General features: G+C 64.4%; 51 protein-coding genes and 1 tRNA gene (1 of these 52 running past the window's edge). 26 read left to right on the plus strand and 26 right to left on the minus strand.

Going from position 1 to position 57671, the window contains the following annotated elements; translation table 11 throughout:
• A partial coding sequence (locus tag AC0L23_RS29615; RefSeq protein WP_473357660.1) for a site-specific integrase occupies positions 1 to 697 on the plus strand: 697 nt, incomplete at its 5' end.
• A gap of 34 nt (positions 698 to 731) precedes the next feature.
• On the opposite strand, the gene AC0L23_RS29620 is transcribed toward AC0L23_RS29615, so the two are convergent.
• Entirely contained in the window at positions 732 to 1922 is a 1191-nt protein-coding gene (locus AC0L23_RS29620; RefSeq protein ID WP_473357661.1) for a hypothetical protein, read from the minus strand.
• Between the two features lie 1041 nt (positions 1923 to 2963).
• Between AC0L23_RS29620 and AC0L23_RS29625 the strand changes: the two genes are divergently transcribed.
• The 3 genes from AC0L23_RS29625 to AC0L23_RS29635 are packed head-to-tail and all read left to right on the plus strand — an operon-like array spanning position 2964 to position 5766.
• Positions 2964 to 3086: a hypothetical protein gene (locus tag AC0L23_RS29625; protein WP_473357662.1), complete on the plus strand. Its 123-nt coding sequence runs from the start codon at positions 2964 to 2966 to the stop codon at positions 3084 to 3086.
• A gap of 26 nt (positions 3087 to 3112) precedes the next feature.
• Positions 3113 to 3550: a hypothetical protein gene (locus AC0L23_RS29630; protein ID WP_473357663.1), complete on the plus strand. Its 438-nt coding sequence runs from the start codon at positions 3113 to 3115 to the stop codon at positions 3548 to 3550.
• Positions 3547 to 5766, plus strand: a complete 2220-nt coding sequence (locus AC0L23_RS29635; RefSeq protein ID WP_473357664.1) for a Cap15 family cyclic dinucleotide receptor domain-containing protein — start codon at positions 3547 to 3549, stop codon at positions 5764 to 5766. The genes AC0L23_RS29630 and AC0L23_RS29635 overlap by 4 nt, the downstream gene beginning before the upstream one ends.
• Before the next feature lie 690 nt (positions 5767 to 6456).
• On the opposite strand, the gene AC0L23_RS29640 is transcribed toward AC0L23_RS29635, so the two are convergent.
• Entirely contained in the window at positions 6457 to 7416 is a 960-nt protein-coding gene (locus tag AC0L23_RS29640; protein ID WP_473357666.1) for a hypothetical protein, read from the minus strand.
• A 71-nt stretch (positions 7417 to 7487) separates the two neighbouring features.
• Here AC0L23_RS29640 and AC0L23_RS29645 point away from each other — a divergent pair, with 71 nt between their 5' ends.
• Complete coding sequence (locus tag AC0L23_RS29645; protein WP_473357667.1) at positions 7488 to 8327, plus strand: hypothetical protein; 840 nt, start codon at positions 7488 to 7490, stop codon at positions 8325 to 8327.
• Between the two features lie 153 nt (positions 8328 to 8480).
• On the opposite strand, the gene AC0L23_RS29650 is transcribed toward AC0L23_RS29645, so the two are convergent.
• Positions 8481 to 8570 (minus strand) — tRNA-Ser (locus tag AC0L23_RS29650).
• Between the two features lie 419 nt (positions 8571 to 8989).
• Positions 8990 to 10135: an ROK family protein gene (locus tag AC0L23_RS29655; protein ID WP_473357668.1), complete on the minus strand. Its 1146-nt coding sequence runs from the start codon at positions 10133 to 10135 to the stop codon at positions 8990 to 8992.
• 333 nt (positions 10136 to 10468) lie between these two features.
• Here AC0L23_RS29655 and rplU point away from each other — a divergent pair, with 333 nt between their 5' ends.
• From rplU to AC0L23_RS29670, 3 genes are all read left to right on the plus strand, one after another.
• On the plus strand, positions 10469 to 10861 hold the full coding sequence (gene rplU / locus AC0L23_RS29660; protein WP_007604396.1) for a 50S ribosomal protein L21: 393 nt from the start codon (positions 10469 to 10471) through the stop codon (positions 10859 to 10861).
• 97 nt (positions 10862 to 10958) lie between these two features.
• On the plus strand, positions 10959 to 11228 hold the full coding sequence (gene rpmA / locus AC0L23_RS29665; RefSeq protein WP_018459863.1) for a 50S ribosomal protein L27: 270 nt from the start codon (positions 10959 to 10961) through the stop codon (positions 11226 to 11228).
• Positions 11229 to 11383: 155 nt separating this feature from the next.
• Entirely contained in the window at positions 11384 to 11977 is a 594-nt protein-coding gene (locus AC0L23_RS29670) for a GNAT family N-acetyltransferase (RefSeq protein WP_085383879.1), read from the plus strand.
• A gap of 61 nt (positions 11978 to 12038) precedes the next feature.
• Here the strand turns inward: AC0L23_RS29670 and AC0L23_RS29675 are convergent, their stop codons facing one another.
• Entirely contained in the window at positions 12039 to 12953 is a 915-nt protein-coding gene (locus AC0L23_RS29675; protein ID WP_085358277.1) for a DMT family transporter, read from the minus strand.
• Between the two features lie 127 nt (positions 12954 to 13080).
• Between AC0L23_RS29675 and AC0L23_RS29680 the strand changes: the two genes are divergently transcribed.
• From AC0L23_RS29680 to AC0L23_RS29690, 3 genes are all read left to right on the plus strand, one after another.
• Positions 13081 to 13563: a MaoC family dehydratase gene (locus AC0L23_RS29680; RefSeq protein ID WP_085383878.1), complete on the plus strand. Its 483-nt coding sequence runs from the start codon at positions 13081 to 13083 to the stop codon at positions 13561 to 13563.
• Between the two features lie 84 nt (positions 13564 to 13647).
• Positions 13648 to 14688 carry a GTPase ObgE gene (obgE, locus tag AC0L23_RS29685; RefSeq protein WP_085348676.1) on the plus strand — a complete coding sequence of 347 codons (1041 nt, stop codon included), beginning with the start codon at positions 13648 to 13650 and terminating at the stop codon, positions 14686 to 14688.
• 131 nt (positions 14689 to 14819) lie between these two features.
• Positions 14820 to 16454 carry an alkaline phosphatase family protein gene (locus tag AC0L23_RS29690; protein WP_085348677.1) on the plus strand — a complete coding sequence of 545 codons (1635 nt, stop codon included), beginning with the start codon at positions 14820 to 14822 and terminating at the stop codon, positions 16452 to 16454.
• 136 nt (positions 16455 to 16590) lie between these two features.
• Here AC0L23_RS29690 and AC0L23_RS29695 read toward each other — a convergent pair whose 3' ends face one another.
• The gene (locus AC0L23_RS29695; RefSeq protein WP_018459857.1) at positions 16591 to 17556 is read right to left on the minus strand and encodes a Bug family tripartite tricarboxylate transporter substrate binding protein; all 966 of its coding nucleotides are present in this window, start codon (positions 17554 to 17556) and stop codon (positions 16591 to 16593) included.
• A 198-nt stretch (positions 17557 to 17754) separates the two neighbouring features.
• Between AC0L23_RS29695 and proB the strand changes: the two genes are divergently transcribed.
• From proB to AC0L23_RS29745, 10 genes are all read left to right on the plus strand, one after another.
• The gene (gene proB, locus AC0L23_RS29700; protein ID WP_085358279.1) at positions 17755 to 18876 is read left to right on the plus strand and encodes a glutamate 5-kinase; all 1122 of its coding nucleotides are present in this window, start codon (positions 17755 to 17757) and stop codon (positions 18874 to 18876) included.
• 227 nt (positions 18877 to 19103) lie between these two features.
• The gene (locus AC0L23_RS29705; protein WP_085358281.1) at positions 19104 to 20399 is read left to right on the plus strand and encodes a glutamate-5-semialdehyde dehydrogenase; all 1296 of its coding nucleotides are present in this window, start codon (positions 19104 to 19106) and stop codon (positions 20397 to 20399) included.
• 20 nt (positions 20400 to 20419) lie between these two features.
• The gene (locus tag AC0L23_RS29710) at positions 20420 to 21064 is read left to right on the plus strand and encodes a nicotinate-nucleotide adenylyltransferase (RefSeq protein WP_085348680.1); all 645 of its coding nucleotides are present in this window, start codon (positions 20420 to 20422) and stop codon (positions 21062 to 21064) included.
• 238 nt (positions 21065 to 21302) lie between these two features.
• Positions 21303 to 21659 carry a ribosome silencing factor gene (rsfS, locus tag AC0L23_RS29715; protein ID WP_007598906.1) on the plus strand — a complete coding sequence of 119 codons (357 nt, stop codon included), beginning with the start codon at positions 21303 to 21305 and terminating at the stop codon, positions 21657 to 21659.
• A gap of 96 nt (positions 21660 to 21755) precedes the next feature.
• On the plus strand, positions 21756 to 22238 hold the full coding sequence (gene rlmH, locus AC0L23_RS29720) for a 23S rRNA (pseudouridine(1915)-N(3))-methyltransferase RlmH (protein WP_085348681.1): 483 nt from the start codon (positions 21756 to 21758) through the stop codon (positions 22236 to 22238).
• 45 nt (positions 22239 to 22283) lie between these two features.
• Positions 22284 to 23615: a murein hydrolase activator EnvC family protein gene (locus tag AC0L23_RS29725; protein WP_085358283.1), complete on the plus strand. Its 1332-nt coding sequence runs from the start codon at positions 22284 to 22286 to the stop codon at positions 23613 to 23615.
• Positions 23612 to 24967 (plus strand): S41 family peptidase, encoded by a 1356-nt coding sequence (locus tag AC0L23_RS29730; RefSeq protein WP_018459850.1) that lies wholly within the window; start codon positions 23612 to 23614, stop codon positions 24965 to 24967. Before AC0L23_RS29725 ends, AC0L23_RS29730 begins: the two co-directional genes overlap by 4 nt.
• A 144-nt stretch (positions 24968 to 25111) precedes the next feature.
• Positions 25112 to 26344, plus strand: a complete 1233-nt coding sequence (locus AC0L23_RS29735) for a divergent polysaccharide deacetylase family protein (RefSeq protein WP_085358285.1) — start codon at positions 25112 to 25114, stop codon at positions 26342 to 26344.
• Between the two features lie 75 nt (positions 26345 to 26419).
• A complete protein-coding gene (locus tag AC0L23_RS29740) occupies positions 26420 to 26923 on the plus strand; it encodes an RNA pyrophosphohydrolase (protein ID WP_018459848.1) in 504 nt (167 codons plus the stop codon).
• Between the two features lie 167 nt (positions 26924 to 27090).
• On the plus strand, positions 27091 to 27591 hold the full coding sequence (locus tag AC0L23_RS29745; protein ID WP_018459847.1) for an RNA pyrophosphohydrolase: 501 nt from the start codon (positions 27091 to 27093) through the stop codon (positions 27589 to 27591).
• 78 nt (positions 27592 to 27669) lie between these two features.
• On the opposite strand, the gene AC0L23_RS29750 is transcribed toward AC0L23_RS29745, so the two are convergent.
• The 6 genes from AC0L23_RS29750 to AC0L23_RS29775 form a co-directional block, all read right to left on the minus strand.
• Positions 27670 to 29301: an adenylate/guanylate cyclase domain-containing protein gene (locus AC0L23_RS29750; protein ID WP_085358287.1), complete on the minus strand. Its 1632-nt coding sequence runs from the start codon at positions 29299 to 29301 to the stop codon at positions 27670 to 27672.
• A gap of 151 nt (positions 29302 to 29452) precedes the next feature.
• On the minus strand, positions 29453 to 29860 hold the full coding sequence (locus AC0L23_RS29755) for a F0F1 ATP synthase subunit epsilon (RefSeq protein WP_018459845.1): 408 nt from the start codon (positions 29858 to 29860) through the stop codon (positions 29453 to 29455).
• An 86-nt stretch (positions 29861 to 29946) separates the two neighbouring features.
• Positions 29947 to 31389: a F0F1 ATP synthase subunit beta gene (atpD, locus tag AC0L23_RS29760; protein WP_007598896.1), complete on the minus strand. Its 1443-nt coding sequence runs from the start codon at positions 31387 to 31389 to the stop codon at positions 29947 to 29949.
• Positions 31390 to 31441: 52 nt separating this feature from the next.
• Positions 31442 to 32317, minus strand: a complete 876-nt coding sequence (locus AC0L23_RS29765) for a F0F1 ATP synthase subunit gamma (protein ID WP_026233891.1) — start codon at positions 32315 to 32317, stop codon at positions 31442 to 31444.
• Positions 32318 to 32470: 153 nt separating this feature from the next.
• Positions 32471 to 34000, minus strand: a complete 1530-nt coding sequence (gene atpA / locus AC0L23_RS29770; RefSeq protein WP_018459843.1) for a F0F1 ATP synthase subunit alpha — start codon at positions 33998 to 34000, stop codon at positions 32471 to 32473.
• Positions 34000 to 34560 carry a F0F1 ATP synthase subunit delta gene (locus AC0L23_RS29775; protein WP_027566412.1) on the minus strand — a complete coding sequence of 187 codons (561 nt, stop codon included), beginning with the start codon at positions 34558 to 34560 and terminating at the stop codon, positions 34000 to 34002. Before AC0L23_RS29775 ends, atpA begins: the two co-directional genes overlap by 1 nt.
• A gap of 644 nt (positions 34561 to 35204) precedes the next feature.
• Here AC0L23_RS29775 and AC0L23_RS29780 point away from each other — a divergent pair.
• The gene (locus AC0L23_RS29780; RefSeq protein ID WP_085348687.1) at positions 35205 to 35714 is read left to right on the plus strand and encodes a septal ring lytic transglycosylase RlpA family protein; all 510 of its coding nucleotides are present in this window, start codon (positions 35205 to 35207) and stop codon (positions 35712 to 35714) included.
• A gap of 108 nt (positions 35715 to 35822) precedes the next feature.
• On the opposite strand, the gene AC0L23_RS29785 is transcribed toward AC0L23_RS29780, so the two are convergent.
• Positions 35823 to 38033, minus strand: a complete 2211-nt coding sequence (locus AC0L23_RS29785) for a primosomal protein N' (protein ID WP_085358289.1) — start codon at positions 38031 to 38033, stop codon at positions 35823 to 35825.
• Positions 38034 to 38144: 111 nt separating this feature from the next.
• Between AC0L23_RS29785 and AC0L23_RS29790 the strand changes: the two genes are divergently transcribed.
• A complete protein-coding gene (locus AC0L23_RS29790) occupies positions 38145 to 39110 on the plus strand; it encodes a tyrosine recombinase XerC (protein WP_085383877.1) in 966 nt (321 codons plus the stop codon).
• Positions 39111 to 39114: 4 nt separating this feature from the next.
• Here AC0L23_RS29790 and AC0L23_RS29795 read toward each other — a convergent pair whose 3' ends face one another.
• Positions 39115 to 39687, minus strand: coding sequence for a hypothetical protein (locus tag AC0L23_RS29795; RefSeq protein ID WP_085358291.1), 573 nt, complete (start codon positions 39685 to 39687; stop codon positions 39115 to 39117).
• A gap of 117 nt (positions 39688 to 39804) precedes the next feature.
• On the opposite strand from AC0L23_RS29795, the gene AC0L23_RS29800 reads away from it, so the two are divergent.
• The gene (locus AC0L23_RS29800) at positions 39805 to 40395 is read left to right on the plus strand and encodes a DUF4337 domain-containing protein (RefSeq protein WP_026233888.1); all 591 of its coding nucleotides are present in this window, start codon (positions 39805 to 39807) and stop codon (positions 40393 to 40395) included.
• 144 nt (positions 40396 to 40539) lie between these two features.
• Here AC0L23_RS29800 and AC0L23_RS29805 read toward each other — a convergent pair whose 3' ends face one another.
• The 12 genes from AC0L23_RS29805 to AC0L23_RS29860 all read right to left on the minus strand — a co-directional run bounded on the left by AC0L23_RS29805 (position 40540) and on the right by AC0L23_RS29860 (position 54617).
• On the minus strand, positions 40540 to 41070 hold the full coding sequence (locus AC0L23_RS29805; RefSeq protein ID WP_085348691.1) for a hypothetical protein: 531 nt from the start codon (positions 41068 to 41070) through the stop codon (positions 40540 to 40542).
• A 33-nt stretch (positions 41071 to 41103) separates the two neighbouring features.
• The gene (gene lpdA / locus AC0L23_RS29810; RefSeq protein WP_085358293.1) at positions 41104 to 42504 is read right to left on the minus strand and encodes a dihydrolipoyl dehydrogenase; all 1401 of its coding nucleotides are present in this window, start codon (positions 42502 to 42504) and stop codon (positions 41104 to 41106) included.
• A gap of 56 nt (positions 42505 to 42560) precedes the next feature.
• Positions 42561 to 43322: an SDR family oxidoreductase gene (locus AC0L23_RS29815; protein ID WP_018459834.1), complete on the minus strand. Its 762-nt coding sequence runs from the start codon at positions 43320 to 43322 to the stop codon at positions 42561 to 42563.
• 52 nt (positions 43323 to 43374) lie between these two features.
• Positions 43375 to 44610, minus strand: a complete 1236-nt coding sequence (gene odhB, locus AC0L23_RS29820) for a 2-oxoglutarate dehydrogenase complex dihydrolipoyllysine-residue succinyltransferase (protein WP_026233886.1) — start codon at positions 44608 to 44610, stop codon at positions 43375 to 43377.
• A gap of 179 nt (positions 44611 to 44789) precedes the next feature.
• On the minus strand, positions 44790 to 47759 hold the full coding sequence (locus AC0L23_RS29825) for a 2-oxoglutarate dehydrogenase E1 component (RefSeq protein WP_085348693.1): 2970 nt from the start codon (positions 47757 to 47759) through the stop codon (positions 44790 to 44792).
• Positions 47760 to 47896: 137 nt separating this feature from the next.
• The gene (gene sucD, locus AC0L23_RS29830) at positions 47897 to 48781 is read right to left on the minus strand and encodes a succinate--CoA ligase subunit alpha (RefSeq protein ID WP_007604325.1); all 885 of its coding nucleotides are present in this window, start codon (positions 48779 to 48781) and stop codon (positions 47897 to 47899) included.
• A gap of 34 nt (positions 48782 to 48815) precedes the next feature.
• On the minus strand, positions 48816 to 49295 hold the full coding sequence (locus AC0L23_RS29835; RefSeq protein ID WP_007604324.1) for a DUF1579 family protein: 480 nt from the start codon (positions 49293 to 49295) through the stop codon (positions 48816 to 48818).
• Positions 49296 to 49299: 4 nt separating this feature from the next.
• Positions 49300 to 50496: an ADP-forming succinate--CoA ligase subunit beta gene (gene sucC / locus AC0L23_RS29840; RefSeq protein WP_027566399.1), complete on the minus strand. Its 1197-nt coding sequence runs from the start codon at positions 50494 to 50496 to the stop codon at positions 49300 to 49302.
• Positions 50497 to 50716: 220 nt separating this feature from the next.
• Positions 50717 to 51685 (minus strand): malate dehydrogenase, encoded by a 969-nt coding sequence (gene mdh / locus AC0L23_RS29845; RefSeq protein ID WP_007598869.1) that lies wholly within the window; start codon positions 51683 to 51685, stop codon positions 50717 to 50719.
• 183 nt (positions 51686 to 51868) lie between these two features.
• Positions 51869 to 53053 carry a cell division protein ZapE gene (zapE, locus tag AC0L23_RS29850; RefSeq protein ID WP_085358295.1) on the minus strand — a complete coding sequence of 395 codons (1185 nt, stop codon included), beginning with the start codon at positions 53051 to 53053 and terminating at the stop codon, positions 51869 to 51871.
• Between the two features lie 217 nt (positions 53054 to 53270).
• Complete coding sequence (thpR, locus tag AC0L23_RS29855) at positions 53271 to 53807, minus strand: RNA 2',3'-cyclic phosphodiesterase (RefSeq protein ID WP_007598862.1); 537 nt, start codon at positions 53805 to 53807, stop codon at positions 53271 to 53273.
• Positions 53808 to 53981: 174 nt separating this feature from the next.
• Complete coding sequence (locus AC0L23_RS29860) at positions 53982 to 54617, minus strand: arylesterase (protein ID WP_026233885.1); 636 nt, start codon at positions 54615 to 54617, stop codon at positions 53982 to 53984.
• A gap of 55 nt (positions 54618 to 54672) precedes the next feature.
• On the opposite strand from AC0L23_RS29860, the gene AC0L23_RS29865 reads away from it, so the two are divergent.
• A complete protein-coding gene (locus tag AC0L23_RS29865; RefSeq protein ID WP_018459825.1) occupies positions 54673 to 55395 on the plus strand; it encodes an ABC transporter ATP-binding protein in 723 nt (240 codons plus the stop codon).
• On the plus strand, positions 55392 to 57671 hold the 5' portion of the coding sequence (locus AC0L23_RS29870) for an ABC transporter permease (protein WP_473357669.1). 291 nt of this gene lie beyond the right edge of the window; 2280 of the gene's 2571 nt are visible here — the first part of the coding sequence; the start codon lies at positions 55392 to 55394; its stop codon lies beyond the right edge, outside the window. Before AC0L23_RS29865 ends, AC0L23_RS29870 begins: the two co-directional genes overlap by 4 nt.

A 57671-nucleotide genomic window follows, 5' to 3' on the forward strand; every position in this document is an offset into this window, starting at 1 on the left:
GTGGACCCTTATCCCGGGGTCCCGATTGGATGCCGATCACCCCGAAAACGGGGTCCTTATTCCATGCCGAAACACACGCGAGCTCTGCCTGCTCGAATGGTCGGCGATCGATTGGAGCAAGAAGGAGGTAACCTTCCCGCTGAAGGCCGAGGGCCTAGACACGAAGATGCATACGGTCGAGTTGACCGACGATATGATGGCGAAGCTCTACGCACGACGCGCGATGCACAAGGACGAGGGCGTCTCGTCGCAGCGGGTCTTCATGATCCGTACCCGGCAGAACGACTACTCCAAGGGACGTCGCGAGGGCGAACTTATCGAACTCACTTGGCGCACCTACTACGAGAGGTTCGTCGAGGGCTGCGAAGACGCGAAAATCAAGGATCTCACCATCCACGATCTGCGACACACCGCCGGCAGGCGCGTCTACGACGAGGCAAACGACATCGAAGCGGCACGTGCGCTGCTCGGCCACGCCGACATCCGGCAGACGCAAGACTATCTCGGCGTGACGGGCACTGCGATCAGCGCTCACCTGGTCAAGCGCAGCGAGCGCGCCAAGCTCGCTCTCGCCGAACTCGACGCCGCCGCGGTGTTGACTGAAACGACGCCCGGAACGCGCGAGCACACGCTGAGGGAGGTGTTGGCGGACGCTCCCGCCCCGCGAACAAGGCGCGTCTACGGCGTCCGGCGTTAGGCCAGATGACCGCTGGCGACTTGTTTCGTCGACTTCAGTCGATCAGATGAAGCGGCTTCGCCAGCGCGAAGCCGCTCTTCGACGCTTTTACGAGTCCTGCCATCCTGGCGCGCTTGAGCTGCTGATTGAGCCATTCGGGAGTGAGATCGGCGATCTCTGGAAGGAGGTGGGCGCGGATCGCGGCGTGGCCGGGCGGCTCCTCGGCCGTGTCCAGCAGCGCCAGGACCTTGCGCCATAGGATCTCGCCGACAATGCGCGTGATCTGGTAGTCTGGCTCCGTTCCGGGGCGCCTCGCTCCCTTGCCCGGTCGCTCTTCGTAGTCGAACCAGTAGCCGCCGCTGCCGTGCTCGATGCGGGATCCGACAAGCGCCGGCGCCAAGGAGCCCCGCGTGGTCTTCAGCGGCAAACGCCCGGTTCGGATCAGCGCCTCGGCGCCGAGAGGACGTCCAGCCCCGCGCAGATCCGTCGCGACCGCCAGAGCCACCGGCGGCGACTTGGCGTCGATCCAATCGGATTCCGCCACGGTCTTCGATGGCCGCTCGCGTGCAACGAACGCACGCAAGCGTGCCATCCGCACCGCCTTGTCTTCGGATGTTTCGGGAGTTCTGCCGCGTGGCTTTTTCTTCCCGGGCTTCCGAACACGCTTCCTGGGCGGACGCGGCGTCTCGTCGGCTCTTTTGCGCGCCGCGACCGTGGCCGCCTGCTTCTCTGCCTTCCGCTTCGCGTGGCCGACGGAGAAGGAGACCGGCTGCGGCGGTTCGGGTGCCCGCGATGTCAGCGATGAATATCGCCCTGCCCGTCGGGGCGGGGTCTGCGCGGGGACCGACGCCGGAGGCTCGGTCGTCCGCGGCTCTTCCGACCGCCGTAGCCCCCCTTTACTCCGACCGGGCGCGGGCTCTCGCCGCGGATGACGGCCGGCCTTCGGCAGGGGGGCCGGCGCGTAGTCGTTGGTCTCCGCGGGCGACGCAGCGGTGAGCTTGACGATGAGCCACATATCGCGTGCCGCGTTTCGGGCCGCCCGCAGCACGGCGTCGGGAAGGCGAGCCGCCATCATCTGCCGGTCGTTCCGCCAGCGATTGAGCACCCGCGCCACGTTCTGGCGCCGTCCGCCGACCCGACCGAGGACGTCGGCGAGCGTCACCGCGTCCAGCGAGCCGCTCTCCAACAGGAGCGCATCGGCCGCGTCGTAGATGCGGCGGTCGGGAGAGGTAGCGTCGTCGTCCACGAACGGGCTCCGGATCTGTTACCTTCGAAGCTGTAGGCCATCGCCGGTTTCGAACCCGCTAATGTGCTTGGGAACGTCGGCGTTCCCAATTGACCCTGCTAGGGGGTCCCGAAATAGTCCCGAAGTCGCGGGAAAAATCAAAAAAACCGCTGTGGCGCAGCGGTTTTTAACGAACGTGTTTACAGTAACACGCTGTTAAACAGGGGTGAGAACATTCGGACCCTAAGACCATGAAGCCGCGCCAAATATGGGTTCGCAAACAATAACTTGCGAATGATGGCAACCAGCAACTTCCCCGGATCAATTCGGGAACAGAAAGATAACAGCGGACATTTGCGACAGATAAAGTCCCGAAGCTTTCCCGTAGCCGGGAACTGCGGAGTTCCCGAGACCGAGAAAGAAAGGAAGGCTGACCAACAAGCAGCGCGAGCAGACCCGCAAGTGGTGGGACGTGCCCGCGCTGTACCTACCCTCGAGACCAACGCCTGCGCGATTTCTGGGAACGGGTCCGACCGTTCACACCGGGGCGCACATCGTCTGCAATCTGGTCGGCATCGCGGCTAGGGCGCGCCGACATCCTGGAATCCCCGGAAGTCCGCCCGCCGCAACGGCCCTCGTCCACCCCTGCCGAAGGTCGCAACCTTACGGGCGGCCGCCGCGCCGACGTTCGCCCGAGCCCCGCGGGCGCCAGCCCCCTGCCCATAACTCTGGTCGCCTCCATGGGGAGTAGCGCCGTCCCGGGGCCGCCGGCGGCGCTGGGACCGCGCTCGGCAGGGACGTGTTTTTCGAGAAGACCCGTCCGTATCAGCGCAGGCCACGGGCCTCTTGGCCACGTCGGCCGCGACGGCACCAGCGCGGCCGTGCCGGAGCTCGAAATCGAGGCCATCGCGACACGCGGAGTGCGAATTCGTGGTTAAATCCTCCAAACCAGAGCCGCCGAGCTTGGATGGGCCATTCCCAGGAAAAACCGGCCCATGAGGCCGGCGTCGCCCGCCGGACCGTGATCCGACTGGCTCGAGCGAGCCACGCTCGGAACGCATCATGGAAAAGCTGCGCGCCGCGGTGCGCGGAGCGTCATTCTTCCAGCGGGAGTTCGAGGCGATGGCGATGTTGGCAGGCGCGGCAAGCGGGTGTAGCTACGTTCAAATGGCCGCGCTACTTTGAATTGCGAAAGAGAGAGAGGATTTTCCTTGGCAGAGATGCTCTCCCGGCTACACACGTTGTTGCGCGAAGTGCGCGACGAGGCAGGAAATTCATTTTCGGGGATCGGCCTTCTGGTGAGTTCTGCGCCCGACGACCTGCCGACAATACCACTGAGGCAGACGCGCCTCCGGCCGGAACGACGGTCCACGCTCGATCGTCTCGTCGAAATATCCGATCAGACAAGCGAGCTCCATGACGGCTTCCACGTTCTATCACCCGAGCTCGATCTCGAGCGAGTGTCGTTGTATTTCTCCCCGCCCATCGTCGCGGGTCTCAGCGTCAACCCGATGCGTCGCGTCGGAGGCCGCTACATGGCCGCGCTCTTCGGGTCGATGCTGACGGGCATAATCGCGACCGGAGTGGCCAGCCCCCGCTACGGCGTGGCCGTATTCCACCGCGGCAAGGAGATTAGCGCCGAACCATGACAACCGACGAAGACACGGCTCAGAACAGCAACTCGTTGGATTCCTCGCTCCCGGCTTCTCCGAGCGACGCGACCTTACCCGACATTTCCGGCGAGTGGACGATGAATATCCGTTGGCACCGTGGGGAGCGCGCAGGAAATGTAACGGCGTCCGCTATAATCCGTCAGGAGTTCGGCCGGATAAGCATGGAGGTCCAGTCGAAGGGATCCGACTCCCATACGCTTCTGGCGCAGCTCGGTCGCGAAAAATCTGGCGGCCCAGTGCTTCACTACCTATACGAAGTCGAACCCAAAGCGATCGCGTCCGACGCCGAGGGCCCTTACAAAGGTGCTGCAATCCTCCGCTTCTATTCCGACTCGGAGGCGTTGAGAGGAAACTACTGGACCAGTCAATTGACCAAGGGACATTTCGAGCTCACGCGAAAGGCGAAAACACGCAACGCGGCTCCCAAGACCGAGGCCGTAGATGTCGTGCTGGTCACGGCAATTCGGGAGGAATTCGACGCCGCGAAGTCGGTGTTCTCGGCAGCTTCCGCCACGGAGGACGGCGTACGAGCATGGAGCGATCAAAAGACAATTTACAGCGCGCCGCATGAGGTCGGCATTTTCTTCCGAAACAACATTCCTCTCTTCGTTGTCGCCATCGCCAAGCCGACCAGAATGGGTGCCAATCGCACGGGCCACGTCGCGACGGTGCTGGTCGAAAGACTCCAACCCAAGTGCCTGGTGATGTGCGGCGTTTGCGCAGGCAATCCCGGAGACCTTGCGCTCGGTGACATCGTCGTATCGGAACTGGCCTATCAGTACGACGAAGGTAAGCTCGAGGCCGATGGATTCGTCGGCGACCACCGTCAATCTCCGATATCCCCGAGATGGCTGAGAGCAGCGGAGTCCCTGAAGCCGGAAGAGCTACCGAGCTATGGTCGTCCCACCGCGCAGGATGCACGTTATTGGCTGCTCGAACGCCTTCTCGGCGGCGACAATCCGCGCAACCACCCCGCCCGCAAACGCTACTTCGGTACAGGGGAGTGGCAGACCGCCATCGGCGAGCTGGAAAAGCAGGGCCTATTGAGCATCGACGGATCGGTGCTCAGCTTGACCGCTGCAGGAAAGGCGGAGGTGGAGCGATCGATAGTGATGGACGTCGATCCACCGCTGACGCTTCCCTTCGCCATCAAGACCGGCCCGATCGCGAGCGGCAACGTGGTCGTGAAGGATGGTCTGACCTGGGACAAGCTCAAGCGTATGGGCGTACGCACCGTCCTGGGTCTGGAGATGGAAGCGGCCGCGATCGGCGAGGTCGCACGCGCGAGCGGCGTCGAGGAATGGATCGTTATCAAAGGCGTGATGGATCACGCCGATCCAAAAAAGGATGACCGCTTCAAGCCGTTCGCAGCCCGCGCCTCCGCTGAAGCGCTTCGCGCGTTTCTGATCGATCGCTTCGGCGAGATCGCAGAGAATGCGCGGGCCGGCGAAGGCTCGGGCGCGTCACTCGCGACTCCTGCACCCTCGACCTGGCGGCCCCGCACCCTGGAAGGACGGTTCTACGATGACCTGAGCGTGGCGATCGAACGGTACGCGCCGAGGTTCAAGGGCTTACTTCAGCTGACGCTCGAGAAGGCAAAAGAAGCGCGGGGCGCCGCCGAACAGGCATACCAAATGTCGGAGCAGGTCCGTGTCGCATTGGGCGGCGCGATCGCCAAGACCCATGCCGGGCGACTCAATAAAGGGGCCAAAATTCTGAGAGTCGAAAACGGCTCGAAAGGAAGCGCACGACCACTGATCGCAAAGATATGGAACAGCCACGACGAGTATACCGGAGAATCCGCGGGCAACGAGGCCGACGGGGTCGGTGTCCTCCGGCTCTATCTGGTTTCGAAGGAGATCACTCCCAGCCTTCGGTCCTCCTATGCGGGCATGCATGAGTCCGGTCGATATGGACCGCTCGGCGTCTACACATTTCCCGACCAGGAACAGTTTGCCGGACAATGGACAGCAGGGCATCCGAGCCTCGGTTACCGCGAGTTTGTCGGCACTCGCGGCAAGCTGCAGTGCGACTTTTATCTTGGCTACATGAATTCCACGTCCGAAAAGTTTCAACCGCTTTGGCGTCCGCATGGCGAGGGGATCGCGGTGGATGCCAGCCTGCGACATGTACGCTGCGGCATTTTGGTGGACGGCGTCTTCGATCACATCTCCGCGGAGTTCAGCTTTTAGGAGTCGGGCGTGTCGCTGTTCAAGATTCCGACGACGGTTTCATCCATCCTGGCCGCCGCCCGCGGTCTAGCGATGAAACGACGCCTCCGGGCGGAGGTACGCCAGCATTTCGATGACCTTCGGATTGTTGCTCAACGACTGATAGCAGCCGTCCGCGATGCCGAGCAGAGTTTGGCGGCGACTCGCCGTCGCGAGATCCTAGGCCAAGGTCGGTCGTCTGTTCCGGTGACGGCTGCTCGTCGAACCTGACGGATCGGTCGCCAAGCTGACGCTTCAGCATAAACCAGTCGACCGTTTTCGAGCCAAAGCTTCTGGCCGACGTCCAGGCCGAGCGCCATGGGCTGTCACTTCTCGATGGATCGGCATCGCTGGACGATGGTGGCGCTGCACCACTTCGCGGCTTGGGAGCGCGAGGAGCGGAAGATGTTTGCTTGGATGGTGCCGCGTGTGACCGGAGAGGGAATCGCCGGTGCCTATTGCCGCGTTCCGATGGCTCGCATCGATAACAGCAATTTTGCGGCGTGGTCGCCAATGCTCCGGACATGTGCGCCGTCCACAAAGCGGTTCATTTCCTGGATCAGAAGATGAAGGACATCAGCGTCTTCAGGGTCGGCACCGCGACGAGCAAGTTCTCGTTGCCGAGCTCGGTACCCGCCTCCTTCGTGTGCGAGTGGTCGGGCCGGCTCAACGTCACACCAATTTCGCCTCGACGAGCACCCGTCGATAGAGGTCGATGAACTGGCTCACCAAGCCCCATTCCTTGCTCGACGGAGCGTTGCCGACGAGCACGCACAGCGTCCACAGCAAGTCCCGATAGGTTCTCCTAAACATCGGCATCAGGTCGGACAGCGTTTCGCTCATCGCGTGATGCCCTCCGTCTCCGGCGTACAGCAGCAGATTGCGAAACTCGGCCCGAGCGGTCACGAACCCGCGAACCGTCATGCCGTTGCTCTCTCCGACCTCCCGTTCGAAGTCGCGATAGAGCTCGTCGGCGATTTCGTCATGAACGAGATCGTCGCGGGAGACCGATACGTTCAGCGGATTGAGCGGAATCGATTCGCCAGCCGAACCGGGGAGGCTCGAGGCCAGCCACAGGACGAGCCGACCCTCTTCGATCGAAGGATCGATCTTCATCAGCAGCACTTGTTCGAACCCGGGAAACGTAATGCCGTGCCTGATCATGTCACTCAGGACCGCCCTGAACTGCGACAGCACGGGGTAGAAGGCCAGCTTCACGCGATGGTTCTTGTGCTTGCCGATGAAATCGCTATGCGCCGGCAGTCTATCCGAGTTGAGCTTGAGCCATTCGAAGATCGAAACGACGAGTTCCTCCTCGGCCGCGATGCACCTTATGACTCCCATCTCGTCGTCGATGCCGCCCAGCTTCTGCGCTTTGACGTAGTGGTCCATCGATTTGACGATTCTGGACACCACTTTGCGGGGCGCCTTTTCGAAGAGGAATTCGATGAATTCGCGGCCGATCAGCTCGGAGAACGGCCGAAGGACATCTTCGTCTTTCTCGGTGTCGGTCAACGGGAGACTCGCTGCGAATCGGTTGAACAATTGACCGGGCAGATAGCGGTTTGTCCATCCATTCCGTCGGCCCCCCGCCTGTGAGCAAATTCGCCGATTCCGCAGCGCCGGCCACAAGGTACCAGGCATGACGGTCGGACCGAATCGTGTCAGGCTTGCTATGGCCTTTCGAAACAACGGTTCGAACGATGACCGGCTTTCCCAATTATCGGCACTTGGCGCGCGGCTCCTTGTCGCGCGCCAAGGCCGAACTGGCGACCCAGGATCTTCACCGACTTCGATACGCCGCGCTGGAACTGCGCGATGCCATGGAGGCGGTGACCTACGACCGGGCGCTTGCGTTCAAGGACGAGATACCGCCGGATGAATACAGGACGTGGCAGCCACGCAAGCTGATGGCCGTGCTGGTGGACATCGATCCGTCGATCGGAATGACCTCGACGCTCGCGGTCGGAATCGAGTCGGAATACGGAAAGCAGGCCGAGAACATGGAAACTCTCGGGACCGACCAGGTGCTCACCCTCAAGGACATCAAGACGCACTACGACGCGATCGGCTCGCATCTACACATGCCCTCGCTGGAGCAACTCGAAGCCGGCAAGATCGCCGATCCGGCGAAGCTGCGGACCAGGTGCGAGGCGGTCGTGGCGGTACTGGAATCGGTGCTCGGCTCGCCGGTCTACAACATTACGCTGGGCAATTTCGCCCAGCTCGCCGAATGCATGAACGAGAACTGCCGACGGCCGGTCCGTAAACGCATTCCGCAAGGCAAGACCGAAATCGAAGCCGAATGCTTCGAGTGCAAGGCGATCTACACGCTCATCTCCCACCCCGGAGGCGCGGTCGAGTTCAAACCGAAGATGACCCTGGTCGAATGTCCTTCCGAGGGCTGCTCCGAAAGATTTCCGCTTTGGCCACACGAACTCACACCGGGAACACATTGGCGGTGCCGCTGCGGCTCTCACAACGGCATCGCACTGGCGGCCCACAAGATCGAGGGGGGGGCGGGTGAAGGTGGACCCGGTTGAGGACGGCCGGTCGCCGGGATCGGGGGCTTCCTCGATGCGAGGAATGATGGCAAACTGGCCCGATCGCGGTTCTCCACCGCGGTTCTCCACCGACGAATCCGGTGGCTCTCGGCGCCCCTTATTTTATAGGGTTGTTCGCACGTCGCGGTCAGATGGCGGAGAGGGAGGGATTCGAACCCCCGATAGGCTTGCACCTATGCCGCATTTCGAGTGCGGTGCATTCGACCACTCTGCCACCTCTCCTGAAGGCGCCAAGTAAGGAGCATGGCCCCTGTGGTTCGGGCGTTAATAGGCGAGGATGGCGGGCCAGACAAGGCTTGCGAGGGCGAAAATCCGGCCGGTTTTCCGGCTGGACCCACGATGTCACGGTGATGATCGGGGGCGATCACGGATTTCGGCGGCGGTTTGCGCGGGAATGGGCCTGAGCCGTTCGCCACTGACCCGGCGCGAGTCCGATGCGGCACGTCGGTGCCCGAATCACTGGTACCCGCAAAAGGCGGGGTGGGACCGCCAGACGCGGTAAACACTGGCGGTCCCGTGCCGCTCATTGAAATACTGGCTGGGAAGGGCGGCTTCGCCGGCCAGGTGAGGCGACGGTTCCGACCGTAGCGTGCGGCCCGTGCACCGCAACGCAATCCGGTCCTTAACCTAACCAGTCAAGGTTACTCCTTGTCGGACTTGCTCTTTTTCTTCCCGTTCTCCGTAGAATCGCGGTCTTTGTCTTTGTCTTTTCCGTTGCCGTTGTCCTTGCGGCGGTTGGTGAAGCGGGCATTGCCTAGCCCGGTGCCGATGGTGAGCACACCCCAGCGATCGACGTCCTGCATGAACGGCACCTCGGAGAGGCCCTGAACCACGCCGTCATTGTGCATCAGGATCGCGGTGTCGTGCTCGCCGATCTGCGGAATGCCCTCGAGCAGGCTCGCCGGCAGGTTGAACTTGCTGCTCTCCCAATTGCCCGGCAGGTTCTGTGCGCCTTTCTCGATGGAGCCGTCCGCGTTGATCACGCCGGGACAGGCGATGCCGATGAACGGCGCCAGCTTGTAGCCTTCCTTCTCGGCCTCGGTGATCAGCCCCTTCAGCATCTTCGTCAGCCGCTTCACCGCGCCTTCGCGCGTCGGCTCGTCGTCGGCATGACGCCACAGCTCGGACTTCACGACCTTGGCTTTCGACAGGTCTTTTGCCTTTTTCCAGCTGGTCTCCACCAGGCCGCAGCGGATATTGGTGCCGCCGATATCGACGGCGAGGATGCTGTCATGGGCTTCGAAGATCCACGACGGCGCCAGATGTAGCGCGCCGATCAGGCCGGCCTCGTCGGGATGATGACGGATCGGCAGCATGTCGATCTTGAAACCCTCGGCGATGAGGATGATCTCGGTGCACGCGATCGCGAGCTCGCCGAGCCGGGAATCGCGAAAACCGCCGCCGACCACGATGCGCTCGGTCTTGGCCCAGGCCTTGGACTTGAGGAAGCGGCGGGTAACGTAAGCGAGCTCCTGGGCGAAGTCCTCGATGGCGCTATGCACCACCGCCCAGGCCTCGGTGTCGTCGCCGACCAGGATGGCGTCCAGCGTCTTCTTGCTGATCTCGTCCGACGGCTCCTTGCCGAACGGGTCCTCGCCGGACTTGCGCAGCGGCTTGCGCCAGCGCTCGAGGATCTCGCGGAACGCGCCCTTGCTGGCGCGGTCGCCGATGAAGCCATCCTCGTCCTTCATCTCGATGTTGAAGCTGTCGATATCCACCGACGGCAGCCGCTCCGCGCCGTGATGGGCGATGCCCGTCGTCGTCTTGACCAGCTCGTCTGTTGCCATGGTAAGCCCCTTGCCCGTGTGACTGAATTCGCCGGGACAACGGCGGGGGAACCTGTTGGTTGCGGCGCGGTCCGAAATTCGCCTGCGGGGCCGGATCGCGCCCAAATGCTTCAAATCGGGCCGTTTTCGCCGGCTTTTCCTTGACTCCGTGCTGTCAGCGGCTATAAATCCCGCAACCGGCGCGGGGCGTTTCTCGCGCCGCTTGTTTTTGCGTGGGTTTTCAAGGGGATAGCTCCCGCCCGCACAAAACTCGCATAAACCCATAACGACTGACAAAAAGCCGGCCCCGACACTATGTCGCGAGGCCGGGAATGAACACGAAGGAAAACAACGATGTTCGCAGTCATCAAAACCGGCGGCCGGCAGTACCGCGTCGTTCCGGATGATGTCCTGGAAGTAGGCAAGATCGAAGGCGAAGTCGGCTCGATCGTGCAGCTCAATGAAGTTCTCCTGGTCGGCGGCGACACGCCGATCCTGGGTCTGCCCACGGTCGCCGGCGCCTCCGTCGCGGTCGAGGTGCTCGACCACAAGCGCGGTCCCAAGGTCATCGCTTTCAAGAAGCGCCGCCGCAAGAATTCGCGCCGCAAGCGCGGCTATCGCGACGAGATCACCGTGCTGCGCATCTCGGAGATCCTGACGGACGGCGCCAAGCCCACCAAGGGGCCGCGTCCGAAGCGGGAGAAGGTCGCCAAGCCAGAGACCACGACCGAAGAGGCCGCCGCATAATTTGATCACGCGCCATCACGAATTGATGCGTGAGAAATTGTGAAATGATTCCGTCAAGGAATTGATCTAGAAATACTCAGGATTTCGGAGACGAGCCATGGCTCACAAAAAAGCAGGCGGTTCATCGCGCAACGGTCGCGATTCCAAGGGCAAGCGCCTCGGAATCAAGGCGTTCGGCGGGGAAGTTGTGATTCCCGGCAACATCATTGCGCGTCAGCGCGGCACCACCTGGCATCCCGGCCTTAATGTCGGCATGGGCACGGACCACACCTTGTTCGCCAAGATCGAGGGCCGCGTAACGTTCCAGGCCAAAGCCAACGGCCGCACCTTCATCTCGGTGCTCCCGCTCGCAGAGGCGGCTGAATAGACGGTGGATCAAATTTGGAGTCCGCCGGGTCCCAGACCGAACCGGCGGAGTCCTTGAGATCAAAAGAGATCGAAGGCTCCAGGGGAGGCGGGAAACCGGCCTCCCCTTTCGTTTGCGTGCTCACTTTTCACTTAGTGACTTCGACGGAGCCGGACATGTTGCAGGATTTTTCGAGCGTGACCTTGCGGGAGGCGAGACCCAGCGTCGTCGCCACCGAGCGGCTGACGTTGCGGCGGCCGACCCTCGCCGACGTCAGGACCATCGCCCTCCTCGCCAACGATCCTCGCGTTGCCGAAAACACCAGGCGCCTCCCGCATCCCTATTCGCAGGACGACGCCGTCGCCTTCATCCGCGCCACCGCCGCGCCCGGCGGCGAGACGGTGTTCCTGATCGAGCATGACAGCGGCCCCATCGGCATGGTCGGCATCGACTGCTCCACGCCCGACAATGCCGAGCTCGGCTATTGGCTCGGCGTCGAGCATTGGGGCCGGGGCTTTGCCACCGAGGCCGCGCGCGGCGCGATCGACTTCTTCTTCGAGGAGTTCGAGGACGATCATCTCTATGCAGGCGCGCGCGTCACCAACCCGGCCTCGCGCAACGTGCTGGAGAAGTGCGGCTTCCAGTGGAGCGGCGTCCAGCTGCATCGCTTCCTGGCGCTGGGCTCGTCCACGCCCGTCGACTGCTTCCGTCTCTCGCGCGGCGTGTGGGCGTCGCTGAAGAGCTGGAGCAGCGCGCGAAGGGTGAGGTAGGGCTGAGGCGGCTACGCTCTCCGCCGTCGTCCCGGCGAAGGCCGGGACACCGTGGTTGTGTTCACGCTGGCGGATTCACATCCGCGTCCCTGCGCCCGAGATCGCGCTCACGCAGATAAATATAGAACCCGGCGCCGATGATGATGGCGGCGCCGACGATGGTGGCGATTTCGGGCACGTCGCCGAACACGACGAAGCCGAAGATCACCGCCCAGACGATCATCGAATATTGATAGGGCACCACGACGCTGGCCGGCGCGAGCTTGAGCGAGCGGTTGACGCAGAACAGCGCGGTGACCGAGACGCATCCCGCCAGCGCGAAGATCACGAGGCTGGCCGGTGTCGGCGGCACCCAGTGGAACGCCGACAGCACCGCACCCAGCAGGAACGTGCCGACGAATTGCGACGACGCCATCACGATATCGGGCGTCTTGCGCAGGCTGCGCGTGATCAACATCAGCGTTGCAAAGGAAAGACTGCCGCCAAGCGCGATCAGCGCCGGCAGGCTCACCGTCTGTGCCGACGGCCGCAGCGCGATCAGCACGCCGCAGAAGCCGATCAGGATCGCCGTCCAGCGCCGCCAGCCGACCTTCTCGCCGAGAAAGATCGCCGACATCGCCGTGACGAAAATGGGCCCGGCGAGATAATAGGTGATGACGTCGGCGAGCGGCAGGTAGACCGTCGCAAGGAAGAAGGCCGCCACTTCCAGCGTCGACAGCACCACACGAAACAGCTGGAGGCCCGGCCGCTCCAGCTGCAGGAACTGGTGACGCTGCCGCCAGACCAGCGGCGACAGCAGCAGCAGCGCCGCGCAGGCGCGCAGGAACAGCAGCTGCCCCACCGAATAAGTCCCGACCAGGAACTTGCCCATGGCATCGCCAAACGAGAACATGAAGATCGACAGCACCATGAGCGCAATCCCGGCAAGGCGCGCCGAGCGTTCGTCATAGGCCGATAGATTCTTGAACAGGGGCATCGAGCGCCGTTGTAATGACGCAGGCCGTCACGACAAGCCCGCGTTGGACGAATTGAACGGATTGTCGCACTCTCCGCGTCGCGGTAGCGACAGGTGTCTCACAAGAGAGCCAGGAAAGAGCTTAGCCATGACCGACTTCGACCCGGCCCGGCATCGCATGATCCCCGCGCAACGCTGGTTTGAGGATTTCGTGGTCGGCGAGCGCTTCGTGCTGCCGAGCCGCACGCAGACGACGGCGGTGTTCGCGGCGTTCCAGACCGCGAGCGGCGACACGCATCCGGTGCATTACGACGTGGAGTATTGCCGCAGCCGCGGCATGCCGCATCTGCTCGCCCACGGTTTCCAGACGCTGATCCACACCGCGCCCGGCGCCGGCCTGTTTCCGTTCATGGTCGAGGACTCCCTGGTCGGCTTCCTCGAGCAATCCAGCCGGTTCCTCAAACCTGTCTTCGCCGACGACACAATCTATCCCGCGCTCGAGGTCACCGAGCTGGTGCCGGGACGCTCGACCGGCGCGGTGACGCTCAAAAGCACCGTGTTCAACCAGCGCAAGGAGCTGGTGCTGGAGGGCACGCAGAAATTCCTGATCCGGCGCCGGCCAGCTGGTTAAGCAAGGCCACAAATCGCCGGGTTTCGGCCGATTTGCGGGTCCATCCGGGTTGCCGCGCGGGACCGGCTGGCCTACCTATGGCCCATGAAATTCCTAGACGAAGCAAAGGTCTATATCCGCTCCGGCGACGGCGGAAACGGCTGCGTGGCGTTCCGCCGCGAAAAATTCATTGAATTCGGCGGCCCCTCCGGCGGCAATGGTGGCCGCGGCGGCAATGTCATCATCGAGGTCGCCGACGGGCTGAACACGCTGATCGACTATCGCTACCAGCAGCACTTCAAGGCCCAGAAGGGCGAGAACGGCTCGGGCTCGGACCGCCATGGCGCCAATGGCAAGTCGATCGTGCTGAAGGTCCCCATCGGCACGCAGATCTTCGACGAAGATCGCGAGACCATGATCCACGATTTCACCACTGTCGGCGAAAAGTTCGTGCTGGCCGAAGGCGGCAATGGGGGCTTCGGCAACGCGCATTTCAAGACCTCGACCAACCGCGCGCCGCGCAATGCCAATCCGGGCCAGCCCGGCGAGGAGCGCTGGATCTGGCTGCGGCTGAAGCTGATCGCGGATGCCGGCCTCGTCGGCCTGCCCAATGCCGGCAAATCGACCTTCCTCGCCAAGGTCAGCGCGGCCAAGCCGAAGATCGCCGACTATCCCTTCACCACGCTGCATCCGCAGCTCGGCGTCGTGAATGCCGACGGCCGCGAATTCGTGCTGGCGGACATTCCGGGCCTGATCGAAGGCGCGCATGAAGGCGTCGGTCTCGGCGACCGCTTCCTCGCCCATGTCGAGCGCTGCCGCGTGCTGCTGCATCTCATCGATGCGACCTGCGAGCACGCCGGCAAGGCCTACAAGACGGTGCGAACGGAGCTGGACGCCTATGCCGGGCAGCTCACCGACAAGATCGAGATCGTCGCGCTGAACAAGATCGACGCGGTCGAGCCGGACGAGTTGAAGAAGCAGAAGGAGCGGCTGAAGCGCGCCGCCAAGAAGACGCCGCTGCTGCTCTCCGCCGTCACCGGTGACGGCGTGCAGGAAGCGCTGCGCGCTCTTGCGGATGTGATCGGCGAGAGCCCGGTGTCTGCGAAAGCGAAGAGCGCGGCCGAAGCGGAGCCGTGGTCGGTTTGATTTTTCGTCGTCCCGGCGAAGGCCAGGACGACGCTGGAATGTACGGCCGCAGACGCGTGCATCGCTGATAGCTTGTCTTCGCGCCCTCGATAGCGCAGCATCCCACAATCAAGAAACGGCAGGGATCACGCATGGCGCGCGCGAAGAACGTTCTCTGGATCATGTGCGACCAGCTTCGCTATGACTATCTCGGCTGCACCGGCCATCCCACGCTGAAGACACCGAACATCGACGCCATGGCGAAGCGCGGCGTGCTCTTCAGCAAGGCCTATGTGCAGTCCCCGATCTGCGGCCCCTCGCGGATGTCGTTCTACACCGGGCGCTACATGCGCTCGCACGGCTCGCACTGGAACGGCTGGCCGTTGCGGGTCGGCGAGCCCACCCTCGGCGATCACCTCAAGAAGCTCGGCGTGCGCAACGTGCTGGTCGGCAAGACCCACATGGCGCCCGATCTCGAAGGCATGAAGGCGCTCGGCATCCCGCCGGAATCGATGATCGGCGTGCACGTCGCCGAATGCGGGTTTGAGCCCTATGAGCGTGACGACGGCCTGCATCCCACGGGGCGGCCGCGTCCGAAATACGACGAATATCTGCGCCAGCAGGGCTTTGATGCGCCCAATCCCTGGGAGCATTGGGCCAATTCAGGCGCGGCCGAGGACGGCTCGCTCCAGAACGGCTGGCTGCTCGTGCATGCCGACAAGGCCGCGCGCGTGCCGGACGAGCATTCCGAGACGCCCTACATGACGCGACGCGCCATGGATTTCATCGGCGAGGCCGAGACCGACGGCAGGCCGTGGTGCCTGCATCTGTCCTACATCAAGCCGCACTGGCCCTACATCGCGCCCGAACCCTACGCCAGCATGTATTCGACATCGGACATGATCCCGGTGATCCGCTCCGAGCGCGAGCGGCAGAACCCGCATCCGGTGTTCGGCGCCTATATGGACATGCGCTACTCCCGCAACATGGCGCGCGACGATGCCCGCGAGAAGGTGATCCCGACCTATATGGGCCTGATCACCCAGATCGACGCCCAGATGGGCGTGCTGATGAAGTTCCTGGAGGAGCGCGACCTGCTGGACACCACCATGATCGTGTTCACCTCCGATCACGGCGACTATCTCGGCGATCACTGGATGGGCGAGAAGGATCTGTTCCACGAGCAGTCGGCGAAGATCCCGCTCATCATCATCGATCCCTCGAAGGAGGCGGATGCGACGCGTGGCACGCGCAACGATGCGCTGGTCGAAGCCATCGATCTCGCGCCGACCTTCGTCGACTATTTCGGCGGCAAGGTGCCGGGCCATATCCTCGAGGGACGCTCGCTGCTGCCGCTGCTGCGCGGCGAGAGTCCGCCGGATTGGCGCAAGGTGGCGTTCTCCGAATACGACTATGTCATGCAGGACGTGCGGCTGAAGCTGAATCAGCCGATCGAACGCTGTCGCCTGTTCATGGTGTTCGACGGCCGCTGGAAATACATCCACGCCTCAGGCTTCCGCCCGATGCTGTACGACCTCGAAACCGATCCGGAAGAGTTTCTGGATCGCGGCGACGATCCCGAGTGCGCCGGCGTCATCGCTCGACTGCAGGCCGAGCTGTTCGACTGGGCGCTGCATCCCAACGACCACATCACGACGCCGCGCGAGAAGATCGCCGCCTATGCCGACAACCAGCTCCAGGTGAAGGGCGGGATTTTGATCGGTGTTTGGGACGAAGCGGAGCTGGCGTCGATCAAGGACGGGATCGCGCAGCGCGCGAAGCTGTGAGTGAGCGGAAAGAGCCTCTCTCAGCTCGTCATGCCGGGGCTTGACCCGGGCATCCACGTCTTGCGTAGGTGGCGGTGCACGTGGATGGCCGGGACAAGCCCGGCCATGACGGCGGAGAGCGGAGCGCAAACAGAAACTAATTCTCGATCTTGTACCCCGTCGCCTTCACGACCGGCTGCCAGAACGCGGTGTTGGCGGCGAGCTCCTTGGTCAGACCTTCCGCGCTGCTGCCCACCGGGATCAGACCGATCGCGGTGAGCTTCTCCTTCACCTCGGGCTTGGCGAGCGCGGCGCTTGCGGCCGCGCCGAGCTTGCTTGCGAATTCCGGCGAGCTGCCGGCGGGAAGCCACATGCCGTACCAGGCGTCGGCGACGAGATCGATGCCGCTCTCTTTCAAGGTCGGCACCTCTGAGGCAAAGGGCGAACGTTCCGCGCTGCTCACCGCGATGATCTTCACGCCCTTGGCGCGATGCTGCGCAAGCGCGTCGGCCAGCGTGGTGATCCCGAACGGAACATGGCCGCCGACGAGGTCGTTGAGGATAGCTGCGCTGCCGCGATAGGGCACGCGGCTCAAGGGAATGCCGAGGTCCTTCTCCAGCTTCGAGCCCATGAAATGCGGAATGGTGCCGCTGCTGGGTACGCCGAACGAGGTCCTGTCCGGATGTGCCTTCAGCCAGGCCGCGAACGACTTGAAATCCACAGCGTCGACCGCCGGGCTGATCACCAGCGCAAATTCAAAGCGCGCCAGCAGCGAGACCGGGACGAAATCCTTTGCAGCATCGAAGCTCGGAATCGTCTCGACCATCGGCAGCAGGTACATCGTGGGTCCGGTCGTCACCAGCACCATGCTGCCGTCGGGGCTTCCCCCCTTCACCGCCTTGATGCCGATCAGTCCGTCACCGCCGGTGCGGTTCTCGACCACGATGGTCCGCTGCAGTGCCGGCGCCATCTCCTGCGCGATCAGCCGGCACAGCGTGTCGCCGCCCGCGCCGGCCGCGAACGGGAAGATGATCTTGGTGAGCCCAGCCTGTGCGCGCGTCGCTCCCACCTGCGCCAGCAGCGGCAGGCTCAGACACCGGACCATGAATTTGCGGCGATCCATGGGTTTCCTCCACCGTTATGGTTGGCAGCATGAGAGCCGGACGGCCGCCCGGGGCAACCCGGCGTTCATCCTTTAGCATGCCGGCGCCTTGCGCGGGCCATCGTCCTGCTGCAAAAGCAGGGCCTTAGCGGCGCCGCTTGTTTGCTCCGCCGTTCCATAGCTTGAGCAATCCGCCACACGCGCCAGCACATAAAACACATGACCAGCCCCGAACTCAGTCAATTCCGCCGCATCGTCGTCAAGGTCGGCTCCGCGCTGCTGGTCGATTCCGACAAGGGCGAGGTGCGTGCGTCCTGGCTTGCCGCTCTCGCCGACGACATGGCCAAGCTGCATCGCGGGGGACGTGACGTGCTCGTCGTTTCCTCCGGCTCGATCGCCCTCGGCCGCAGCCGCCTGAAATTGCCGCGCGGCCCGCTGAAGCTGGAGGAGAGTCAGGCGGCCGCCGCCGTCGGTCAGATCGCGCTCGCCCGCATCTGGTCGGAGGTGCTTGGCGCCCACGGCATCGGCGCCGGCCAGATCCTGGTGACGCTGCAGGACACCGAGGAGCGCCGCCGCTATCTCAACGCGCGCTCCACTATCGGCAAGCTGCTGGAGTGGCGCGCGATCCCCGTGATCAACGAGAACGACACGGTCGCCACCAACGAGATCCGCTACGGCGACAACGACCGCCTCGCCGCGCGCGTCGCCACCATGGCCAGCGCCGACCTGCTGGTGCTGCTGTCCGACATCGACGGGCTCTACGACGCCCCGCCGAAGAACAACCCGAACGCCAGGCTCATTCCCGTCGTCGACAGCATCTCCTCCGAGATCGAGGCTGTGGCAGGCGACGCCGAGTCCGAGCTGTCGCGCGGCGGCATGCGCACCAAGGTCGAAGCCGCCAAGATCGCGACCACCGGCGGCACGCATATGCTGATCGCCTCGGGCAAGATCGAGCATCCGTTGCAGGCGATCGCCGATGGCGGCCGCTGCACCTGGTTCCTGACGCCGGCCAATCCCATCACCTCGCGAAAACGCTGGATCGCGGGCTCGCTTGAGCCGAAGGGTACGCTGACGATCGACGCCGGCGCGGTCGCGGCCCTGCGCGCCGGCGCCAGCCTGCTGCCGGCCGGCGTGATCAAGGTCGAGGGCCAGTTCGCCCGCGGCGACGCCGTGATCGTGCGCGGCCCCGACACCAGCGAGGTCGGCCGCGGCCTGATCGCCTACGACGCCGACGATGCCGAGCGGATCAAGGGCCGCTCCTCCCCGGATGTCATGGCCATCCTCGGCATCAGCGGGCGGTCCGAGATGATCCACCGGGATGATCTGGTGGTGGGCGGGTAAGGGCCGACAGACGCCCAAACCGTCATGCCCGGGCTTATCGCGGGCATCCACGTTCTTTCTTGCTGGCGGCAAGGCGTGGATGGCCGGGACAAGCCCGGCCATGACGTCGGAGCTGGGCCAGTGGCCGAGGTGGCACAACACCGGGAGACCAGCCATACTCGCCCCGCCCTTCGCAAAAGCGGGATTTCCGTGCTAGGACACTGCCTTAGCAGAAGGTTGAAACTCCCATGGCCGCCCCCCTCAAAGCCGTCGACGGCAATGCCGATCTTCAGGCGCTGATGACCGATCTCGGTACCCGTGCCCGCGCTGCCGCGCGCGTGCTGGCGCTGGCGCCGCCGGAGCAGAAGAACCGGGCGCTCGAGGCCATGGCGCGGGCGATCCGCAACAATTCAGCTGCGATCCTCGCCGCCAATGCCGAGGACGTCACCGAGGCCCGCGCCTCCGGCAACGCCACCTCGTCCTTCATCGACCGCCTGACGCTGACGCCGGCGCGGGTGGAGGACATGGCCGAGGGCATCGGCATCGTGCGCGGCATTGCCGATCCCGTCGGCATCGTCACCGAGAGCTGGCAACGGCCGAACGGCATGACCATCGAGCGCGTGCGCGTGCCGCTCGGCGTCGTCGGCGTGATCTTCGAGAGCCGGCCGAACGTTGCGGCGGACGCCGGTGTGCTGTGCCTGAAGTCGGGCAATGCCGTGATCCTCCGCGGCGGCTCCGACAGTTTCCGCTCCTGCCGCGCGATCCATGACTGCCTGGTGCAGGGCCTGCGCGAAGCGGGCCTTCCCGAGGCTGCCATCACGCTGGTGCCGACGCGCGACCGCGCGGCGGTAGGCCAGATGCTGTCGGGATTGAATGGCGCCATCGACGTGATCGTGCCGCGCGGAGGCAAGAGCCTCGTCGCGCGCGTCGAGCAGGAAGCGCGCGTGCCGGTGTTCGCGCATCTCGAAGGCGTCAACCACATTTACGTCGACGGCAGCGCCGACCTCGCCATGGCGAAATCGATCGTGCTCAACGCCAAGATGCGCCGCACCGGCGTCTGCGGCGCCGCCGAGACGCTGCTGGTCGATCGCGCGGCAGCCGGTAAAAACCTCAAGCCGCTGGTTGAGATGCTAATCGAGGCCGGCTGCGAAGTGCGTGGCGACGACGCCGTGCAAAAGATCGATGCGCGCGTCAAACCCGCGAGCGCGGACGATTGGGACACCGAATATCTCGATGCGATCATCGCAGCGAAGGTGGTGGACGGCGTCGACGGCGCGATCGCGCATATCCAGAACCACGGCTCGCACCATACCGATGCGATCGTGAGCGCCGATGAGACCGCTGCGAAAAAATTCCTGAGCGAGGTCGATTCCGCGATCGTGCTGCACAACGCCTCGACGCAGTTCGCCGACGGCGGCGAGTTCGGCTTCGGCGCCGAGATCGGCATCGCCACCGGCAGATTCCATGCCCGCGGCCCGGTTGGCGCCGAGCAGCTGACGAGCTTCAAATATCGCGTTCACGGCACCGGGCAGACGCGGCCGTAGACGACGCAGGGCGCGGGGCATTGAGCAACAATTTCGTCGCGCCACGTTTCTTCGCGCAGGCCATACCGACCCATACCTCGGGCATGCGCATCGGCCTGCTCGGCGGCTCGTTCAACCCGCCGCACCAGGCCCATCGCGCGATCAGCCAGTTCGCGCTGAAACGACTCCAGCTCGATCGCGTGTGGTGGCTGGTGACGCCAGGCAATCCGCTGAAGGAGAACGGCGCGCTGCATGAGCTCGGCGCGCGCATGCAGGCGGCGCGCGAAATGGCCGACGATCCCAGGATCGAGGTGAGCTGTCTCGAATCCGTCATTCGCACGCGCTATACCATCGATACGATCAACACCTTGCGCCGCCGCCTCTCGGGCTTGCGCTTTGTCTGGATCATGGGCGCCGACAACCTCGCTCAATTCCATCGTTGGCAGCACTGGCGGCGCATCGCCGACCAGGTGCCGATCGCGGTCATCGACCGTCCGCCGCAGAGTTTTCGCGCCCTCGCCTCTCCCGCCGCCCAGGCGCTCAGGCGCTATCGGATGCCGGAGAATGAGGCGCCATTGCTTGCGGATCGGGCCGCCCCGGCCTGGGTATTCCTGACCGGAATGAAGCTGAATCTCTCGTCGACCGGCTTACGGAACCCGGACGGAAGCTGGAAAGGTACGAAGTGAGTCAGATTGTGCGAACGCCATGCGGTCTTCGGGCTCTCTGGCATATTGAAACCCTTAACCCCACATGATGTAGTGTAACCAGTGGGCGCCGGATTCGGCGTTCGCGATACAGTGAAAGGAATGGTCCCTGACCACATCTGTATTGTCCAAGACAGCCTCACCCAAGACGGCTTCACCGAAGTCTGTTTTACCCAAGGTTGCCAAGCCGACGCGTAAAACATCGACCAAAGCTGCGGCCTTGAAGGCGCAACCCGACGCCGACAAGACGCTGAGCCTGATCCTCTCCCGCCTCGACGACATGAAGGCGGAAGAGACTGTGACCATCGACCTTCGCGGCAAATCGGCCTACTCCGACTACATGATCGTCACCACCGGCCGGGTGAACCGGCATGTCGGCGCGATCGCGGAGAACGTCGCCAAAGGCCTCAAGGAAAACGGCATCAAGAACATCCACGTCGAGGGCTTGCCCAATTGCGACTGGGTGCTAATCGATTCCGGCGATGTGATCGTGCACGTGTTCAGACCCGAGGTCCGCGAGTTCTACAGTCTCGAGAGATTGTACACGCAGGGCCCAGGGGCGGCGAAGGCGATCTGAGAGGCTGCTGGCCGATTTCGAATCGGCTGACGCGCATGCTAGCGTCGTGCGCGCGCAGATCGCGCGCGGTCCAGAAAACGCGACCCTGAACATATCATGCGCATAGCCGTCATTGCGGTGGGCCGGCTGAAGCAGGGCCCCGAACGGGAGCTTGCCGAGCGCTATTTCGAGCGGTTCGACGAGGCCGGCCGCAAGCTCGGATTCCGCGAGCTCGCCATCCACGAATTGCCCGAAAGCCGCGCGCGCGATACGGCGACGCGGATGGCCGAAGAGGCCGCGGCGATCTCCGCCCATATTCCCGAAAAGTCGGTCCTGGTGGCGCTGGACGAGCGCGGCCAGAATCTGGATTCGACCGTATTCGCACGGCATCTCGGGCGCTGGCGCGACGAGGGTGCCGGTCATACTATCTTCATGATCGGAGGGGCGGACGGACTTTCGCCCGAATTGCGCCGTAAGGCCAAGCTCGCGATCGCGTTCGGCTCTGCGACCTGGCCGCATCAAATGGTCCGCGTCATGCTTCTGGAACAGCTTTATCGGGCCGCCACCATTCTGGCGGGCCACCCCTATCACCGCGCGTGATCCGCGCCACAACGAGCACCTTTGCTTAAAGCGATGCGAGAAGCGATGCGAGCGCCGATTTTCAACCTGCTGCTGATCGCCGGCGTTGCCGGCGCAAGCCTCGCGCAAGCTCAGACGCCTGCACCGCAGACTGCGGCCGTAGCGCCCGATGCGATCAAGCAGCGCGAGCAGGAGCTCGAAGCCGCGCGCGCCAGCAAGAAGAGCGCTGAGGAAGCGCAGGCCAAGCTCAAGGCCGAGATCACCTCGCTCGGCCAGGACCGCACCCAGCTCAATCAACAGTTGATCGACACCGCCGCCAATGTGCGCACCGTCGAGACCAAGATCGACGAGGCCGAAGCGCGGCTGCGATCGCTGAACGGCCGCGAACAGGCGATGCGCAGCTCGCTCGATTCACGCCGCGCCGACATCGTCGAGGTGCTGGCGGCCTTGCAGCGCGCCGGAAGGCGGACGCCGCCAGCACTTCTGGTACGGCCCGAGGATGCCCTGCAATCGCTGCGCACGGCGATGCTGCTCGGTGCCGTGGTGCCGGAGTTGCGCGGCCGTGCCGAGAAGATCGCGGGCGAGCTCGGCGAGCTCGTGGCCTTGCGCAAGACCATCGCGACCGAGCGCGACCAGCTTGCCTCCGACCGCGACAAGGTGCGCAACGACCAGACCCGGCTCGCGGCTCTGGTCGACGAACGGCAGCGTCAGCAGGCGTCGCGCGAAAAGGACCTCGACGCCGAGAACGCGCGCGCCGTCGCGCTCTCAAGGCAAGTCGGCGATCTCCAGGGGCTGATCGCCAAGATGGAGCAGGATCTGCAAAGCGCCGCCAAGGCGGCCGAGAAGGCAGCTGAGGCCGCCAAGCAGGCCGAGGCCAAGGCGGCTGCAAACGCGGCCGCCAGCGCCAAGACCGGCCCCGGCGCATTCAAGGATCGTTCCCGCACCACCCCTGCGATGGCCTTCGCCGCGGCCAAGGGCCTCCTGCCTCTTCCGGTTAACGGTAACAAGATCAGGGATTTCGGCGGTTCGGACGGGCTCGGCGGGGTCCAGAAGGGCATTTCGCTGGCGACGCGGCCCGGCTCCCAGGTCACGACGCCGTGTGATGGCTGGGTGGTCTATGCCGGCCCGTTCCGCAGCTATGGACAACTCTTGATCCTCAATGCCGGGGGCGGGTATCATGTGCTGATCGCCGGGATGGAGCGCATTTCGGTCAACATCGGACAATTCGTGCTCACGGGGGAGCCTGTCGCGACCATGGGGTCGACCTCTCAAGTCGCCTCCATTCTCGCCACGAACGCGAGTCAACCTGTGCTCTATGTCGAGTTCCGCAAAGACGGCACTCCAATCGATCCAGGCCCATGGTGGGCCGCAAATGAAGGCGAGAAGGTTCGCGGATGATGCGCAAGACTTCAGTTATCCTCCTCAGCGCGGCCACCGGTGCGGCGCTGACGCTGTTCGTGACGCAACCGCGCGCGGTCTTCATGGGCTCCAGCGCGCGAGCCGCCACTGCGGACACCTATCGCCAGCTCAATTTGTTCGGCGACGTGTTCGAGCGCGTGCGCTCGGACTATGTCGAGAAGCCCGACGACACCAAGCTGATCGAATCCGCGATCAGCGGCATGCTCACCGGTCTCGATCCGCATTCGAGCTACATGGACGCCAAGAGCTTCCGCGACATGCAGGTGCAGACCCGCGGTGAGTTCGGCGGCCTCGGCATCGAAGTCACGATGGAAGACGGCCTGATCAAGGTGGTCTCGCCGATCGACGACACCCCGGCCTCGCGCGCCGGTGTCATGGCCAACGACATCATCACCAATCTCGACGACGAGGCGGTGCAGGGCCTGACCCTGAACCAGGCGGTCGAGAAGATGCGCGGCCCGGTCAACACCAAGATCAAGCTGAAGATCATCCGCAAGGGCCAGGACAATCCGATCGACGTCACGCTGGTGCGCGACAACATCCGCGTCCGCTCGGTGCGCGCCCGCGTCGAGGCCGACGACATCGCCTATATCCGCATCACCACCTTCAACGAGCAGACCACCGAAGGCCTGAAGCGCGAGGTCGCCAACCTCTCGAATCAGATCGGCGACAAGCTGAAGGGCTACGTCATCGACCTCCGCAACAACCCGGGCGGCCTGCTCGAGGAAGCGGTCACCGTCTCCGACTCCTTCCTGGAGAAGGGCGAGATCGTCTCGACCCGTGGCCGCAATGCCGAGGAGACCCAGCGCCGGACCGCGCATACCGGCGACCTCACCAAGGGCAAGCCGGTCATCGTGCTGGTCAACGGCGGCTCGGCTTCGGCGTCGGAGATCGTCGCCGGTGCGCTGCAGGACCACAAGCGCGCGACCATCGTCGGCACGCGCTCGTTCGGCAAGGGCTCGGTGCAGACCATCATTCCGCTCGGCTCCGGCAACGGCGCGCTGCGTCTGACCACTGCGCGCTACTACACGCCGTCGGGTAAGTCGATCCAGGCCAAGGGCATCGTGCCCGACATCGAAGTGCTGCAGGACGTGCCGGACGAGCTGAAGTCGCGCACCGACACCAAGGGCGAAGCTTCGCTGCGCGGCCATCTCAAGAACGACGGCGACGAGAAGACCGGCTCGCAGTCCTACGTTCCGCCGGACGCCAAGGACGACAAGGCGCTCAAGCTCGCCGACGATCTGCTCCACGGCATCAAGAACAGCGCGTCCGCGGCGCCCACGCCGGGCGGCGACAAGGCCACGACCGACAAGCCCAAAGCGGCGAACTAGGTCGGCGCATCGCGATCTGACGAAAAGGGCGGCTCCCGGAGCCGCCCTTTTTGCTTGAAACTCCTGATATCCCCGGCCTATCCCAGCCTGCCGCCGCTTGACCCCGGCGTGGTATCGTCATTGCTGAGTGATTCGGGATCGCGCATGACTGAAACGGCCGATGATCTGAGCGCCCCGCTCGGACGGGACAAGCCGCGCCGGAAACGCCGGCTGCGGCTGCCGTTCACGGCCATGCAGCTGCTCGCGGTCCTGCTCGGACTGTTCCTGGTCAGCTTTGCCGGCTTCGCCATCTTCAACAAGGATCCGCTCGGCGGCGAGCCAATGACGCGGCTCGCGATCCGCGAACCCAATGCCGCAGACAAGGCTGGCGACGACAAGCCGGCCGCGGCCGGCCATGGCCAGGACAGCAAGCAGGAAAGCAAGCAAGAGACCAAGGACGCACCGAAGCAGGCGGGCGAGCAGAAGACCGTCACCATGATCGACGGTTCCACCGGCATGCGCCACGACGTGGTGATCGGCGGCGATGCCGCCGGCAAAAGCGAGACGGCGGCGGCCTCCGCACCGCCGCCCGTCATGGCCGGGATCGACCCAAAACTTCTTGAGAAATCGCGCTATGGCATGATCCCCGCGGTTTCCGGGGATCTGAAGCCGTTCAACGTCTATGCGGCGGATGCCGACCGCGCCAAGGCCGCCAAGATGCCGGTGGTCGCGATCCTGATCGGCGGCCTCGGCGTCGGCGCCGCCAAGACCACCGATGCCATCATGCGGTTGCCAGCGGCGGTGACGCTGGCCTTCACGCCCTATGGGTCCGATCCAGGAAAACTCGCCGAGCGCGCCCGCGCCCAGCGCCACGAGATCTTCCTCCAGATCCCGATGGAGCCCTATGACTTCCCCGACAACGATCCGGGACCGCAGACGCTGCTGACCTCGCTGAGTGCCGACCAGAACATGGACCGCCTGTACTGGCATCTGAGCCGGATGCAGGGCTATGCCGGCCTGACCAATTTCATGGGCGCCCGCTTCATCGCAACGGAGCCGGCGATGCAGCCGATCATCCGCGAGGCGGCCAAGCGCGGCCTCGGCTTCTTCGACGACGGCTCCTCGCCCCGCAGCATCGCGCCGCAAGCGGCCGGCAGCCAGGCGATGCCGTTCGGCAAGGGCGATATCGCGATTGACGCGGTGCCGACCCCGGCCGAGATCGACCGCGCCCTGACCAAGCTCGAAGCGGCGGCGCGCGAGCGCGGCGTGGCCGTGGGCACCGCCTCCGCCCTCCCGGTCTCGATCGAGCGCATCGGCGCCTGGACCAAGACATTGGGCGACCGAGGTATCCTTTTGGTGCCATTGACAACCGCGATGCTGAAATCAAAATCCAGCTAAATCAACGGATTGGTATGGTACAGGCCCGCGGGGCCTGCTTAAGCCTTACCGACAGCATGCGAGAGGTCTGGCGGAATGGCGCGTTACGAGGATCTGCCCTACCGGACCTGCGTCGGCGTGATGTTGCTCAACAAGGACGGACTGGTGTTCATCGGCCGCCGCGCCGGCGGCATCGAGCATGTCGACGACACCCATGTCTGGCAGATGCCGCAGGGCGGCGTCGATCCCGGCGAGGACAATTGGGAGGCCGCCAAGCGCGAGCTCTATGAGGAGACCAGCGTGCGTTCGGTTGAGCGGCTCGGCGAAGTTCCGGACTGGCTCACTTACGACATTCCGCGCACGGTCGCCGGGCGCACCTGGAAGGGCCGCTACCGCGGCCAGCGCCAGAAATGGTTCGCGGTCCGCTTCACCGGCAAGGACAGCGAGATCAACGTCGAAAAGCCCGGCGGCGGTCACAAGGCCGAGTTCGTGAGCTGGCGCTGGGAGCCGATGAAGAACCTGACCGGGCTGATCGTCCCGTTCAAGCGCCCGGTCTACGAGCGCGTGGTGAAGGAATTTTCCGCGCTGGCGCAGGATTAGTTCAAGTCGCCATTCCAGGTTGATGCTAGAGCCAGTTCCGTTCCGATAGAATCGGGACGGGGCTCTAGTTTTTTATTTTGACGCGTTTTCTTGACGCGAACCGCGGTATCCACTTCGCTCGAAAACGCTCTAATGCACAGCCTGAAATGACGACGAGAGATCCACGCGTGAGCACTGAAAAACCCTACCGTCCCAATGTCGGAATCGCGCTGTTCAACGCCGATGGCCGCGTGCTGATCGGGCACCGCTTCAAGGGCGACGGACCCGAGATCATCCTGCCGGGTCTGGACTGGCAGATGCCGCAGGGCGGCGTCGACGAGGGCGAGGATTTGCGCGATGCCGCGCTGCGCGAGCTCTGGGAAGAGACCAGCGTCAAGAGCGCATCCTATCTCGGCGAGACCGACTGGTTGACTTACGAATTCCCGCCTTATGACGGGCCGCAGACACATCGACTGGCAAAATTCCGCGGCCAGCGCCAGAAATGGTTCGCGTTACGCTTCACCGGCAAGGATGACGAGATCGATCCGCTGACGCCGCGCAACGGGCAGCCCGCCGAGTTCGACGCCTGGCGCTGGGAGCGGCTCGACCGCGTCCCCGATGTCGTGGTGCCGTTCCGCCGGCACGTCTACAGCGCAGTGGCGCAGCAGTTTGCGCCCTTCGCCAACTAAAATCGCGAAAACAACCCCATGCACCAGTAGAACGGGGTTGAAATCATTAGAGAACTTTGCCCGGAAATTTGCGTGAGCCTAGTTGATCGGTCCCACCGTGAACGGGCCGATTGCGATTAGGTGGCAGTCGCTGTCGCGCTTGGCGCAGTCGGCGAGCGCGGAATTGACGGCGGTCTGCTCGTCCGCGGCCTTGAGGCCGAGGCCCGGCCGGCCCGCGGTGCCGACCGCGACGGCGTTCCAGCCCATGCCGTCGGCGAGCTTGCGCACGACCTCGTCGCGCGCATCTGCGACGATCGAGGCGTTCGACGCCGCATGGAAGAATCCGGTGATCCTCAGCAGGGTTGGGATCGGCACGACGAAATTCTCGTCGACGGCAACGACCAGGCAGGCGACGCCGGCGATCGCGCCGCACGATTCCAGTGAACGCCGCGCGGCATCGTCGGCGGACGATGCGCCCATCACCATGAAATATTGGCCGCCGGGGCCGAGCGCGACCGCGCGGGATTTTGCCGAGGGCACGAACATGTTCTCGAGCCGGACCTTGGCGGGATCGCGCACCATCGGAAAGTCTTTCGAGGCGAAGGCGCGCTCGGTCATGGCATCATGCCGGACGAACGGTTGCGGCGGCATCGGCGGTTTGCCGTGCGTGTAGACCACATTGTTGCCGACTGCATAGAGCTCGCAACGCCGCGGCGACTGCGCGGCATCGGCGCGCTTCTGGCACTGATCGAGTGCGGCGTTGCGCGCGGCTTCCTCGTTCGGCTGATTCAACGACGCGCCGGTGAACCCGCCGACATTGAGTGCGAACGCCTTGTAGTCGCCGGCAGCGGAATAGTCGCCGGCCAGGTAGTTGCGGATGCGCTCGTTGATGAAGGGGACGCTGTCGGCAGGAAACTTGCCGGCCATCGGTGAAGCCGATGGTGCCGGCATGGGCATCGGCGCTTTCGCCGCCATGGTGGATGACGGGCTTGGCGCTGCTGCCGCAGCCGCGTTGGGCATCGGACTTGATGCTGGGCTTGGCGCGGTCACTGCAACCGCCGGCGCCCTGGTCGTCTCGAGCTTGGTGAAATAGAGGAAGCCGCCGACGCCGATGGCGACGACGGAGACGACACCGACCACCAGCGGCCACATCCAGTTCGGCGCGGCCTCAGCCTTAGTCACCTTCTTGATCTGCGGCGTCGCGTAGCTACCGTCCCCGCGCCGCATCGCCACCATATAGGCGTGCACCGGCGTCGGGATGTTCTTGACCTCCTGCGCGCCGATATCGGCGAACTGCACCGACAGCTTGTTGGCGACCTGCTCGTGCACGGCGCGGGAGACGCAGATGCCCCCGACCTCGGCGAGGCCCTCGAGCCGGGCGGCGATATTGACGCCGTCACCGAGCAGATCGCCGTCGCGCTCGACCACGTCGCCGATGGTGATGCCGATGCGGAACGACATCTGCCGGCTCGGCGGATAGGCCATGTTGCGGGTTCGCAGGGATTCCTGAATGTCGATCGCGCAGCGCACCGCATCGACCGCGCTTGGAAATTCCGCAAGCACGGCATCGCCCGCGGTGTTGAAGATGCGTCCGCCCGCCCTGGCAATGAAATCATCGACGACCTCGCGATAGGCGGCGAGACGCCGCAGCGTCTCCTCTTCGTCTTCCGCAACCAGTCGCGAGTAACCGGCAATATCGGCCGCGAAAATCGCTGCGATCTTGCGTTTCATCTGCGGCCGGCCCCCGGAACAAAGTTCGCGGGCGCAGAATGGCGCTATCGGCGGCGCCGTGCAACAAAGTTTCAGCGCCCGCCACTTCCGTGACGAGCGCTGAACTTATTCAGGAATTTTCAGCTCGGGCCCCGGCGCAGTGCACCGGGGCTTAGTGCATCGCCGTGCTGCTGAGCTGCTGCTGGATGCTCTTGAAGTGGTCGAGCCGGGCGATGGCTTGATCGAGCTCGTTGCCTTCGTGCTCCTTCAAGCCCTCTTCCATCTCCGAGATGGTCGCGGCGAACTGGGCCCGGTCGAGCTCGGCCAGCGAGGTCGCGACGTCGGCGAGTACGGTCAGGCCCTTCTCGGAGACTTCGGCGATACCGCCGAGCACGATGATCTTCTCGTGCTTGCCGCCGGTGGTCACGGTGAGAATGCCGGGCCGGATCGCGGCCACGACCGGCGCGTGTCCCGCCAGCACGCCGAAGTCACCTTCGACGCCGGGGATATCGACCTGGTCGACCTCGCCCGAGAAGGCGAGCTTTTCCGGCGAGACGAGATCGAAGTGGAAGGTGGCCATTGGAAACCTGCGAATGGTGAGTAGCGAATTGCGAATGGAGCGGGAGCGGCGCGACTATTCGCTACTCCCTGCTCGCCCTTCGCAGCTTAGGCCGCCTCGGCCGCCAGCTTCTTGCCCTTCTCGATCGCCTCTTCGATGGTGCCGACCATGTAGAAGGCAGCTTCCGGCAGGTGGTCGTACTTGCCTTCGCAGAGGCCGCGGAAGCCCTTGATGGTGTCCGCGAGGTCGACGAACTTGCCGGGCGAGCCGGTGAAGATTTCGGCGACGTGGAACGGCTGCGACAGGAAGCGCTCAATCTTGCGGGCGCGGGCCACCGTCAGCTTGTCCTCTTCCGAAAGCTCGTCCATGCCGAGAATGGCGATGATGTCCTGCAGCGACTTGTAGCGCTGCAGCACCTGCTGGACCTGACGCGCGGTGTCGTAGTGCTCCTGGCCGACGACGAGCGGCGAGAGCATGCGCGAGGTCGAGTCGAGCGGGTCCACCGCCGGATAGATGCCCTTTTCCGAGATCGCGCGGTTCAACACGGTGGTGGCGTCCAAATGCGCGAACGAGGTCGCGGGCGCCGGGTCGGTCAAGTCGTCGGCCGGAACGTAAATGGCCTGCACCGAGGTGATCGAACCCTTCTGCGTGGTGGTGATGCGCTCCTGCAGCGCACCCATGTCGGTGGCGAGCGTCGGCTGGTAACCCACGGCGCTCGGGATACGACCGAGCAGCGCCGACACTTCAGAACCGGCCTGGGTGAAGCGGAAGATGTTGTCGACGAAGAACAGCACGTCCTGGCCCTGATCACGGAAGTGCTCGGCGACGGTCAGACCGGTGAGGCCGACGCGGGCGCGAGCGCCGGGCGGCTCGTTCATCTGGCCGAACACCAGCGCGCACTTCGACTTGACGCTCGGATCCGGATTATGCGGATCGGCGTTGACCTTGGACTCGATGAACTCGTGATAGAGGTCGTTGCCCTCGCGGGTACGCTCGCCGACGCCGGCGAAGACGGAGTAACCACCGTGCGCCTTCGCGACGTTGTTGATCAGCTCCTGAATCAGCACGGTCTTGCCGACGCCGGCGCCGCCGAACAGGCCGATCTTGCCGCCCTTGGCGTAGGGCGCGAGCAAGTCGACGACCTTGATGCCGGTGACGAGAATTTCAGCTTCGGTCGACTGGTCGGTGTAGCTCGGCGCTTCCTGGTGGATGGCGCGCATGCCTTCGGACTGGATCGGACCGGCTTCGTCGATCGGCTCGCCGATCACGTTCATGATGCGCCCGAGCGTGCCCGCACCCACCGGAACCGAGATCGGCTGACCGGTGTCGGTCACTTCCTGGCCGCGGACCAGACCTTCGGTCACGTCCATCGCGATCGTGCGCACGGTGGACTCACCGAGATGCTGCGCAACTTCCAGCACGAGGCGGATGTTGCCGTTCCTGGTTTCCAACGAATTCAGAATGGCCGGCAGATGGCCTTCGAACTGAACGTCGACGACGGCGCCCATGACCTGGGTGACACGACCGACCTGGGTAGCTGCTGTAGCCATGAAGCTCTCCTTCGAAATTCTTTACTTGAACGACCGTCGTTTGGTTCGTGCGTCAGACCGCCTCGGCGCCGGAGATGATCTCGATCAGCTCCTTGGTGATCTGGGCTTGACGGGTTCGGTTGTAGATCTGGGTTTGCTTGCGGATCATTTCGCCGGCGTTGCGGGTGGCGTTGTCCATGGAGCTCATCTGCGCGCCATAGAACGAGGCGTTGTTTTCCAGCAGCGCGCGGAAAATCTGCACCGCGATATTCCGCGGCAACAGGCCGGAGAGGAGTTCGTCTTCCTCCGGCTCATAGTCATAGGACGTCGACGGCGCGGTCGCCGCTTTTTCTTCCACGGTCAGCGGAATGATCTGCTGCGCGGTCGGGACCTGGGCAATCACCGACTTGAACTGCGCGTAGAACAGCGTGCAGACGTCGAATTCGCCGTTGTCGAAGCGGGCCAGAACCTTCTTGGCAATGTCGTCCGCGTTGACGAAGCCGAGCTGACGAACGCCGCGCAGGTCGAGATGCTCGACGATCTGCTTGTCGTACAGGCGGCGGAGCTGCTCGTAGCCCTTGCGGCCGACGCAGAAGAATTTGACTTCCTTGCCCTGCGCCAACAGCGCCTGGGCGCGCTCGCGCGCGAGGCGCACGATCGAGGAGTTGAACGCGCCGGACAGGCCGCGCTCGCCGGTGCAGACCAGCAGTAGGTGAACCTGATCCTTGCCGGTGCCGGCCAGCAGCACCGGGGCGCCGGGCGAACCGGCGGCAGCGCTGGCGATGTTGGAGATCACCGCGCTCATCTTGTCGGCATAGGGCCGCGCCGCCTCGGCCGCTTGCTGGGCGCGGCGCAACCGGGACGCCGCGACCATTTGCATGGCCTTGGTGATCTTCTGCGTCGCCTTGGTGGAGGCGATGCGGACGCGCATGTCTTTAAGTGACGCCATTCTTCGTTCACCCCGGCGGTTCGACCCCTTGGATCAAGCCGCTAGCCTATCCCAGTCGTCATGCCCGGGCGTGTCCCGGGCATCCACGTCTTCGTTTCCATGCAGTGAGGCACGGAAGGCCGGGACAAGAAGCCCGGCCTTGCGACCGTTCTCTTATGCGAAGCTCTTGGCGAAACCTTCGACCACCGACTTCAGCTTGGCGGCGGTGTCGTCGGAGAGATCGCGGCTGTCGCGGATCGCGTTGAGGATCTCGACGTTCTTGCCGCGCAGCAGCGACAACAGACCGTCCTCGAACGCGCGCACCTTGTTGACCGGCAGCGGGTCGAGATAGCCGTTGGTGCCGGCCCAGATCACGCAGACCTGCTCTTCCATCTTCAGCGGCGCGAACTGCGGCTGCTTCAGGAGCTCGGTCAGACGCGAGCCGCGATTGAGCAGGCGCTGGGTCGAGGCGTCGAGGTCGGAGCCGAACTGCGCGAACGCCGCCATTTCGCGGTACTGCGCGAGCTCGCCCTTGATCTTGCCGGCGACCTTCTTGGTGGCCTTCGTCTGTGCCGAGGAGCCGACGCGCGACACCGACAGACCGACGTTCACCGCGGGGCGAATGCCCTGGAAGAACAGGTCGGTTTCCAGGAAGATCTGGCCGTCGGTGATCGAGATGACGTTGGTCGGAATGTAGGCCGACACGTCGTTGGCCTGGGTTTCGATGACCGGCAGCGCCGTCAGCGAGCCCGAACCCTGGTCCTTGTTCAGCTTCGCCGCGCGCTCGAGCAGGCGGGAATGCAGATAGAACACGTCGCCCGGATAGGCTTCGCGGCCCGGCGGGCGGCGCAGCAGGAGCGACATCTGGCGGTAGGCGACGGCCTGCTTGGACAAATCGTCATAGATGATGACGGCGTGCATGCCGTTGTCGCGGAAGTACTCGCCCATGGTGCAGCCGGTGAACGGCGCGATGTACTGCATCGGTGCCGGATCCGACGCGGTGGCGGCGACGATGATCGAATATTCGAGCGCGCCCTGCTCTTCCAGCACCTTCACGAACTGGGCAACCGTCGAGCGCTTCTGGCCGATCGCGACGTAGACACAATACAGCTTGATGTTCTCGTCCGGCTGCGCGTTGAGCGGCTTCTGGTTGAGGATGGTGTCGAGCGCGATCGCGGTCTTGCCGGTCTGACGGTCGCCGATGATCAGCTCGCGCTGGCCGCGGCCGATCGGGATCAGGGCGTCGATCGCCTTGAGGCCCGTCGCCATCGGCTCGTTCACCGACTTGCGCGGAATGATGCCGGGCGCCTTGACGTCGACGCGCATGCGCTTGTCGGCCTGGATCGGGCCCTTGCCGTCGATGGGGTTGCCGAGCGCGTCGACGACGCGGCCGAGCAGGCCCTTGCCGACCGGCGCGTCCACGATGGCGCGGGTGCGCTTGACGGTCTGACCTTCCTTGATCTCGCGGTCAGCGCCGAAAATGACGATACCGACGTTGTCGGTTTCGAGGTTCAGCGCCATGCCGCGGGTGCCGTTCTCGAATTCGACCATTTCACCGGCCTGGACGTTATCCAGACCGAAAACGCGGGCGATACCGTCGCCGACGGACAGCACCTGTCCGACTTCGGAGACTTCAGCTTCCTGGCCGAAATTCTTGATCTGGTCCTTGAGGATCGCGGAAATTTCCGCGGCGCGGATGTCCATCAGCCTGCCTCTTTCATCGCGTGCTTGATCGAATTGAGTTTGGTGCGAAGCGAGCTATCGATCATTCGGCTGCCAAGCTTGACCACGAGGCCACCGATGATCGAGGGATCGACCTTCACGTTGAGCGCGACGTCCTTGCCGGTCACCGACTTCAGGGCAACCTTGAGGGCGTCGAGATTCTTGTCCGAGAGCGCCTCCGCCACGGTGACGTCGGCCGTGGCCTCGCCCTTGAACTTGGCGACCAGGGCGCGATAGGCGCGGATGACGTCAGCCACCGCGAACAGGCGGCGGTTGGCGGTCAGCACTTTCAGGAAATTGGCGGAGATGCCGGCGATGCCGGCCTTGTCCAGCACGGCCGAGAGGGCTCTGGACTGGGCATCGGCCGCGAACACGGGGCTCCGGACGAGGCGCTTCAAATCGGCGCTCTCGTTCAGCATGCCCTCGAATTTCTCGAGATCGGCCTTGACCTCGTCGACCACTTTCTGGTCGCGGGCCAGTTCAAACAAGGCCGTTGCATAACGGCCCGACACACCGGAAACGGACGTATCTTCTGCAGCCACAGACGTGCTCTTTTTGCTGTCAAACTCGCAAGGGAAAAACCGTCGCCACGAAGCGGCGCCTAGCGATCCAAGCCCTTGGAATTCAAGCGGGACTTCGATTTTCGACCCCGCACGGAAGTGCCGGGCTCGTTAAAATCGCGGCTTTGCTAACATAGCAGGCGCGCACGTGCAACATGACGCCAAATTAAAGGCATGACGTTCTGTCGCCAGTTCGTCGCACTCCACGACGACGCGACGACGACCTTGCATGCCGCGGAATTGCCACAGCGCTTAAGCCCACCCCTGAGCCGAGGCCGGCGATTGGTTCCTGCCCTCAGCGCATAGCGGCTATGAACACGGATCGCTGAGGCGTGATTCCGGCCCTCCCGGCTCCACTCGCCGAATACTTTCTGAATTCTAAATGCGGAAATCGATGACTTCGTTTTACAGTATTCGTAAGTAATATAGAGGTTAACAATCGTTAAATTCCAATATTACGGAATGTCGGCCGAATATCCCTGCCGGTAACAAGATATTACAGGGCGACACAGAACGGATTTACTGCCCAATTCATGCCTCATTAGGAATCGAAACGCGATCCCGCTCGCAAACTTACGGGGGCTCCACTTGCCACATATGTGGCAATACTAGTTAGGGACCAATATATGCTTTGTTTGAAGACGCTGGGCTCAGTGACCCGGCCGCGTACGGCGATCGCCTTCGTTGCCGCAACTCTTCTCATCGGGGGAACTGCCACCGAAGCTTCCGCCAAATCCCGCCATCACCATCGCTATTCCCACCATCATCACCGCCACCACGCCCAGACCGATGCCAACACGACCTCCGATTGGCGTAACGCCAATGCATCGATGACGCCGTCGCAGGGCACCGGACGTTCCTTCTCCGGCATGGCTTCCTTTTACGGGAACGAGTCCGGCAGCAGGACCGCCTCGGGCCAGCGCTTCAACCAGAACGCCATGACCGCGGCGCACCGTTCACTGCCGTTCGGCACCAAGCTGCGTGTCACCCATGGCGGCTCGAGCGTCATCGTCACCATCAACGACCGTGGCCCGTTTATCCGCGGCCGTGTCCTCGACCTCTCCACGGGCGCTGCCCGTGCCATCGGCCTCACCGGCGCCGGCGTCGGCCGCGTCACCGCGGAAGTCGTCTCCTAAGACGCGCGACGCGTGAAACAAGCCCGCCGTCTTGGGGGACGGCGGGCTTTTTGTTTGTTCCTCCGCCGTCATTGCGAGGAGCGCAATGACGGGGAGAGAGCGGGGGGCCTACAAAAAGCTCTGCGGATCGACGTCGACTTCGAGCTTTTGATTGCCCTTCGGCTTCGGGCATACGGCAAGCCAGTTGCGCAAATAATCCGACAGGTCGAAGCCGCGCGCGGATTTCACCAGAATGCGGAAGCGGTAACGGCCCTTGATGACCGCGAGCGGGGCTTCCGCCGGGCCCAGCACCACCACGCGCTCGTCGCGCGGCGCGAGCGCGACGAGGTGGCGGCCAAAGCCTTCGGCGCTCGGCCGGTCGCCGGCGGAAATGATCAGGCTCGCGAGCCGCCCGAACGGCGGATAGAGCGTGCGTTCGCGCAAATCGATCTCGCTGTCGTAGAATGCTTCGCGGTCGCAGGCGATCAGCGCCTTCATCACCGGATGATCGGGCTGATGGGTCTGGAGATAGCCGACGCCGCGGCCCTGCTCGCGGCCGGCGCGGCCGATCACCTGGTTGAGCAATTGCCAGGTGCGTTCCGAGGCGCGCGGATCGCCATTGGACAGGCCGAGATCCGCATCGACCACGCCGACCAGATTGAGCCGCGGGAAATTGTGGCCCTTGGCGACGAGCTGGGTGCCGATGATGACGTCGACGCGGCCCTCCGCGATGTCATTCAGCTCGGAGCGCATCGTCTCGATCGAGGTGATGAGATCGCTCGACAGCACCATGGTGCGCGCCTCCGGGAAGAGCGCCGCCGCCTCCTCCTGCAAGCGCTCGACGCCGGGCCCGACCGCGACCAGCGATTCCTCCGCCGCGCAATGCGGACAGGTTTGCGGGCGCGGCATCGAGAAGCCGCAATGGTGACAGACGAGGCGCTGGCGGAAGCGGTGATCGACCAGCCAGGCATCGCAGATGGTGCAGGCGAAGCGATGGCCGCAGGCGCGGCACAGCGTCAACGGTGCATAACCGCGGCGATTGAGGAACAGTAGCGCCTGCTCGCGCCGCTCGATCGCGGTCCTGATCTCGGACGCCAGCCGCGGCGAGATGAAGCGGCCGCGCGCCGGCGGCTCGCGGCGCATGTCAATGGCCTCGATATGTGGCATGTGCTGGCCGCCGAAGCGCGACGGCAGAGCGATGCGCTGATAGCGGTTCTTGCGCGCATTGACCTCGGATTCGACCGACGGCGTCGCCGACGCCAGCACGATCGGAACCTTTGCGATATGCGCGCGCACCACCGCCATGTCACGGGCGTGATAATGCACGCCCTCGTCCTGCTTGTAGGCTTGGTCGTGCTCTTCATCGACCACGATGAGGCCGAGATTGGCGTAGGGCAGAAAGAGCGCTGAGCGCGCGCCGACCACAACCGGCGCGCTGCCCTCGGAGATCGCCGCCCAATTGCGCGCGCGGGTGCGCGGCGTCAGTTCGGAATGCCATTCCAGAGGGCGCACGCCAAAGCGCTGCGCGAAGCGATCGAGGAACTGGCCGGTGAGCGCGATCTCCGGCATCAGGATGAGCGACTGTTTTCCGCGGCGGATCGCCTCGGCGACGGCTTCGAAGTAAACCTCGGTCTTGCCCGAGCCGGTGACACCGTCGAGCAGCGCGACGTGAAAGCTGCCGTTGGCGGCGAGTGCGCGCATGGCATCGACCCCGGCGCGCTGAAGCGGCGAAAAATCCGGCCGGCTGAAATCCGGATCTGGGGCCGGCGGCGGCGGCGGCGGGGGCATCGGCTCGACCGAGAGCGTTCCTTCGTCGACGAGGCCGTCGATCACGCCGGCCGAAACCCCGGCCTCTCTGGCCGCCTCGGACTTGCCGTGCAGCAGCCGGTCCGACAGCACCTCGATCAGGCGCTGCCGCGCCGGCGTCAGACGTTTTGGCGGATCGCCGACCAGGCGCACGCCGGCGCGCACCCGCTCGGGGCCGAGGTTGTCGCCCATCCGCAGGCACATGCGCAGCACCATGCCGCGCGGGCTCAACGTGTAATTGGCGATCCAGTCCACGACCGCACGCAGCTCGGGCTTCAGCGGCGGGATGTCGAGCTTTTCGCTGACCTCCTTAAGGCGGTTGTGCAGGCGCGGATCAGGATTGGCGTTTTCGGCCCAGACCACCGCGAGCACCTCGCGCGGGCCGAGCGGCACGCCAATAATGTCGCCCGCCTTCAGCTCCATCCCGCGCGGCACCTTGTAGGAATAGGTCTGGTCGAGCGCGACCGGCACCAGCACGTCGACCATGCGGGTCGCGTTGGCGGAGACGGCGTTGCTGCGCGACGTGTGATCCATGGAGGGGAATCGGAACCCGAGGGCTTCAAGGCTAGCGCCCTGAGGCGGCCTTAGCGAACGATAAACGAGTGTGATGCGATATACTGAGTGGAATCACCACGTCCAGAGCGCATGAGCAAAGCGGCCGCCCCACAAATCGACCTCGCCAGCGCCGATCCTGATATCGCGCAGGAGATGACGCGCTGGCTGTCGCATCTCGGCGCGGAGCGGCGGCTGTCGCCGAAGACGCTGGAAGCCTATGCCCGCGATTTGCGGCAATGCCTGAATTTCCTCTGCGGCCATTGGGGCGAGCGAGTGACGCTAAAGCGTTTCGGCGCGCTGGAGGCCACCGATATCAGAGCCTTCATGGCGATGCGCCGCGCCGACGATATTGCCGGCCGCTCGCTGATGCGCGCGCTCGCGGGCCTGCGCTCGTTCGGCCGCTTCCTCGAGCGCGAAGGCAAGGGCAAGGTCGGGGCGCTCTCGGCGATCCGCGCGCCGAAAGTCGCAAAGAGCCTGCCCAAGCCGCTGCCGATGGCGTCGGCCAAACGTCTTGCGGACGCCGACGAGCGCGCCGGCGAGGACCGCGAGACCTGGATTCTTGCGCGCGACGCCGCCGTGATGGCTCTCCTCTACGGCTCGGGCCTGCGCATCTCCGAAGCGCTGGGGCTGACGCGCCGCGAGGTCCCGCGTCCCGGTGAAGGCGACGTGCTGATCGTGACGGGCAAAGGCAACAAGACCCGCATGGTGCCGGTGCTCCAGAACGTGCTCGCACTGGTGCAAGAATACGCTTCCATGTGCCCGTATCCGCTGCCGGCGGAGGGGCCGATCTTCGTCGGCGCACGCGGCGGGCCCTTGAGCCCGCGCATCATCCAGCTCGCGATGGAGCGGCTGCGCGGCGCGCTCGGCCTGCCCGACAGCGCCACGCCGCACGCCCTCCGGCATTCCTTCGCCACGCACCTGTTGTCACGCGGCGGCGATTTGCGCGCGATCCAGGAATTGCTCGGCCATGCCTCGCTCTCGACCACGCAGATCTATACCGGCATCGATGCCGAGCGGCTGCTGGAAGTCTATGCCAGCGCGCATCCGCGCCGATAGCGGCTCAGTTGGCGAGATACTCGATATCGTAGACGTAGTTCGAGCCGCGCCCGACCTCGACGCGGACCATCGGCCTGAACGTCTCCAGCCGCTCGTACAGCGGCGCCGTGACCTTCACCGGTTGGCCCGCGATGCGAACGAGATAGTCCGCTTTGCGGCGGCTACCTGACCTCCACGCACGATCGACACGGCCTTCGATCACAAGGCGGGACGTCAGGTGATCGAGAAACAGCATTCGTCCGGCATACCATGCAAGACCGCTGCCGAGCAGCACGATCAGGATCATCGAGGCGAACGCCTTCGCCTGGTCACGCCATGAGCCGTACAGCGGAGGTTGTCGCAGCTGCGAGCCGACGATAATCAGGCCCAGAACAACGAGGCCGACATGGACGTCGTTGACTGCGATGATCGAGCTCTTGTCATAAAACCGCAACAGGCCGATGTAGGTCAGGCCAAGCGCGAGGACAATCTTGCCGACGAACGGAAAGGCCGCGGTGTTGCGGGCCTTCAGCAGCGCAAACGCGGAGACGAGGATGGAAGGCCAGACGCAGGCTGCGATGAATTCCGCTGTGGTCATGGGACAGGACTAGATCAGCCCCGACGCGAAACCCTTAATTGCAACGGCCATCGCGGCTTGCCACTTGCGCCCGTCGCGCAGTTCGGTCAATCGTTGGTAAACAGGCAGGAGGGATTTATGAGCGCACATGAAAGCATGGAGCATGCCGAGCACGCCGAACACGCGTCCGGCTCGAACAAGAAGATCGCGCTCCTGATCGCGGTTCTGGCGCTGTTCCTGGCGATCTCCGAGACGCTCGGCAAGGGCGCCCAGACCGAATCGATCAGCAAGAACGTCGAGGCCTCCAACCTCTGGGCGTTCTTCCAGGCCAAGAGCATCCGCCGCACCGTGGTGCAGACCATGGCCGACCAGGGCAAGCTCATCCTCGGCGCGGCGAGCGACGAGGCCAACAAGGTGGCCGTGCAGAAGCAGATCGAGGACTGGCAGAAGACCGCGCAGCGCTACCGCTCCGAGCCGGAGACCGGCGAAGGCACCGAGCAGCTGGCCGAAAAGGCCAAGCACGCCGAGCATGAGCGCGACGAGGCGACTGCGAAATATCATCACTTCGAGCTGGCGTCCGCCGCCTTCCAGATCGGCATCGTGCTGGCCTCAGCCACCATCATCACCGGCATGCTGCCGCTCGCCTGGATCGCGGGCCTGCTGTCGCTTGCCGGACTTGGGATGACCATGCTCGGCGCATGGTCGCCGCATCTGCTGCATCTGCATTGAGGCGTTGACGCTACATACTCCGCTGTCATGCTCCGCGAAGGCGGGGCATCCAGTACGCCGCGGCCTCTCGATTCTAGCCTCACTGTCTCTGGAATACTGGATCGCCCGCCTTCGCGGGCAATGACACTGAACAAGTGGCGACGCTCAACGCGCTTCGTGCACGCTCTTGCGAAAGCGCTGGATCAGGCGGAGCGTGCGGGAGGACCAGCCTTCGCCGTTGCCGGCGATCAGCTCCTTGATGCGTCGCTTGATCGGATCGACCAGCTCGGCGGCCTTGGCACGCAGCTTCAGCACCAGATCATAGAGCCGCTCGAACCACGCCATCTCCATCAGCTTGTCGCGCGTCACGTCGAACACGAAGGCGGTGACGCCGACCCCGAGCAGCTTTGCGAACACGATGGTGAAGACCGCGCTGGTCCAGTATTCGTGCGTGAGCAGCCACAGGCCAACCAGCTTGAGCGGAAACAGCGGGACGATCGGTACAGCGAACACGATCAGCGTCATCGCCGGCGACAGCGCATCGACGCGGTCCGACAGCCATTGCTTGAACCGCGCAAGCGGGACGATTGCGACAACCCGCGCGACGATCGGTTCGAGATGGTCCCACAGCCAGGCTTCGATCAGGAAGATGATCGCAAGCAGGACCCAGACCGGTTGAAGCAGGCGGCGTAGCATGTGTTTCCCGCCCGATTCGGCGCTGGGCGCGACCTACATATGGATGGCCCGCTTGCCGACTGCAAGCGCGGCTTCCTTGATGGCCTCCGAGCGGGTCGGGTGCGCGTGGCACGTGCGCGCGAGATCCTCCGCGCTGCCGCCAAACTCCATGAGAACGGCTGCCTCATGGATCATTTCGCCGGCTTCGCGGCCGATAATGTGCACGCCGAGCACGCGATCGGTCTTCGCATCTGCGAGAATCTTCACAAAGCCGTCGGTGGTCTGGTTGACCTTGGAGCGCCCGTTGGCGGTAAAGGGAAACTTTCCGACCGTATAAGCCACGCCCGCCTGCTTCAGCTCCTCCTCGGTCTTGCCGACGGAGGATACTTCCGGCGTGGTATACACGACGCCTGGGATAACATCGTAGTTCACGTGGCCGGCCTGCCCGGCGATGATCTCGGCAACCGCGACGCCTTCATCCTCGGCCTTGTGCGCGAGCATCGGGCCCGCGACGACGTCGCCGATGGCATAGACGCCCTTCACGCTGGTGGCGAAATGCGGGTCGATCTGCACGCGGCCGCGATTGTCGAGTGCAACACCGGCTTCCTTCAGGCCGAGCCCCTCCGTGTACGGCACACGGCCGATACAGACGAGAACGACGTCGGCCTCCAGCGTCTCGGCAGCGCCCCCCGCGGCGGGCTCGATCGTCGCCTTCAGCGTCTTGCCGGAGGTGTCCACGCCCGTGACCTTGGCACTGAGCTTGAAGGCAAAGCCCTGCTTCTCCAGGATGCGCTGGAATTGCTTGGCGATCTCGCCGTCCATTCCGGGCAGAATGCGGTCAAGGAATTCGACCACGACGACTTCGGCGCCGAGACGGTGCCAGACCGAGCCGAGCTCGAGCCCGATCACGCCGGCGCCGACGATCAAGAGCTTGCCGGGGACCTTGTCCAGCGACAGCGCGCCGGTCGACGACACGATGCGCGTCTCGTCGATCTCGATGCCCTTGAGACGCGCGATGTCCGAGCCGGTGGCGATCACGATGCTCTTGGTTTCGATGACCTGCGACTTGCCGTCGGCGGAGACTTCGACCTTGCCCGTGCCGAGAATCTTGCCGGCGCCCTTGAGCACGTCGATCTTGTTCTTCTTCATCAGGAACTCGACGCCCTTGACGTTGCCGTCGATGCCCTGCTGCTTGAAGTTCATCATCGCAGGTAAATCGAGCTTCGGCGCGGAGACGCTGACGCCCATCTTGGCGAAGGAATGCCCGGCCTCCTCGAACATTTCGGAGGCATGCAGCAGCGCCTTCGACGGCATGCAGCCGACATTGAGGCAGGTGCCGCCGAGCGTCGCGTTCTTTTCCACCACGGCGACTTTCATGCCGAGCTGCGCTGCACGCACCGCGCAGACATAACCGCCCGGTCCGGTGCCGATGACGACGAGATCGTAGGTAGCCATGAGAGAAAGTCCCGTAAGTTTAGCGTTGAAGGATGTGTCAGCGTCCGCGCGGCGCGTCAGCGTCCGCCGGACACATCGAGAATGGCTGAGGTAACGTAGGAGGCATCGTCCGACATCAGCCAGACGATGGCATTGGCGACTTCATCGGCCGTACCGACGCGCTTCATCGGCACCATATGGGCCAGGCGATGGGCGCGGTCGGGCTCACCGCCGGCAGCGTGGATTTCGGTGTCGATCAGGCCGGGGCGGATGCCCGCGACGCGAATGCCCTCGCCGGCAACCTCATAGCCGAGGCCGATGGTGAAGGAATCGATCGCGCCCTTGGACGCGGCATAGTCGACATAGGTGTTCGGCGCGCCGAGCTTGGCCGCAACCGACGACAGATTGACGATGACGCCGCCCTGGCCGCCGTGCCTGGTCGACATCCGCTTCACGGCTTCGCGCGCGCAGAGGATGGAGCCGGTGACGTTGACCGCCATCACACGCTGGATGCGCTCGGCCGACATCTCGTCGACGCGCACGCCGCTGGTCCCGACAATACCGCCATTGTTGACGAGCGCGCCGAGCGTGCCGAACGCGTCCGCGGCCTTGAACAGCGCCAGGATGTCGCTTTCCTCGGCGACGTCGCATTTCACCGCGATGGCCTTGCCGTTGCTGGCCGCGATCTCGGCGACCACCTCATCGGCGGCCGTCTTGTTGCTGGCATAGCCGACAACGATCCGGAAGCCGCGTGCCGCGGCGGCAATTGCGGTCGCACGGCCGATGCCGCGGCTGCCGCCGGTGATGACAACGACTTTATCCGTCACGCGCGCCTCCATAGTTCGACAGGCGCCGTCGCGAAAGGCGACGGCGCTCGCAGAGCATCAGCGATCAGAGATCGAGCACCAGGCGCGCCGGATCTTCCAGGCTCTCCTTGACGCGAACCAGGAAGGTCACGGCTTCCTTGCCGTCGATGACGCGGTGATCGTAGGACAGCGCCAGATACATCATCGGGCGGACCTCGATCTTGCCGCCGACGACCATCGGCCGCTCCTGGATCTTGTGCATGCCGAGGATGCCGGACTGCGGCGCATTCAGGATCGGGGTCGACATCAGCGAGCCGTAGATGCCGCCATTGGTGATGGTGAAGGTGCCGCCCTGCATCTCGTCGATCTTGAGCTGGCCGTCGCGGGCGCGGCGGCCGAAATCGGCGATGCCCTTCTCGATGTCGGCGATCGACTTGTTGTCGCAGTCGCGCACCACGGGCACGACGAGGCCCTTGTCGGTGCCGACGGCGACGCCGATGTGATAGTAGTTCTTGTAGATCAGATCGGTGCCGTCGATCTCGGCGTTGACGGCCGGGATGTCCTTCAACCCCTGGACGACGGCCTTGGTGAAGAAGCCCATGAAGCCGAGCTTCGAGCCATGCTTCTTCTCGAACGCATCCTTGTAGTGAGCACGCAGCGCCATGACGTTGGTCATGTCGACCTCGTTGAAGGTCGTGAGCATCGCGGCGGTGTTCTGCACGTCCTTGAGGCGGCGCGCGATGGTCTGGCGCAGCCGGGTCATCTTGACGCGCTCTTCGCGGGCGGCGTCATCGGCCGGCGACGGTGCGCGGACCTGAACCGCTGCGGCCGGCTGGTTGACGGGGGTCGGCGCCGAGGCCGCACGCTCGATCGCGGCGAGCATGTCGCCCTTGGTGACGCGCCCGTCCTTGCCGGAGCCGGGAACGGTCGAGGCGTCGACGCCGGTCTCGGCCGAGAGCTTCCGCACGGAGGGAGCGAGCGGCGCATCGGCCGGTGGCGCCTTCGCCGCGGCGGGAGCAGCAGCGGCCGCAGGAGCGGCAGCCGCGGGCTTCGCGGGCGCAGCTGCCGGCTTGGCAGCGCCGGCGGCGCCTTCGGTAATCTGGCCGAGCAGCGCGCCGACGGCGACGGTGGCACCATCGGCGGCGATGATCTCGCTCAGCGTGCCGGCGGAGGGCGCCGGGACTTCGATGGTGACCTTGTCGGTCTCGAGCTCCACCAAGGGCTCGTCGACGGCAACGGGATCGCCGGCCTTCTTGAACCAGCGGCCGATGGTGGCCTCGGTGACGGATTCGCCGAGGGTCGGCACACGAATTTCAGTCATGGTCTTTTCCTTAAGGAGATCGCCAATGCGGACATAGGTGCAGATGTCAGCGCCCGCGGATGCGGGCGATCCAGTACGCCGTGACAGTCGTGATAGAGACGGGCGGCGCGGAATACTGGATCCCCCGCCCCAGTGCGCAATTGCGCACAAGGCGGGGCATGACGAGGTGTAAAAACTTCTCAGCTCAATGCTTCGTCCAGGAACGCCTTCAGCTGCGCCTGATGCTTCGACATCAGACCCGTGGCGGTCGCGGCGGAGGCGGCGCGGCCGACATAACGCGGACGCCGGCTCGCACCGTTCACCTGGTTCAGCACCCATTCCAGATAGGGCTCGATGAAGTGCCAGGCACCCATGTTGCGCGGCTCTTCCTGGCACCACACCACTTCGGCCTTCTTGAAGCGCGACAGTTCGGCCACCAGCGCCTTGAGCGGCACCGGATACAGTTGCTCGACGCGCATCAGGTAGATGTCGTCCATGCCGCGCTTCTCGCGCTCCTCGTAGAGGTCGTAATAGACCTTGCCCGAGCAGAGCACGATGCGGCGGATCTTCTCGTCGGGAACGAGCTTGATCGCTTCGCTCGGCAGCATCTGGGCGTCGTCATAGAGGATGCGGTGGAAGGTCGTTCCCTTCGCGAGCTCCTCGAGACGCGACACCGCCCGCTTGTGACGCAGCAGGGACTTCGGCGTCATCACGATCAGCGGCTTGCGGATCTCGCGATGAAGCTGCCGGCGCAGCACGTGGAAGTAGTTCGCCGGCGTGGTCGGATAGACCACCTGCATGTTGTCTTCCGCGCACATCTGCAGATAGCGCTCCAGACGCGCCGAGGAGTGCTCCGGTCCCTGGCCTTCATAGCCGTGCGGCAGGAGGCAGACGAGGCCGGACATGCGCAGCCATTTGCGCTCACCCGAGGAGATGAACTGGTCGAACACGACCTGCGCGCCGTTGGCGAAGTCGCCGAACTGCGCTTCCCACAGGGTGAGCGTGTTCGGCTCGGCGAGCGAATAGCCGTATTCGAAGCCGAGCACGGCTTCTTCCGACAGCAGCGAGTTGATGACCTCGTAATGGCCCTGCTCGTGACCGAGATGGTTGAACGGCGTGTAGCGGCTCTCGTCTTCTTGATCGATCAGGACCGAGTGGCGCTGCGAGAAAGTGCCGCGCTCCGAATCCTGTCCGGACAGGCGGACATGGTGGTTCTCGTTGAGCAGCGTGCAGAACGCCAGCGCTTCGCCGGTCGCCCAGTCGATGCCCGTGCCGCCGTCGATCGCCTTGGCGCGGTTTTCTAGGAAGCGCTGGATCGTGCGGTGGACGCGGAAACCGTCCGGCACCTTGGTGATCTTGCGACCGATGTCCTTCAGGGCGGCGATGTCGACGCCGGTGACGCCACGCCGCGCATCTTCTTCCTGATCGGCGATCTTGAAGCCGGCCCATTTGCCGTCGAGCCAGTCGGCCTTGTTGGGCTTGTAGCCGGAGCCGGCTTCGAGCTCGGCATCGAGCCGCGCGCGCCAGTCGGCCTTGGCCTTCTCGACCTCGCCCTCGGTCAGCACGCCTTCGCTGATGAGGCGGCGGGCGTAGAGCTCGAGCGTCGACGGATGGGCCGCGATCTTCTTGTACATCACCGGCTGCGTGAAAGCCGGCTCGTCGCCCTCGTTATGGCCATGCCTGCGGTAGCAGAACATGTCGATGACGACGGGCTTGTGGAATTTCTGGCGGAACTCGGTCGCGACCTTGGCCGCGAACACGACGGCTTCCGGATCGTCGCCGTTGACGTGGAAGATCGGCGCGTCGATCATCTTCGCCACGTCGGACGGGTAAGGCGACGAACGGGAATAACGCGGATAGGTGGTGAAGCCGATCTGGTTGTTGACGATGAAGTGCACGGAGCCGCCGGTGCGGTAGCCCTTCAGGTCCGACAGGCCGAAACATTCCGCGACCACGCCCTGGCCGGCGAACGCGGCGTCGCCGTGCATCAGGAGCGGCATCACCGAGATGCGCATATCCGGCGGATCGCCGTGCTGGTCCTGCTTGGCGCGGACTTTTCCAAGCACGACGGGATCGACGATCTCCAGATGCGAGGGGTTGGCGGTCAGCGACAGATGGATGCGGTTGCCGTCGAACTCGCGGTCCGAGGACGCGCCGAGGTGATATTTGACGTCGCCCGAGCCTTCGACCGCATCAGGATTGGCCGAACCGCCCTTGAACTCGTGGAACAGCGCGCGATGCGGCTTGCCCATCACCTGGGTCAGCACGTTGAGGCGGCCGCGATGCGGCATGCCCAGCACGACCTCCTTCACGCCGAGATTGCCGCCGCGCTTGATGATCTGCTCGAGCGCGGGGATCAGCGATTCAGCACCGTCCAGGCCGAAGCGCTTGGTGCCGGTGAACTTGGTGTCGCAGAATTTCTCGAAACCTTCGGCTTCGACCAACTTCATCAGGATGGCACGGCGACCTTCGCGGGTGAACGAGATTTCCTTGTCCGGCCCCTCGATCCGCTCCTGGATCCACGCCTTCTGCGCCGCGTTGGTGATGTGCATGAACTCGACGCCGAGCGTCTGGCAGTAGGTGCGCTCGCAGATCGCGGTGATTTCGCGCAAGCTGGCGTATTCGAGACCGAGCACATGGTCGAGGAAGATCTTGCGTTCGAAATCGGCTTCGCTGAAGCCGTAGGTCCGCGGGTCGAGCTCTTCGCGATTGCGCTGGGCTTCGATGCCGAGCGGATCGAGCTTGGCGTGGAAGTGACCGCGCATGCGGTAGGACCGGATCAGCATCAGGGCCCGGACCGAGTCGCGGGTGGCCTGGAGAAGGTCGGCGGAGGAGAGGCCGCCGCTCTTATCGCCGGCCTTGGCCTGCGCCTTGGCCGCGATCTTGGCTCCGACCGTCTTCTCGACTTCCGCCCAATTGCCGTCGAGCGCGGAGGTCAGATCATCCTGCGGGGTCAGCGGCCAGTTGGCGCGCTCCCAGGACGGGCCTTGGGCGTTCTTGCTGATGTCACCCGGCTGGTCGTTGAGGCTCTTGAAGAAGTCCTGCCACTCGGCATCCACCGAGGACGGGTCCTTCTCGTAGCGGGCGTAGATTTCGTCGATGTAGGTGGCGTTGGTGCCCTGCAAAAAGGAGGAGAGGGCAAAGGCTGCGTTCGCGTCTTGGCGAGACATACTTGAGTTCCTGGCGATTTCGGTTCGCGCATAACAAACGGCGCTGGCGCTGGGCTCCCCGGCAGAGGACCAGCGCGACAGGCACCATTTACCCTATTTGCTGCGAAACTTCGCCCGGAAAATTACGAAGGTGTGAATCAAGCTTTCAATTTTTCGGCAAGCGTGTGGCCGAGGCGCGCGGGAGATGGCGACACTGTAATTCCAGCCGATTTCATCGCGTCGGTCTTGGAACCGGCGTCGCCCTTGCCGCCCGAAATGATCGCACCGGCGTGGCCCATGCGACGGCCGGGAGGGGCCGTGACACCGGCGATGAAACCGACCATCGGCTTCTTGCGGCCGCGCTTGGCCTCGTCCTTGAGGAACTGGGCGGCGTCCTCCTCGGCGGAACCGCCGATCTCGCCGATCATGATGATCGACTCGGTCTTGGGGTCGCCGAGCAGCATTTCCAGCACGTCGATAAACTCGGTTCCCTTGACCGGGTCGCCGCCGATGCCGACCGCGGTGGTCTGGCCGAGGCCTTCCTGGGTGGTCTGGAACACGGCTTCGTAGGTCAGCGTGCCGGAGCGGGAGACGATGCCGACGCTGCCGGTCTTGAAGATGTTGGCTGGCATGATGCCGATCTTGCACTCGCCGGCGGTCATGACGCCCGGGCAGTTCGGCCCGATCAGGCGCGACTTGGAGCCGGCCAGCGAACGCTTCACCCTGACCATGTCGATGACCGGGATACCTTCCGTGATGCAGACGATCAGCGGGATCTCGGCGTCGATGGCTTCGCAGATCGCATCGGCCGCGCCCGGCGGCGGCACATAGATCACCGATGCATCGGCACCGGTCTTCTCACGCGCCTCGCGCACGGTGTCGAACACCGGCAGCCCCAGATGCGTCGCGCCGCCTTTGCCGGGCGAGGTGCCGCCGACCATCTTGGTGCCATAGGCAATCGCGGCCTCCGAATGGAAGGTGCCGTTCTTGCCGGTAAAGCCCTGGCAGATGACCTTGGTGTTCTTGTCGATCAGGATGGACATGAGGTCTGCTTTCGCGAAACTAACGAGTGAGAGGTCAGTGGATGCGGCGGTAGACGCCGGTGAGCACGTCGGCCCAGCCTTCCGCGTCCGGCGAGAACTGGATCTTCAACGAATAGGAATCGTCGTCGATGATTTCATAGACGTGGCGCGCATTGCCGCGGAGCGAGCCGCGCACCAGCGTCAGGGTCTTGCCGACCCACCCGCCGGAGGCGGGCGAGGGCGGCGTGTAGCCGAGCGAATCGTACCAGAACAATTTGTAGGTCCGGTCTTCGCGGTCGAAGGTGAAGATGCCGTGGGTGGCGAAGCTCTGCTTGCCGTCGCGGGTCTGGACCGAGTCCTGGATCAGATAGAAGCCATTGAGATCCATGTGGGCCACGACGCGAGAAGTCGCCGTTCCACCCTCCGTCCACCGCGACGGAAAGACCACCTCTTCGCCATTCCATTCACCGGCGAACGCGGCAAGACGCGCGTGCTCCGGCAGCGGGGATGATGCAGCGAGATGGTCCTGGGTCATGGCCTCAGCCTCCCTTGACGGCCTTCACGATCTTCTGCGCGGCGTCGTCGAGATTGTCAGCCGGCACCACGTTCAGGCCGGATTCACGGATGATCTTCTTGCCCAGCTCGACATTGGTGCCTTCGAGGCGAACCACCAGCGGCACGCTGAGGCCGACTTCACGAACGGCGGCCGTGACGCCCTCGGCGATCACGTCGCACTTCATGATGCCACCGAAGATGTTGACCAGGATGCCCTTCACGTTGGGATCCGCGGTGATGATCTTGAAGGCGGCCGCGACCTTTTCCTTGCTGGCGCTGCCGCCGACGTCGAGGAAGTTCGCCGGCGCCATGCCGTAGAGCTTGATGATGTCCATCGTCGCCATCGCGAGACCGGCGCCGTTGACCATGCAGCCGATATTGCCGTCGAGGGTGACGTAGTTGAGGTCGTATTTGGACGCCTCGATTTCCTTGGCGTCTTCCTCGGTCTCGTCGCGCAGCGCGAGCACCTCGGGGTGACGAAACAGGGCGTTGTCGTCGAACGACACCTTGGCGTCGAGCACGCGGAGCTGGCCCTGCTTGGTCACGACGAGCGGGTTGATCTCCAGCATCGACATGTCCTTCGCGACGAAGGCCGCGTAGAGCTGCGCGGTGAGCTTCTCGGCCTGCTTGGCGAGATCGCCGGAGAGTTTCAGCGCGTTCGCGACGGTGCGGCCGTGATGGCCCATGATGCCGGTCGCGGGATCGATCGAGAAGGTCACGATCTTCTCAGGCGTGTTGTGCGCGACGTCCTCGATGTTGACGCCGCCCTCGGTCGACACCACGAAGGAGACGCGAGAGGTCTCGCGGTCGACCAGGATCGAGAGGTAGAATTCCTTGTCGATGTCGGAGCCGTCCTCGATGTAGAGGCGGTTGACCTGCTTGCCGGCGGGGCCGGTCTGGATGGTGACGAGCGTGGCGCCGAGCATCTGCTTGGCGAATTCGGAAACTTCCGCGGCCGACTTGGCGATGCGGACGCCGCCCTTGTCGCCGGCCGAGGCTTCCTTGAACTTGCCCTTGCCGCGGCCGCCGGCGTGGATCTGGCTCTTCACGACCCAGACCGGGCCCGGGAGTGCCTTTGCCGCCGCGTCCGCATCAGCGGCCTTCAGGACCGGAACGCCCTTGGAGATCGCGACACCGAACTCGTTCAGCAGCGCTTTGGCCTGATATTCATGGATATTCATATGGTCGCTCCCTGAACCCGCGGGCGGTGACCTCGTAGGCCCACCTCAGTCTTGTGGCTGGCATACCATATACCACAGGAACTGCAACCCGGATTCTCTGACATCGATCTCTGGACTGCCAATCCGGAGCCCGCCCCGTCCTCTACAAGAGTTGCAGCGCGGGCCCGGAAGTGAAACCGCCGAAGACCGGTTTTTCGATCTTCGGCGGGGAATGTTGGGTTTAGCGGCCCAGAAGATCGGGCGCGATCTTCTTGCAGGCGTCAACCAGACCCTGCACTGCGCCGACCGACTTGTCGAAGGCTTCGCGGTCCTTGCCGACGAGCTCGATCTCGACGACGCGCTCGACGCCCTTGGAGCCGATCACGACGGGCACGCCGACATACATGTCCTTCACGCCGTATTCGCCGTTCAGGTAGGCGGCCGAGGCCAGCACGCGCTTCTTGTCACGCAGATAGCTCTCGGCCATCGCAATCGCGGAAGCCGCCGGAGCATAGAAGGCCGAGCCGGTCTTGAGCAGATTGACGATCTCGGCGCCGCCGTTGCGGGTGCGGTCGACGATCTCGTCGAGGCGCGCCTGCGAGGTCCAGCCCATCTTGACGAGATCGGGCAACGGGATGCCGGCGACGGTGGAGTATTTTACCAGCGGCACCATGGTGTCGCCATGGCCGCCCAGCACGAAGGCGGTGACGTCTTCGACCGAAACGTTGAACTCGTCGGCCAGGAAGTAGCGGAAGCGCGACGAATCCAGCACGCCGGCCATGCCGACGACCTTCTTGTGCGGCAGGCCGCTGGCCTTCTGCAGGGCCCAGACCATCGCGTCGAGCGGGTTGGTGATGCAGATGACGAAGGCGTCGGGAGCGTACTTCTTGATGCCGGCGCCGACCTGTTCCATGACCTTGAGGTTGATGGAGAGGAGGTCGTCGCGGCTCATGCCGGGCTTGCGCGGCACGCCGGCGGTGACGATGCAGACCTTGGCGTTGTCGAGCGCCTCGTAGGAGTTCGCGCCGGTGTAGTGCGCGTCAAAGCCGTCGACCGGCGAGGACTGCGCGATGTCGAGCGCCTTGCCCTGCGGCACGCCCTCGGCGATGTCGAACATCACCACGTCGCCCAGCTCTTTCAGGCCGATGAGATGAGCCAGCGTTCCGCCGATCTGACCGGAGCCAATCAAAGCAATCTTGTCGCGCGCCATGTGAGCCTGTCCTTTAGACACGTAAGGAGGGGAAAACTGAGACGGGTGGTTATCCCTTTCGCCTCCCCCGTTCAAGTCACGGGTTGCCCAATTGTCGGGCTTGCCGCGTATTCAAGCGCAACCTTGTCATTCCGGGGCTTGGGGAAGCGCCGAGCCCGGAATGACAGCGCTGGCAAATAGGACTTAAGTCTCGACCAAGCCCTTGGTCGAGCCGCTGGCGGTGGAATCCTTGCGGCCGTGAGGCAGCGCCAGATAGGATTCCGAGCTCATTTCGATCAGGCGCGACGCGGTGCGCTTGAACTCGTTGGCCTCGTTGCCCTCATTGGCAAGATAGAGCGAGATCGGGTTGGCATCGGCGGAGGCCATCAGCTTCACGGCATTGTCATACAGCGTGTCGATCAACGTGATGAAACGCTTGGCGGCGTTGCGCTGGGAGAAATCCATCACTGGAATATGGTCGACCAGGATGGTGTGATAGTCGTGCGCCAGCCTCAGATAGTCGGATGCCCCGAGCGGCTTGTCGCAGAGATCGGCGAACGTGAAGCGCGCCACGCCGTGGGCCGAGCACGGCACGTGCAGGATGCGGCCCTTGATCGAAATATCGCGCGACTTGCATTTGGCGCCGCCTGACATCTTCGACCAGGCGCGGTCGAGCGCGGCGTCCGCCTCGGTGTCTGCCGGCGTCAGCCACATCGGGACGCCCTGAAGTTTTTCCAGCCGGAAGTCGGTGCGCGCGTCGAGCCGCAGCACGTCCATGTGGTCGGTGATCTGCCTGATGAAGGGCAGAAACAGCGAACGGTTCAGGCCGCCCTTGTAGAGGTCGTCAGGCGCGACGTTGGAGGTCGCGACCACCACGGTGCCGAGCTCCAGCAGCTTTGCGAACAGGCGGCCCAGGATCATCGCGTCCGCGATGTCGGTGACGTGGAATTCGTCGAAACAGAGCAGCCAGCTCTCCTCGAAGATCGCATGCGCGGTCAGCACGATGACGTCGCCGTCGCCAATCTCGCCGCGCGCGATGCCCTGGCGATAATCGTAGATGCGCTCGTGCACCTCGGCCATGAATTCGTGGAAATGCGCGCGCCTCTTGTGCTCGACTGTCGAGTGCTGGAAGAACAGATCCATCAGCATGGTCTTGCCGCGGCCGACCTCGCCATGGACGTAGAGCCCGTGCGGCGCCTCGTCCTTGTCGCTGCTGAACAGGCGGCTGAGCAGGCCCTGCTTGCGCGGCGGCTTGTAATCGGCGAGCCGCTGGTCGAGCGCGGCATAGGCGTCGGCGATTTCGGCCTGCGCAGCGTCGGGCTCGATCGCGCCGGACGCGATCTGGGCCTGATAGGCCTCGCGGAATGAGGAACTGGGGGTCGAGAGCATGCTCTTTACCGCCAGAGATGAGCGGAAATTGCAAGCCGTGAATTGGGGCGGGGCGCTATGCATTCCGTGTCCCGGACGCGCTGCGGCACGCAGTGACGCTGCGCAGAGCCGGGACCGACTGTTTCGTACAGGACCGTTCGTCTATCGCCGCGTAATGGGCCCCGGCTCTGCAGCGCACCGCTTCGCGCTGCGCAGCGTCCGGGGCACGAGAGCTTCGCTACTCACACAGCTCGTAGGCGTCCTCGACCACATACGGGCCGCCGCCGGTTGAGGCGCGGGACGAGAACAAAACAAACCGTTCGGCCGTGAATGCCTTGCTGGGAAAATAGCCACGCAGCGAGAGATAATCGGCGACGTCACGGTCGGTGGCGTCGTGCAGCCGGGCCAGCGTGACATGCGGTATGAACTTGCGGCCTTCCGGGTCGAGGCCGATCCGCTGCATCAGGCGCTCGAGCTCGGCCTGCAATTCCATCAGCGGCTTGCTCGGCACGATGGTGGCGACCACCGCGCGCGGCTTGCGTCCGCCGAAACTCTGCAAACCCTGCACCTTGACCTCGAACGGCTTACGGTCGACGCGAAACAGCATCGAGGCGATTTCGTTGGCGGACATGCCATCGATATTGCCGATGAAGCGCAGGGTGACATGGTAATTTTCGGGATCGATCCAGCGGGCGCCGGGAAGGCCGCCCCGCAAATTGGAAAGCGATTGGCCAATCTCGGCCGGAATTTCCAGACCAGTGAACAAACGCGGCATCGTTTCGCACTCCCGATGCTTGGGCATGATCCCAGGGCAAGATCATATCCAAATTTTAGAGCCGGCGACGAATCACCGGTACCCTAATTCCTATCGCAGTTGTGTGACCCTGCGAAGCATCGCGCGCCTTACTCCGGTAAAACCCTGGGAATTACGGTTAGCGTTGCCTGGTTTTCAACGCCGTTGCTCAGCGATGGTGCCAAGGAATGCCTCAACCGTAGGCAAGATATTCTTGACGATGATATCGACGCCGGCCGCGGTCGGATGAATGCCGTCGGCCTGGTTGAGCTTGGCATCGGCCGCGACACCATCGAGAAAAAACGGATAGAGCGGCACGCCGAATTTTTTCGCCAGATCCGGATAAATCGAATTGAAGCGCGCAGCATAATCCGCGCCGTAATTCGGCGGCGCCAGCATGCCGCACAGCATCACCGCGATCTTGCGCGCCTTGAGGCGCTGGACGATCTCGGTCAGCGCGGTGCGGGTCAAATCGGGATCGATGCCGCGCAACGCATCATTGGCGCCGAGCTCGATGATCACACCGTCGGTTCCGTCAGGGACCGACCAGTCGAGCCGGTCACGGCCCCCCGAGGAGGTGTCGCCGGATACCCCGGCATTGGTCATGCCGACCTCTATGCCTTTGTCTTGTAAAGCTTTTTGAAGCTTTGTGGGGAACGCTTCCTGGGCCGGGAGGCCAAGACCCGCGCTCAGGGAATCGCCGAGAACCACCAGCTTGATCGGTTTCGCCGCCTCAGCCCATGCCGGATTTGCGACGGTCATCAAAGCGAACATCAACACGGCTATGTGCATGAACAATCCGTAACGCCTCTCGACCGCGCGGGCGGAGTTGCCATATGACCGGACCATGGACACTCGCATCTCTTCCTCTTCGCTCGCCGACAGTTCGGCCGACACCATCGCCATCTCCAACGTCAATCTGTCATTGGGTACGGGCGCGGCACGCGTTCACATCCTCAAGGATATCAGCTTGCGCGTGGGCCGGAGCGAGACGATCGGCCTGATCGGCCCGTCAGGTTCGGGCAAATCCACGCTGCTGATGGTGATGGCGGGGCTGGAGCGTCCTGATAGCGGAGAGGTGGTGGTCAACGGCACGCCTTTCAATGCCCTCGACGAGGACGCACTGGCCCGCTTCCGCGGCCGCCAGGTCGGCATCGTCTTCCAGTCCTTCCATTTGATCCCGACCATGACCGCGCTGGAGAATGTCGCGGTGCCGCTCGAGCTTGCGGGCAATCCCGACGCCGCAAAGCGCGCGGCGCAGGAGCTGCAATCGGTCGGGCTCGGCGACCGTCTGCATCATTATCCGACCCAACTCTCCGGCGGCGAGCAGCAGCGCGTGGCGCTGGCCCGCGCACTGGCACCCGATCCAGCGATCCTCGTCGCCGACGAGCCGACCGGCAATCTCGACGAAGCCACGGGACAACAGATCGTCGACCTCCTGTTCAGCAAGCATGCCGAGCGCGGCATGACGCTGGTGCTGGTCACGCACGATTCTTCGCTCGCGCAGCGCTGCGATCGCGTGATCCGCCTCCGTTCGGGGCGCATCGACACGCAGTCGGCGCCGGCATGAGTGCTGCTGCCGCACCGTTTGCGAAGCCCAACGGCGTCGCGCTGTCGCTGCGTTACGCGCTGCGCGAATTGCGCGGCGGCCTGCGCGGCTTCTACGTCTTCATTGCCTGCATCGCGCTCGGCGTGATGGCCATCGCTGGCGTCGGCTCGGTCTCGGCGAGCCTGAGCGACGGCCTCGCCCGCGAAGGCCGTACGCTGCTCGGCGGCGACGTGTCGTTCGTCCTGTTTCAGCGCGAGGCGAAGCCGGAGGAAGTCGCCTTCCTGCGTTCGCGCGGCACCGTCTCGAGCGCCGCCACACTGCGCGGCATGGCGCGCTCGGCCGAGGGCAAGCTGGCCCTGGTCGAGATGAAGGCGGTCGACGACTCCTATCCGATGCTGGGCCAGCTGACGCTGGCGCCGCCGCTGCCGATGTCCGAGTTGCTCGCGGAGCGCGACGGCGCGTTCGGCGCGGCCGCCGATCCGACACTGCTGGCGCGGCTGTCGCTCAAGACCGGCGATCGCGTCACCGTCGGGGCTGCGACGTTCCAGATCCGCAGCGCCGTCGAAGCCGAGCCCGACAAGCTCGCAGGCGGCATCGGCTTCGGCCCGCGCTTCCTGATCAGCGAAGCGGGCCTGCGCGCGACAGGGCTCGTCCAAGCCGGCAGCCTGGTGCGCTGGGTCTATCGTGTGAAGCTGCCGGAGATCGCCAACGACGAGCGCGCCACCGACGCCTTCATCGCGGACGCCCGCAACGCCGCGCCGCAGGCCGGCTGGGAGGTCCGCAGCCGCTCCAATGCCTCGCCGCAGCTCGAGCGCAACATCAACCGCTTCACGCAGTTCCTGACGCTGGTCGGCCTCGCCGCGCTGCTGGTCGGCGGCGTCGGCGTTGCCAATGCCGTCAAGGCCCATATCGACCACAAGCTCGAGGTGATCGCGGCCTTCAAGGCCGTCGGCGCCACCGGGCGCGACGTGTTCGGCATCTATCTCGCCCAGGTTCTCCTGCTCGCCGCGATCGGCTCAGTGATCGGCCTCGCACTAGGCGCCGCCATGCCGTTCGCGATCGTCGGCCTATTCGGCAAGCTGCTGCCCCTGCCGGTGGTGCCGGCGGTGCATGCCGACGAGCTCGCGCTGTCGTTCGTCTACGGGCTGCTCACGGCGCTTGCCTTCGGCCTGTGGCCGCTCGGGCGAGTGCACGACGTGCCGGTGGCGGCGCTGTTCCGCGACACCATCAGCTCCGAATGGCATCGGCCACGCTGGAGCTATCTCGTCTTCATGGCCGTCGTGATCGCGCTGCTCATCGCGGTCGTGATCGGGCTGTCCTTCGACAAGCGCATCGCCGCGGTGTTCGTGGCCTCCTCCGTGGTCGTGTTCGCGCTGCTCCGCGGCATTGCCGCCCTGCTGATGACTATCGCGCGGCGGCTGCCGCGCACGCGATGGCCGATGCTGCGACTTGCGATTGCCAACATCCACCGGCCGGGCGCGCTGACGCCCTCGGTCGTGCTGTCGCTCGGGCTCGGGCTCGCCGTGCTCGTCACCATCACCCAGATCGACGGCAATCTGCGCCGGCAGTTCCTGGCGGCGCTGCCCGAGCACGCGCCATCGTTCTTCTTCATCGACATTCCGAGCACGCAGGCCGAGCAGTTCAACACATACCTGCGCCAGATCGCCCCTGGCGCGAAAGTCGACGACGTGCCGATGCTGCGCGGACGGATCGTCGGAGCCCGTGGTGTCCGCGCCGAGGAGCTCAAGCCCAGCACCGATTCCGAGTGGGTGCTGCAGAGCGACCGCGGCCTGACCTATACCGCCGAGCTGCCGAAGGGCTCCAAAGTGGTCGAGGGCGAGTGGTGGAGCGCCGATTATTCCGGCCCGCCGCTGGTTTCGATGGAGAAGAAGATCGCGGACGGACTCGGCCTCAAGGTCGGCGACGAGGTCGTGGTCAATATCCTCGGCCGCGACATCCCCGCGAAGATCAGCAATCTGCGCAGCATCGACTGGCAGGGCCTCGGCATCAATTTCGTCCTCGTGTTCTCGCCGAACGCATTCAAGGGCGCGCCGCACACCCACATCGCGACGCTGACGGAAGCCGGCGGCGATGCGGCCGGCGACGGCAAGATCATCAAGGAGGTCGCTGACGCCTATCCGATGGTGACGAGCGTGCGCGTGCGCGAGGTGATGGAGACGGTCGGCTCGGTCGTGACCAACCTGGCGCTCGCGATCCGCGGCGCCAGCGCGGTGACCCTGATCTCGGCGATCCTGGTGCTCGGCGGCGCGCTCGCCGCCGGCCATCGCCACCGGGTC

It is taken from the genome of Bradyrhizobium sp. MI1.4 (genome assembly GCF_055811315.1).

Coding starts and splice junctions, on each gene's coding strand:
- AC0L23_RS29625 (WP_473357662.1), top strand. CDS start 2,964: ATGGAAAAGCTGCGCGCCGCGGTGCGCGGAGCGTCATTCTTCCAGCGG.
- AC0L23_RS29635 (WP_473357664.1), top strand. CDS start 3,547: ATGACAACCGACGAAGACACGGCTCAGAACAGCAACTCGTTGGATTCC.
- AC0L23_RS29645 (WP_473357667.1), top strand. CDS start 7,488: ATGACCGGCTTTCCCAATTATCGGCACTTGGCGCGCGGCTCCTTGTCG.
- AC0L23_RS29655 (WP_473357668.1), bottom strand. CDS start 10,135: ATGGCAACAGACGAGCTGGTCAAGACGACGACGGGCATCGCCCATCAC.
- rplU (WP_007604396.1), top strand. CDS start 10,469: ATGTTCGCAGTCATCAAAACCGGCGGCCGGCAGTACCGCGTCGTTCCG.
- rpmA (WP_018459863.1), top strand. CDS start 10,959: ATGGCTCACAAAAAAGCAGGCGGTTCATCGCGCAACGGTCGCGATTCC.
- AC0L23_RS29670 (WP_085383879.1), top strand. CDS start 11,384: ATGTTGCAGGATTTTTCGAGCGTGACCTTGCGGGAGGCGAGACCCAGC.
- AC0L23_RS29675 (WP_085358277.1), bottom strand. CDS start 12,953: ATGCCCCTGTTCAAGAATCTATCGGCCTATGACGAACGCTCGGCGCGC.
- AC0L23_RS29680 (WP_085383878.1), top strand. CDS start 13,081: ATGACCGACTTCGACCCGGCCCGGCATCGCATGATCCCCGCGCAACGC.
- obgE (WP_085348676.1), top strand. CDS start 13,648: ATGAAATTCCTAGACGAAGCAAAGGTCTATATCCGCTCCGGCGACGGC.
- AC0L23_RS29690 (WP_085348677.1), top strand. CDS start 14,820: ATGGCGCGCGCGAAGAACGTTCTCTGGATCATGTGCGACCAGCTTCGC.
- AC0L23_RS29695 (WP_018459857.1), bottom strand. CDS start 17,556: ATGGATCGCCGCAAATTCATGGTCCGGTGTCTGAGCCTGCCGCTGCTG.
- proB (WP_085358279.1), top strand. CDS start 17,755: ATGACCAGCCCCGAACTCAGTCAATTCCGCCGCATCGTCGTCAAGGTC.
- AC0L23_RS29705 (WP_085358281.1), top strand. CDS start 19,104: ATGGCCGCCCCCCTCAAAGCCGTCGACGGCAATGCCGATCTTCAGGCG.
- rlmH (WP_085348681.1), top strand. CDS start 21,756: ATGCGCATAGCCGTCATTGCGGTGGGCCGGCTGAAGCAGGGCCCCGAA.
- AC0L23_RS29725 (WP_085358283.1), top strand. CDS start 22,284: ATGCGAGCGCCGATTTTCAACCTGCTGCTGATCGCCGGCGTTGCCGGC.
- AC0L23_RS29730 (WP_018459850.1), top strand. CDS start 23,612: ATGATGCGCAAGACTTCAGTTATCCTCCTCAGCGCGGCCACCGGTGCG.
- AC0L23_RS29735 (WP_085358285.1), top strand. CDS start 25,112: ATGACTGAAACGGCCGATGATCTGAGCGCCCCGCTCGGACGGGACAAG.
- AC0L23_RS29740 (WP_018459848.1), top strand. CDS start 26,420: ATGGCGCGTTACGAGGATCTGCCCTACCGGACCTGCGTCGGCGTGATG.
- AC0L23_RS29750 (WP_085358287.1), bottom strand. CDS start 29,301: ATGAAACGCAAGATCGCAGCGATTTTCGCGGCCGATATTGCCGGTTAC.
- AC0L23_RS29755 (WP_018459845.1), bottom strand. CDS start 29,860: ATGGCCACCTTCCACTTCGATCTCGTCTCGCCGGAAAAGCTCGCCTTC.
- atpD (WP_007598896.1), bottom strand. CDS start 31,389: ATGGCTACAGCAGCTACCCAGGTCGGTCGTGTCACCCAGGTCATGGGC.
- AC0L23_RS29765 (WP_026233891.1), bottom strand. CDS start 32,317: ATGGCGTCACTTAAAGACATGCGCGTCCGCATCGCCTCCACCAAGGCG.
- atpA (WP_018459843.1), bottom strand. CDS start 34,000: ATGGACATCCGCGCCGCGGAAATTTCCGCGATCCTCAAGGACCAGATC.
- AC0L23_RS29780 (WP_085348687.1), top strand. CDS start 35,205: ATGCTTTGTTTGAAGACGCTGGGCTCAGTGACCCGGCCGCGTACGGCG.
- AC0L23_RS29785 (WP_085358289.1), bottom strand. CDS start 38,033: ATGGATCACACGTCGCGCAGCAACGCCGTCTCCGCCAACGCGACCCGC.
- AC0L23_RS29790 (WP_085383877.1), top strand. CDS start 38,145: ATGAGCAAAGCGGCCGCCCCACAAATCGACCTCGCCAGCGCCGATCCT.
- AC0L23_RS29795 (WP_085358291.1), bottom strand. CDS start 39,687: ATGACCACAGCGGAATTCATCGCAGCCTGCGTCTGGCCTTCCATCCTC.
- AC0L23_RS29800 (WP_026233888.1), top strand. CDS start 39,805: ATGAGCGCACATGAAAGCATGGAGCATGCCGAGCACGCCGAACACGCG.
- AC0L23_RS29805 (WP_085348691.1), bottom strand. CDS start 41,070: ATGCTACGCCGCCTGCTTCAACCGGTCTGGGTCCTGCTTGCGATCATC.
- lpdA (WP_085358293.1), bottom strand. CDS start 42,504: ATGGCTACCTACGATCTCGTCGTCATCGGCACCGGACCGGGCGGTTAT.
- AC0L23_RS29815 (WP_018459834.1), bottom strand. CDS start 43,322: ATGGAGGCGCGCGTGACGGATAAAGTCGTTGTCATCACCGGCGGCAGC.
- odhB (WP_026233886.1), bottom strand. CDS start 44,610: ATGACTGAAATTCGTGTGCCGACCCTCGGCGAATCCGTCACCGAGGCC.
- AC0L23_RS29825 (WP_085348693.1), bottom strand. CDS start 47,759: ATGTCTCGCCAAGACGCGAACGCAGCCTTTGCCCTCTCCTCCTTTTTG.
- sucD (WP_007604325.1), bottom strand. CDS start 48,781: ATGTCCATCCTGATCGACAAGAACACCAAGGTCATCTGCCAGGGCTTT.
- AC0L23_RS29835 (WP_007604324.1), bottom strand. CDS start 49,295: ATGACCCAGGACCATCTCGCTGCATCATCCCCGCTGCCGGAGCACGCG.
- sucC (WP_027566399.1), bottom strand. CDS start 50,496: ATGAATATCCATGAATATCAGGCCAAAGCGCTGCTGAACGAGTTCGGT.
- mdh (WP_007598869.1), bottom strand. CDS start 51,685: ATGGCGCGCGACAAGATTGCTTTGATTGGCTCCGGTCAGATCGGCGGA.
- zapE (WP_085358295.1), bottom strand. CDS start 53,053: ATGCTCTCGACCCCCAGTTCCTCATTCCGCGAGGCCTATCAGGCCCAG.
- thpR (WP_007598862.1), bottom strand. CDS start 53,807: ATGCCGCGTTTGTTCACTGGTCTGGAAATTCCGGCCGAGATTGGCCAA.
- AC0L23_RS29860 (WP_026233885.1), bottom strand. CDS start 54,617: ATGCACATAGCCGTGTTGATGTTCGCTTTGATGACCGTCGCAAATCCG.
- AC0L23_RS29865 (WP_018459825.1), top strand. CDS start 54,673: ATGGACACTCGCATCTCTTCCTCTTCGCTCGCCGACAGTTCGGCCGAC.